Raw genomic sequence first — 54,995 nt, forward strand, 5'->3', positions numbered from 1 at the left:
CGGCGGCCGGCCGGCCCCGCGGCCGTGGCGGGCGGTGCGGTGGCGGTCGCGCTTGCAGGTCTTGCAGCGCCGCTTGCCGGGCTTGGGGTCGCCGCCCTGCTCCTCGGGCTGGTGCCGGCCGCGCAGGCGATGCGGGCGCGCCTCCTCGACCCGGCTGCCGCCGAGGCGCAGGCCGCGCTTGCCGCCCTCAAGGCGGCGGTGGTGGGGGCCGTGGAGGCGGCAGCCGAGATCCGCCTCATGGGCCTCGAGGCGCGCACGGCAGACGCCCTTGCCACGGAGGCAGCCGCGCTCGACGCCGCGCGGCTCAGGTTCGTGCGCGCCGAGGCGGCAATCGCCGCCCTCGTGACGCTCGGTGCCGCGCTGGCCGCTGCCCTCGTGCTCGCGCTCGCGCCGGGCGCCGACGTTGCGCTCGCGGCCGGCGCGGCGCTCGCCGCCCACGCCGCGATCGAAGCGCAGGCGGGGCTGGTGCGGGCAGCAACCGAGCGCGCGCGCGTGACGGCAGGGCTGGCGCGGCTCGACGGGCTGGTCGAGGCCGGGACGCCCGAGGCGCCCGCGCAACAAGAGGCGCCGCCGGCCGCGCCGCTCGTCTTCCGGCGGCGCGGCCGCGAGGTCCGGCTGGAGGCCGGCGGCCGCCTCCTCCTCGACGGTCCGAGCGGTGCGGGGAAGACGCGCCTGCTCCACGCCCTTGCCGGGCTGGCCGAGCCCGATGTCGCGGCCAGCGGCATCGCCATTTCGCTCGGCGGCGTACCGCTTGCCGCCCTTCCGCCGCGCCTCTTGGCGCGCGCCTTCGCGCTTGCGCCGCAGGCCCCGACCCTCATCGCCGGGAGCATCGCCGACAACCTCGCGCTCGCCCGCCCCGGGCTTGCCGAGGCGGAGATGTGGCAGGCGCTCCACGTGGCCGGGCTCGACGCGGTGGTGCGCGCGCGTGCAGAAGGGCTGGCCGCTCTTCTCGGAGACGGCGGCCGCGGTCTCTCCGGCGGCGAGGCGAAGCGGCTGGCGCTCGCCCGGGCGCTCCTGGCCGGCCGACCCTGGCTTCTCCTCGACGAGCCGACCGAGGGGCTCGACCCGGCAACCGAGGCGCTTGTGGTGGACCGGCTCGACCGCTGGCTCGAGGAGACCGGAACCGGCCTCGTCCTGGTGTCGCACCGTCGCCCGCCCCGGGTGCTTGCGCGCGGCACCGTGCTCCGGCTTTCAGATGTGCCAGACGCTTCCGCGCGCCGCGGCTCCGTGCTACCTGCCTGATATGGGCGCAAGACCGGCGGTTGACGAACGGGGAACCAGACTTGCCGTCGTGGGGGGCAGCTGCGCGCAATGTGGCGTGCGCAGCCGTGTCATCTGCAACGCCCTTGCCCCCGAGGCGCGCGAGGCGCTCGGGCGGCTTGGCCGCATCCAGCGCTACCCGCGCGGCACCACCCTCGTCTGGGAGGGGGAGGATTCGCGGATCGTCGCCAACCTTCTCTCGGGCGTCCTCAAGCTCTCGAGCTCGACCGCAGACGGCAAGGAGCAGATCCTCGGCGTTGCCTATCCGTCGGACTTCGTCGGCCGCCTGTTCGCACCGGTCGCCAGCTACCGGGTGACGGCGCTCACCGACGTCGAGGTGTGCCTCTTCTCGCGCACCGCCTTCGAGGCCTTCGCCCGCGAGCATCCGGCGCTCGAGCATGCGCTTCTCGAGCACACGCTCGCCGACCTCGACCGCGCGCACGCGCAGCTGCTCGACCTCGGGCGGCGCTCGGCCAGCGCCCGCGTCGCCGCCTTCCTCCTCGACCTCTCGCAGCGCCTGGCCGAGGCCCGCTGCGCAGCCGCAGGCGGCGACGGCCAGCCGCTCGACAGCTTCGACCTGCCGCTCGACCGCCAGCAGATCGCGGACCTGACCGGGCTTGCCATCGAGACGGTGAGCCGCACGCTCCAGAAGTTCCATCGCGCCGGCATCATCGCGCTCGCCGGGCGCAGGCACGTCGAGATCCGGGATCGCGCCCGGCTCGCCACCATCGCGGAAGCCTGAGCGCCGACGCCGCGGCCCGCGTTGACCGGAATCAAGGCGCCCGCCGCGGCCGCATCGCATGGGTTCGCCCATGTGGCGCTACCTCCCGGACCTCCTGGCGCGGCCGGTGCCCCGTTACACCAGCTACCCGACGGCAGCCGAATTCGCGCCGCTCGACGGCCCGGCAGCACTCCGCGGCGCGCTCGCTGCGCTGCCCTCGGGCCCCCGCCTGTCGCTCTACCTCCACATCCCCTTCTGCCGGGAGATCTGCTGGTACTGCGGCTGCAACACCGCCCGCGCGAACCGCGCCGAGCGGCTTTCCGCCTATCTTGAGGCACTCCGGGCCGAGGTGGCGCTGCTTGCCCGCGAGGTGCCCCGGGGCTTTGCCCTCTCGCGCGTTTCGCTCGGCGGCGGCAGCCCCAACGCGCTTGCGCCCGAACAGCTGCTCGACCTGATGGACGCCGTCGAGGCCGGCTTCGGCCGCGCGCCCGAGCTCTCGATCGAGATCGACCCGCGCACCTTCACGCAGGGCTTTGCCGAGGCACTCGCGCAGCTCCGCCCCACCCACGCCAGCCTCGGCGTCCAGACCTTCGACCGCCGGCTCCAGGAGCGCATCGGCCGGGTCCAGGACGAGGAGGCCGTCCGCCGCGCCATTGCCTGGCTCCGCGAGGCCGGGGTTGCCTCGCTCAACCTGGACCTCATGTACGGGCTGCCGGGCCAGCAGGTGGCCGATGTCGAGGCGGCCTGCGCCCGGGCCGTCGCGCTCGGCGCCGACCGGGTGGCGCTCTTCGGTTATGCGCACGTGCCGAACCTCGTGAAGCGGCAGCGGCGGATCGCCGCCGATGCCCTTCCCGGCCCCGAGACCCGCTTCCGCATGGCCGAGGCAGGACACGCGGTGCTCACCCGCCTCGGCTTCGAGCCGGTCGGCTTCGACCACTTCGCCCGTCCCGGAGACGGGCTTGCCATCGCCGCCCGGGCACGCACGCTCCGGCGCAACTTCCAGGGCTTCACCGACGACGATGCCGACGCCGTCCTCGGCCTCGGCGCCTCGGCCATCTCGGTACTCCCCACCCTCCTCCTCCAGAACGAGAAGAACAGCGGCCGCTACCGCATGCGGACCCTTGCCGGCCGGCTGGCGGGGGCTTGCGGCATCGAGCGCTCGGCCGAGGATCGCGCGCGCGGCAAGGTCATCGCCGACATCCTCTGCCACGGGGAAGCCCTGCTTGCCCCCTGCTGCGACGATGCCGACGTCGAGCGCGCGCTCCTGCCGTTCCGCAGCGCCCGCCTCGTCGAGGTGCGCCAGGGCCGTCTCCTGCTCGCGCCCGATGCCCGGCCCTATGCCCGGGCGATCGCCGCCGCCTTCGACCGCTACCGCACCCAGCCGCAGGACCGCTTCTCGAGCGCCATCTGACCGGGTGACAGTCGGGCAAGGGGGCTCAGGGCCAGGCCGGCATGATGCGGCGCATGAAGGCATCGAACATCGGCACGGTGAACGCGGTGTCGCCGTGCGCGGGGGAGTAGAGCATCCCTTTCTTCATGAGCGCGTTGCGGATGGGGGCGAGCTGCGTCACCTGCTTGCCCATGGCCTCGGCGATGTCACCCGAGCGGTGCGGCCCCGGCCCCAGTTCGGCCATCGCCCGCATGTAGCGCTTCTCGGTGGGGGTGAGCCGGTCGAAGCGCACCCTGAAGAAGCTCGCATCGAGCTCGGCCAGCGCCATCACCCCGGCATTCTCCACATCCTGGAGCGTGATGGTCTCGTCGAACGCGATGTCCCAGCTGTGCTTGCCCCACTCCTGCAGGAAGTAGGGATAGCCCTCGGTCGCGGCGATGATCGCGGCCACCGCCTGTGGCTCGATCGCCGCGCCCTCGCGCTCGATGGGAAGCGTGATGGCCACCCGCGCCGCACCGGCATCGAGCGCGCCGACCGGCACATATTCGAACAGCCGCTCGGAGTAGGACTTGGCCCGCCCCATCCGCGACAGGAGCTGCGGCAGGCCGGCCGCCACCATCGTCACCGGCAGCCGCTCCTGCGCAACCGCGTGGAGGGCGGAGATGAGCGCCGCCATCTCCGCCTCGTCCACATACTGGATCTCGTCGACGACGAGGATGACGGCGGTCTGCCGCTCGCGCGCCGCCTCGCCCACGGCGACCAGAAGCTCGGCGAGGTCGGTCTCGAGGTCGCCCGAATCGGCCAGCCCCTTCAGCGGCTCGAAGTCGAGGCTCACCTCGATGTCGGCATATTTCATCTTGAGCTTGGCAAAGCTCGCCAGCGCAGCGAGCGCGCGCCGCGCGCCCGCCTTCGCTGCCTCCATCCGGTCGAGCTTCAGGAGCGCGGCGCGCAGCGGTGCCGCGAGGATCGCCGGCAGCGAGCGGTGCTCGGGCGCCTCGATCCGGACGGGCACGAGCCCGCGCGCCTCGGCGTCGGAGCGAATCTTGCCCAAGAGCACGGTCTTCCCCACGCCGCGCAGGCCATAGAGCACGAGGCTGCGGGCCGGCCGGCCGGCGGCGATCCGGTCGAGCGCGATCTCGGCCTTCTCGATGAGCTCGTCGCGCCCGGCCAGCTCGGGCGGCTGGGTCCCGGCACCGGGCGCGAAGGGGTTGCGGCGGGGGTCCATGGCGGGAACCTTATCTCCCGCCGATAAGGCCCGTAAGTCCCTTATGAGGGGGATGGCCCCGGGTGCGCCGGCTCAGCCGCGCGCCGGGCGGAGCCGGAGCAGCTTCCCCGCCTCCGCGTCGGTCAGCACGTAGACGAAGCCGTCGGGCCCGACGCGGACGTCCCGCACCCGCTCGCCGATGACGATCCGCGTCTCGCGCTCCGGCCTGCCGTCGGAGCCGAGGCGGATCACCCGCACGTCCTCGCTCATGAGGCCGCCGGCGAGGATCGCGCCATCGAGCGCCGGCATCACCCGGCCGCGATAGACGGCAAGGCCCGAGGCGGCGATCGAGGGGGTCCACACGGAGACCGGGTCCGCCATGCCCGGCCGCTACCGTTCGGCGGAGATGGGCTTGCCCGAATACTCCAGGCTGTAGGTGACGAGCGGCCAGCCGTGGTTCTGCCCGGCGGCCAGCCGGTTCAGCTCGTCGCCCCCTTGCGCGCCATGTTCGGTCGCGAAGATGGTACCCGTCCTCGGGTCGCGGGCGAGGCCCTGGATGTTGCGGTGGCCCATGGTCCAGACATGGGCGTCCCAACCCCGCCCCGGGTTGCCGGGCGCGGGCCGGCCGTCCGCCGTCAGCCGCAGCACCTTGCCGAACCAGGCGCGCGGGTTCTGCGCCTGGTCGCGGATGTTGCGCCCGTCGAGCTTGACGTTCGGGTTGCCGCCGTCGCCCACGCTCATGAGGAGCGTGCCGTCGGGCAGGAAGAGGAGGCGCGAGCCGAAGTGGGCGCCGCCGGTCTTGGCGACCGGGTTGCGGAGAAGCTCGGTCACCTCGACCAGCCGGCTGCCGGCAAGGCGGGCGCGGGTCAGCGCCGTCATGTTCGCGCGGTCGGTCCCGACCGAATGGGTGAGGTAGAGCACGCCGCTGCGCGCGAAATCCGGCGCGAGCGCCAGGTCGAGGAGGCCGCCCTGCCCGACCGCCGCTACCGCCGGCACCCCGGCGATGGGCGCGGAGAGCCGGCCGTCCTTCGCGACGAACCGGAGCTGGCCGGGCCGCTCGGTCACCAGCATCCGCCCGTCGGGCAGGAAGGCGAGAGCCCAGGGGTGCTCGAGCCCCTCCGCCACCGTCTCGACCCGGATCCCCGGCTCGGCCGGCACCTCGAACGGCACCACCGGCGGCTGGGCCAGCACGGGCGCTGCAAGAAGGGAAAGGCTGGCAAGGAAGGCGCGCATCCGGTATCTCCGCAGTGGCACTGCCGGCGGCATAGGGGGCTGCCGGCGCCGAGGTCCAGCCGTGCCGGTCGGGCCGCCAGCGGGAGGGTTGGATGCGGCTCGACGACCAGCGCGAAAGCCGGAACATCGAGAACCGGCGCGGCGAGAGGGGCTTCGGGCCCGGCGGCGGTTTCGGCGCCCGCGGCGGCGGCGGTGGCATGGGCGGTCTCCTCGGCGCCTTCCTGCCGCTCATCCTCTCCAAGTTCGGACTCGGCGGCCTCGTCGTCGCCGGCCTCCTCTTCCTCGCGTTGAACGTCCTGGGCTCGGGCGGTGGCGGAATCGGGGTCGCTCCGCCGCAGTCGGCCCCGGCCGGCCGGCCGCCTGCTCCCTCCGCGCAGAACGCCCGCCCCGCCGACCAGTTCGTCGCCAAGGTGCTCGCCACCACCGAAGACACCTGGGGGAGGATCTTCGCCGAGCGCGGCGCCCGCTACCCCGAGCCCACCCTCGTCCTCTTCGAAGGCGGAGTCCGCTCGGCCTGCGGCGGTGCCACGTCCGCCTCCGGGCCTTTCTACTGCCCGGCTGACCGCAAGGTCTATCTGGATACCGCCTTCTTCGACCAGCTCGCCCGCCAGTTCGGCGCACCCGGCGACTTCGCTGCGGCCTATGTGATCGCCCACGAGGTGGGCCACCATGTCCAGACGGTCACCGGCATCGCCGAGAAGGTCGCCCGCGCCCAGAGCCGCGCGAGCAAGGTGGAAGCGAACCAGCTCCAGGTCCGCATGGAGCTCCAGGCCGACTGCTACGCCGGAGTCTGGGCCTCGCGGAACCGGAACCTTCTCGACGAGGGGGACTTCGCCGAGGGCGTGCGCGCGGCGCAGGCAATCGGCGACGACACGCTGATGGCCTCGGCCGGACGCCGCGTCGTGCCCGATGCCTTCACTCACGGCACCTCCGAACAGCGGGTGCGCTGGCTGACCATCGGCTTCCGCGCCGGCGACCCGGACGCCTGCGACACCTTCTCGCAGCCCTACGACCGGCTCTGATGCTGAAGCCCGAGGCCCGCCCCGCCTTCCGCGCGCACGATCCGGCCCGAGCGCTCGGCCTGAGGACCGCCGCGCCCGCGCTCGACGCGGCGCCGCTTGAGGAGCTGGCGCGGCTCCGCGCCCGGGTGGCCAAGCGCGACTGGCTGCTCGGCATCCGCGCCCGGCTCGAGCGGGAACTCTGGCAGGAGGTGCCCCGCGTCCGCGGCATGTCGCCCGCCACCTTCTTCCGCGAGCACTGGTGCACGCTTCGCCCCGTCATCCTCGAGGGCCTCGTCAGTGACTGGCCGGCGATGGCGCGCTGGAGCCTCGAGCATTTCCGCACGCTCGGCAACCCCGAGGTCGAGGTGCAGACCGGCCGCACGGGCGACCCCGACTACGAGTCGAACTCGCCCGCCCACAAGACGCGCATGCCCTGGCACGCCTTCCTCGACCTGCTGGCCGAAGACCCCGAGACCAACGATGTCTACATGACCGCCAACAACGGCGGCGTGAACCGCAAGGCCCTTGCCCCGCTCTGGGACGAAATCGGCCCCATCCCCGGCTTCCTCGAGAAGAACCGCATGGGCGATGGCTTCCTCTGGATCGGCCCGCGCGGCACCATCACCCCCTGGCACCATGATCTCACCCAGAACTTTCTCCTCCAGATCCGGGGCGTGAAGCGGGTGACGCTCGCAGCGCCAGAGGAAACGCCCTTCATGCGGAACCACCTCCACTGCTTCAGCCGCTTCGGAACCAAGGCCGACCTGTCGGCCGAGCCGGATGCGCCCTGGACCCTTTCCTGCGAGATCGGCCAGGGCGACATCCTCTTCCTTCCCGTCGGCTGGTGGCACCACGTGGAAGCGCGCACCATGACCATCGGGATGAGCTTCACCAACTTCGTCTGGCCCAACGACTTCGAGACCACGCTCACCGCCCGCGACCGGCTCTGAACAGGGCTTGCAGCATCCCTCGATCCGGTGCAATTTTCTGCCCGGGGGCCGCAGGAGGCGGGCACCGCGATGGGGGGCACTGGCATGACTCTGGCACGAACGCTTCTCGCAACCGTGGCGCTCGCCGCCCTTGCCGCGCCGGCGTCCGCCGTCACCTATGCCTTCACCCTCTCCAAGGGGCTGGCCGGAAGATGGGAACTTCCGGCGAGCCCGGTGCCCGACGCAGACTATGGCGATGCCTTCCGCATCAACAGCGTCTCCGGCACGCTCAACGGCACTTCCTTCACCAGCTTCATGGAATTCTTCGGCTCGAACTCGGGCGGCGGCGTGTGCGCAGGCTTCACGTGCAGGCTCTTCGATCTCTACGGGCCGCAGCTCTACACTGGCACAAGCGCCGCGCCCACCTTCAAGCTCGGCACCTTTGCCATGCTCGACGCCACCGGCCGGCCGAGGGCCACGCTCAGGATCAACGCCCTTCCCGAGCCCGGCAGCTGGGCGATGATGATCGCCGGCTTCGGCCTCGTCGGGGCGGGTCTGCGCCGCCGCCGCGCAACGGCCACCGCCTGACCCCAGCCGGGGGGCAGGGAGGGGAGAGAGGGGAGGGAGGGGAGAGCGCCGGGGCGGCCCCTCAGTGCATCTCCTCGCCTCCCGAGACGTTCCAGGCCTCGCCGGTCACATAGGCTGCATCCTCCGAGGCGAGGAAGGCGCAAAGGCCCGCCGTATCCTCGGGCAGACCCGGCCGGCCGAGCGGGTTCCTGGCCTTCATGTTGGCGAGATAGGCCTCGACCGAGTCGAACCCGAGCAGCTTCGAGAAATAGTCGTTCTGCTTCGCCCCCAGCCCGGTCGTCACATGGTTGGGGCACACGGCATTGACCGTGATGCCGTGGCGGCCGAGCTCGATCGCCATCGACCGCACGAGGCCCACCATGCCATGCTTCGAGGCGCAGTAGGGCGCCATGTGCGGAAAGCCCGACTTCGCCGCCTGCGAGGCGATCATGAGGATCCGCCCGCCCCCGCCGCGCGCCACCATGTGCGCGGCGGCATGCTTCGCCGAAAGGAACGCGCCCTTGAGATTCACGTCGAGCACGGCGTCCCAGTCCGCCTCCTCGGTCTCGAGGAAGGGCTTCATGAGGTAGCCGATCCCGGCGTTCGCCACCATCACGTCGAGCCGGCCGAAGGCCGAGACCGCGGTCTCGACGAGCGCACGGCAGTCGGCATCGGAACGCACGTCGCAGGGCACCGCGATCGCCTGCGCGCCCATGGCCCGAAGCCCGTCCGCCACCGCCTCCATCTCCGCCGTCGTGCCGATGTCGCCTTCGCCCATCCGCTCCTTCGGAACCCCGAGGTCGGAGACGACGCACGCCGCCCCCTCCGTGGCGAACCGCTTCAGGATCGCAGCACCCAGCCCCCCGGCGCGACCCGAGCCGGTCACCGCCACCACCTTCCCCTCGAACCGGCGCATCAGAGATCCTCGGTCAGGAGGAAGACGGGGCTGTCGGCAAAGGTCTGGAACTCGGCCGCGACCTTCTGCACCGTCTCGGAGGCGACATCGGCGAGGAAGGACTCAAGCCCCTCGATGTCGATCGACTCGGCATAGGCGTAGGGCGCGGGGGCGTCGCTGCCAAGCAGGCCGGTCACCCGGTGGACGCGGAAGTCCGCGACCGACGCGAGCGCGCGCACGCCGGGGATGTCGGTGGTCCGCGCCCACTGCTCGTAGGCGGCCGGGTCCACGCCGGGCTTCAGGTTGAACAGCACCAGGATCCGCATCGCTCTCCTCCTCTCGGGCCAATCCGTGGGCAGGTCTCAGGCGAACGCCGGGGGCGGCTGCCAGGCCTTGAGCGCCTGCTCCAGCCGCTCGCCCAGCGCAACGAGGGTCGCCTCCTCGCCCGCGCGGCCCACCAGCTGCACGCCGACCGGAAGCCCGTCGCCGGTCCAGCCGGCGGGGATGGCGAGCGCCGGCAGCCCGGCGATGCTGGCAAGCGCGGTGAAGTCCGCCTGGGAGACGGGCGCCTCGCTCGCGTGCGGGAAGGCGGGCTGCGGGGTCGTCGGCAGGAGGATGGCGTCATCGGCCTGGAGGACGGCACGCATCGCCGCCGCCGCCGCCTCGATCGCCTTGCGTCCCTCGGCCAGCGCCGGCTCGGCGAACGCCCGGCCGAAGGCGAGGCTCGCGCGGAAGGCCTCCGAGAAGCCCTCAGGGTTCGCGGCCATCTCGGGCCCGTAGCGGCGGTCCGCCTCGCGGGCGGCCTCGACGAAGCCGGCAAGCCGCACCCGGTGGTGGTCGATCTCGGCCAGCCGTTCCTCGACTGCCACGCCCAGCCCCTCGAGGAGGCTCCGCGCCAGCCGGTAGGCATCTGCCACGGCGGGATGCATCGGCACCGCTGCCACCGACGAGAGGGTGGCCACCCGCCGAACCGCGCGCGCCTCGCCAAGCGGCGCGAGCGCCGCCATCACGGCCGCTGCATCGGCCACCGAGCGCGCGAGCGGGCCGATCGTGTCCCACCGCTCGACGAGGAGAAGGAGCCCGTCATCCGGCACCCGGCCGGCGCCGGGCTTCAGCCCGACCACCCCGCAGTAGGCCGCCGGGATGCGGATGGAGCCCAGCGTGTCGGTGCCGAGCGCGGCCGCGCTGAGGCCGGCGGCGACCGCCGCGCCCGACCCGCCCGAAGAGCCGCCCGGCGTATAGCCGGCCCGGTAGGGGTTCTGGGTGGCGCCGAAGTGCGGGTTGGCGGTGGTCGCCCCCAGCGCGCCCTCGTGCAGGTTGAGGACGCCGAGGATGACCGCGCCCGCGGCCCGGAGCCGGGCCACCGCCGCCGCATCGGCCTCGGCCACCCGGTCCCGGAACGCCCCGAAGCCGCCGTGGCAGGGCAGGCCCCTCACCGCGATGTTGCCCTTGATGGCAAGAGGCACGCCCTCGAGCGGGCGCGCCTCGCCAGCCTCCACCCGCGCCGCGCTTGCCCGCGCCGCGGCCCGCGCGCCGGCCTCGTCCACGTGAGTGAAGGCGCGGATCTCCGGGTCGAGCCGGGCGATCCGCTCGAGATAGAGATCGGTCGCCGCCACCACCGAAACCTGCCCGGCCGCGAACGCCGCCGTCAGCGCAACGACGCCGAGGTCGTGGATCCGCGCGCTCACCGCTTGCGCTCGTCGATGAGCCGGAGCGGCTTCTGCCGCACCTCGATCTGGGTGAGGGGCGCAGTCGCACCCGGCGGCACCAGCTCCACCTCCACCTCCACGCCAAGGCCCTGCCGGAGCAGCTGGCCGAGCGCGCGCCGCCCCTCGTCGCCGGCCTCGCCTGCGCCGCGATGCTCGATGACGACCGTCATCCGGTCCACGCCCTGCGAGTCGCGCACGACGCGGCAGACATATTCGCCCGTCAGCTCCGGCCGGTTCTCGATGATGGCGCCGATCGCGTGCGGGAAGACGTTGATTCCCTTCAGCTTCACCATGTTGTCCGAGCGGCCGAGGAAGCCCTCGATCCGATCGAAGACCATGCCGGTCGCGTTGCGGTCGGTGCGGAACGCCGAGACATCATGGGTATTGAAGCGGATCACCGGCGCGACATCATGCTTGTAGAGGCAGGTCACCACCATGTCCCCCTTCTCGCCGCGCGGCACCGGCGCACCCGTCTCGACATCGCAGATCTCGACGAACTGCGCATCCTCCCACACGTAGAGGCCGTCGCGGTCGGGGCCTTCGCCGGCGATGCTGCCAGTGTCGCCCACGCCATACCAGTCATAGGCCTTCGCACCCCCCCAGGCGGCCTCGGTCGCAGCGCGGTCCTCGGTGCCGAGGTGGCCGATGATCATCCGGACCGGGATGTCGCGGCCCGGCTCGAGCCCGGCCTCGCGCGCCACCTCGGCCAGCTTTCGCACATAGTCCACGAAGCCGACGAGCACCGTCGCCCGGAAGTCGGCCATCAGCTGCACCTGGTTTGCGGAGCGCGTCTCGACACCCGTGCCGGCCGAGAGGAACAGCGCCTCGGTGAAGCGGGTGTAGGCCTCGCGGATATAGTGGCCGCCGTTGATCATGCCGTGGCCATAGACCGAATGGACCACGTCATCGGCCCGGAGACCCTGCCAGCGGGCCATGCGCGCGACCAGCAGATTGCCCACCTCGCGCCCCCAGGGGCCGAAGAGCAGCACCTGGGGCTTGCCCGTCGTCCCTGAGGTGGTGTGCAGCACGACCGGCCCGCCGCTGCGCCCGTGGAAGTCCCCGAGCGGCGGGTGGGCGGCGATCGAGGCCATGAGATCCGACTTGTCGAAGCTCGGCAGCTTCGGAAGATCGTCGAGGCTGCGGATGTCCCCGGGCTCGATGCCCTTCGCGCTCCAGAGGCGGCGGTAGAAGGGCACCTCCCAGCCGCGTGCCACGAGCTTCAGGAAATCCCGCTCCTGCCGCGCGCGGAGCTCGTCACGCGACATCTTCGTGTAGCGCTGAACGAAGGCTTCGCCCACGGGGTAGGCCTCGAGGAGCGCGCGGGGGTCCACATGGTCGTACCAGGTCGTCTCGGGCATCGCTGTCATCCGGGCAGGGGCAGAAGGTCGTCGAGCGGGTCATGGTCGGGCCGCGCGCCGCCGAGCTCGAGCGCGAAGGCCTGTTTCGCAGCCTGCTGGGCAGGCGAGAGCGGCGCTTCCGGGCTTCCCCGCACGGCAGGAAGCGCGATCTCGACGCGCGCGCCCCCGGCAAGCGTAACCGTCACCTGCTGGGGGATGAGCGCATTGGGGTCGGGGTTGCCGTCGTCGGCAAGCGCGAGGCGCGCGCCGAGCGCGATGAGCGCCGGGTCGGCGAAGGCCTGCGGCGTGAAGGCGCGCGGGTCGATGCGGCCGTCGCGCAGCATGAGCGCAACCAGGAAGGGCAGGCACAGCCGGGCGCGGGCGGGTGCCATCTCCCGCTCCCACGGCCGGCCGACAAGGCGCAGCACCAGCGGCGGAACCCGCGCCGCGATGGCCACGATCTCCACCCCCGGGTGCGCGGCCTGCACGCGGGCGATGGCATCGAGCACGCCATGGCTCGCCCGCCCCGACGGCCAGGGCTTCACGCTGATCTCGGCGATCCGCGCGCCAAGCCCGCCGAGATGCGGCGCCGCATCGCCGCGGTCGAACAGCGGAAAATAGCCGAACGGCCCGTCGAGCGCGCCCCGTGGCCCCTCGAGCCCCGCCGCCGCCAGATCGGCCGCCGCGACACCGGCGCGCGCTGCGAACCCCACCTGGAGCGGGAGCGCCACCGAGCCCTCGACATGCGCCTGCATCGTGCCACAGGCCTGCGCCACGCCGAGCGCCAGCGCATGCGCCATGCGCTCGCGGGAGAGGCCAAGGAGCCGCCCGGCAGCAGCCGCTGCGCCCACTGCGCCGGCGGTCGCCGGGCGGAAGAAGGCAAGCGGGCTCGTCGCTGCCACGCCCAGCAGGCAGGCGATCTCGACTCCGGCAGCGATGGCAGCAAGCGCCTCGTCCCGGTCGCGCACGCCTTCGCGGTGACAGAGCGCCCGCGCTGCGGCCGTCACCGCAGACATGGCGTGCACCACCGCCCCCTCGTGCACGGCATCCCACTCGAGGCAGTGGATGGCAAAGGCGTCGATGAGCGCACCCGGGCCCACCGCCGCTTCCACCTGCCGCGCCGCCGGAGTGGCCAGCCCCGCCAGCCTGACGGCGAGCGTGTCGCGGACCAGCCGCTCGGTCGCCGCCCATGCCTCGCCTTCCGGCCGGTGGCCGCAGGCGAATTCCGCAAGGCGCGCAAGCAGGCTCATGCCACCCACCGCCCGACGAGGTCGAGAAGCGGCGCAACCGGCTCCGCATCCCCTGCCGCGCAGCATCGAAGCGCAGCATCGGCTTCCTCCGCCTCAAGGCCGCCCCAGGCCACGAGCGCGCGCAGCTTCGCCTCGACATCGGCCGCCGAAAGCGGGTTCTCCGGGTCGCCCCAGGCATCGGCCACTTCGGCCGCCGCGCCACCGGCCACCACGCGCGCGCCATAATGGGCGGGATAGGCGGAAGCGAAGGGCTCGGCGACACTGCAGGTCACCCGCGCGCGGGCCGCCGCGAGCGCCGGGTCGGCGATCGCCTCGGGGAGGAAGTCCGCCATCCCCGGCCGGCCGCGCACGGCCACCACCGCCACGCAATGCTGCAGCGAGAACTTGGCCTCGCCCTCGGTCCGCGGCTCGGCGCGGTCGCAGAAGGCGAGCGCGTCCCCATAGGTCTCGACCAGGATGGGCCCCTCGGCCAGCGCCTCGCGCGGCAGGGCGAGCGCGGCATCGATGCTGGGGTGGGCATGGCGGCAGGCGGGCCAGGGCTTCAGCGAGAGCTCGAACAGCCGCCAGCCCTCGGTGGGCGCGAGCGCGCGCGGCGCCCGGGTCGTCGCCGCCCAGAGGCCCTGCGGCCCCTCGAGGATGGCGCGCGGGCCCCGCAGGCCGGCACGCGCCAGCCGCGCGTGCCACAGGCCGGCCAGCCCCGCCTGCGCGGCGTGGATCGCCTTGGTATGGACGCCCGGCTCGTGCCGGAGCTGCCAGAGGCCCCCGGCCAGCGAGACGGCATGGCCCATCGCGTCCGCCGTCGCCCCGGCCTCGAGCCCGAGGACACGGGCTGCCGCCACCGCCGCACCCGCCTGCCCCGCCGTCGCGGTCGGGTGCCAGAAGCGGTAGTGATGGTCATCCAGCGTCCGTCCAAGCCCCACCATCGCCTCCACCCCGGCGACGAACCCGTCGAGGAGAGCGGCCATCGGCGCCTCCGCCTCGCGCGCGGCGGCAAGGGCGGCCGGCCAGATGACCGGCCCGGGGTGGAGCCGCGCCTGCCGGTCGACATCGTCCATCTCGAGGAGGTTGCCGAGCAGCGCGGCGCGCGTCAGCGTGTCGGGCTCGGCAAGGCGCGCCATCGCCGCCACGTCGGAGCAGCGCGCGCCGGCGACACAGGCCAGCCAGTCGAGGAGATGGAGGCGCGCGCGCTCCCGCGCCTCGGCTGCGACCGGCCGCAGCGCGCGTTCGACCAGACGTTCGGCAACCGTCGGCACTTGTCCGGACATTTGCTTGCCCTAGGGCCAGCTGCCGCGCTAGGGCAAGCCATGTCGGAGCGCACCGTCCCCCGCTATGCGGTCCTGGCAAGCCAGCTGCGCGCTGACATCCTTGCCCGGCGCCTGAAGCCGGGGGACCCGCTTCCCACCGAGGCGCAGCTCAGCGCCGCGTTCGGCGTCTCCCGCTTCACCGTGCGCGAAGCGCTCCGGGCGCTTGCGGGCGAGGGCCTCATCCGCCGCCGGCGCGGCTCCGGCACCCGCGTGGCCGACGGCAGGCCCGCGCTCCGCCAGGCGCTCGCCGACACGCGCGCACTCCTCCAGTATGCTGCGGCCTCGAGCTTCCAGATCTCGCCGGCGCGCCCCGTGTCCCTCAGGGCGCCCGAAGCGGCGCTCCTCGGCCGGCCACCCGGCGAGCCCTGGCTCCATGTGAGGGGCATCCGGGTGATGGACGGCGCGGCCGCGCCCATCGCCGTCACCGACGCCTATCTCCACCCTCGTTTCGCGCCCGTCGTCGACCGGCTCGAATCGGGCCACGAGGCGCTCTTCTCCCAGCTTGCCCGGCTGGCAGGTCTCCGGATCACCCGCGTCACCCAGGAGATCCAGGCCGTGAATGCCACCGCCGCGGAGGCAGGCCTGCTCGGCATCGGCCGGGGCGCCGCCTGTCTCAGGATCATCCGCCACTATTTCGAGGACGGGGATTCGCTCGTCGAGATGTCATGCTCGGTTCACCCGGGCGAGCGTTTCACCTACATGGTGGAAACCTCGGGCTGAAGGATGCCGCCGATGATCCGGTTCTGCCTTGCGGGCGTGGCGCTCGCCATACTCAACGCGGTGCCTGCGCTTGCACAGGAAGGCACCTACCGCACGCGCACCGTCCTCGTCTACGGCGATGACCCGTGCCCCAAGTCGGAGAACCCGGACGAGATCATCGTCTGCGCAAGGCGCCCCGAGGAGGAGCGCTACCGGATCCCCCGCGAGCTGCGCGAGGCCGAGCGCGCCGCCACCATCGCGCGCGAGGACAATGTGGCGGCGAACCGGGCGCAGCTCGCGAGCGGCCGCGATGCCGCAACCGGCATCGGCAGCTGCTCGACGGTCGGGCCGGGCGGCGCCACCGGCTGCACCCAGGGCATCGACGTGCTCGGCGCGTTCCGCACCGCGCGCGAGGCGCTGCGCACCGCAACCGAGCCCACCGACGACTGACCGGGCGCGCCAGGGAGCCTCAGTGCCGGCGTAAGCGGCCGGCCCCGGCAGGCGGCACGCCGGGTCGTCAGTAATCCCGCGCGTAGCGCAGGTTGACGCTGGCGTTGCCGAGCGTGGTCACCTCGGCAAGCACACCCAGCACCCGGGTAAGCGCAAGCTCGATCCGGGTGAGCGCATTGCCCGCCGTGTCGGTCGCCACCTCCACGTAGAGGTTCCGGCCGATGCGCTCGCCGAAGGCGACGGCCGTGCCAAGGCCCGTCCGCTCGTCTCCGCCCTGGAGGCGGATGCGGTCGATGCCGGAGGCGCGCTGCAGCCGGCCGACGGGGTCGAACCCGCCGCTTCCGCCCCGCAGCGACGCAAGCGCTGCTGCCAGCTGCACGGCCTCGGTGACGCTGAGGTCGGCGACCGAGGTTCCGAACAGCAGCCGGGCGAGCACCTCGTCCTCCGGGAGCGGCGGCGAGGAGGTGAAGCCGATCTCCGGCCGGGCGGCCGTGCCGGCAATGCGCACTCCGGCCTCGAACCCTTCCGAGCGCGAGCTGGCCTGAATGTCGAGCGTCGAGTCGAGCGGCGCCCCGGTGAAGCCGATCCGGCCCCGGCGGATCTCGAACGCGCGCCCCGCGAAGTCGTAGGTGCCCCGCGCCAGCACGGCCTCGCCCGAGAGCTTCGGCGCAGCGGCCGTGCCCGTGATCCGCACCCGCGCGCCCCAGAAGCTGTCGAGGCCAAGCCCGTCCACCTTCACGCTGTCGCGCGCCGTCACGCGGAGATCGTAGCGCAGCCCCCCGCCGGCGTCCCGCGCCGCGGGTGGAAGCGCGGCCTCGCCCTTGCGCCTGACCGGAACAGCCGCCGCGGCCGTCGCCTCGTACTGGCCCAGCCGGATCACGCCCGAATCGATCTCGAGCGCGCCGGAGAGCGTCGCAGCCGCCAGCGTGCCGGTGAGCGCCACCGGCCCGGAGGCGACGACCTTGACCGTCGGGCTGTCGGCAAGGAGTGCCTTGTCGAGGCGGAACGCGAGGTCGACCGCGCCCGCGCCCTCGGCCGAGAGCCTGACGGTGCCGCTGCCGGCAAGCGTGCCGCCATCCGCCCGCGCCGAAAGCCGCGAAAGCCGCAGGACCGGCCCATCGAAGGCGGCCTCCACGGCGATATCGGCAAGGCGCGTGTTGAACGCGAGGTTGCGGTAGGCCAGCCCCTGGCCGCGGATGCCGCCGGTGATGCGCGGGGCGCCCAGCGTGCCGCCGAAGTCGGCGGCAAGCCCGATGGCGCCGGTCAGCTCCTGGTCGGGCACGTCGAGGAAGGACCAGGGCGTCTCCGCCGGGCCGGCGTAGCGCACGCCCCCCGCGATGGCACCCGCGAGCAGCCGGTCGACCACGGTCGCGCCGGCGCCGGGCAGCAGCCGCAGCACCAGGCGCCCGGTCGAGCCGCGGCTGCCGGAGAGCCGCGCGCCGACAGCCAGTCCCTCCCGCCCGCTCGTCGCCTCGAGGTCGAGGTCGATCATGGGCAGGGCATCGCCCGGCGACGGCCGCGAGAATTCGCGCACCACGAGGCGCGCCCGGCCGGTCGGCAGCGCATCGCCCTCGGCGAGCACCAGGTCCAGCTGGCCGTCGATACGCCCGCGCACGGCAAGCGTGCGGTCGGCGAGGCGCGCCTCGGCCAGATCGATGCCGACGAGGGCAAGCCGGAGGGCGCTTCGGCGGCCGAGGCTCCCGGCCACGTCGACGTGGCCGCGCGGCAGCACGATGCGGGCCGGCTCGAGGCGCCAGCCGTCGGCCGTGCGCACGAGCCGCGCCTGCCGCGCAAGGCGGAAAGGAAGCTCGCCGTAGCGGCCCTCGAATCCGAAGCCGTAGCCGGAGGCGTCCTGCGTCACGCGGGCGCTTCCACGCAGCATGCGCCCGCGCCAGAGACCGGCGCCAGACACCGTCCCCTCGCCGCCCGCCTCGGTCAGAGTCCCGTCGGCCGAGAATTCGCCGAGCCGCAGCCCGCCACGCACGATGTTGCGCCCCGAGACCCTGCCGGAGAGGCGCGGCCCGCCCTCCGCCAGCAGCACCGAGGCGTCGAGGGTTCCGGCGCCGATGATGACCGGCTCGGGAAGCGGCAGGCGCGCCTGCGCCGCGGTCCCCGAGGCGACGATCCGCTGCAGCCGGCCTTCGGCCACGAAGTCGAGCGTGCCGTCGAGGCCGTCGCCGCTCACGCCGAGCCGGCCGACGAAGGGCCCCTCTGCGTCCTGCACCAGAAGGCCGGAGGCGCGCACGCCGCCAAGCGACGCTTCGGCAAGCTCGAGCGCGAGCGGCCCCTCGGCCGGCAGCAGCAGCCGGCCCGACGCAGCAAGCGGCCCCTGCGGCGTGCTCCCCGAGACGGCAAGCGCGAAGCCGCCGTCCACCGGCACCGCGGAGAGGAGCACGTCCGCAAGCGCGAGGCCGAGGCCGGGCTCTGCCAGCCTGAGCTCGAGCCGCGGCGCGGCAGCGGTGCCCGAGGCGGCGAGCGCCACCGGCCCGTAGGCGCTGGTGCCCGAGGCGGCGAGCGTGAACCTCCCCGTCTCGAGCGCATAGTCGAGCACGATCCCGCCGAGCTGGAGCGCGGGCGCCGCGACGCGGCCGTCGGCGATGCGCAGAACGCCCTCGCCGCCGCTCCAGCGCCACGTGCCCGCCGCCTGCGGCAGCCCGCCGAGCTGGCGGCGCGCGCCCTCGGGCAGGGCAAGCGCCCGGAGCGCCAGCGTGCCGGAGGCCAGCGTCTCGCCCCGCGCGTCGGGCGCCGCGCGCACGGTGACGGACGCGCCAACCGCCGTTCCCCCGGCAAGCGCAAGGCGCGGCACCTCAGCCCGCGCCTCGAGCTGCCACCGCCCGCCCGCCGGCAGCAGCAGCCGCCCTTCGGCCCGCGCCGCGGCGGTCTCGAGCCGGAGGTCGGGCACCGTGAAGCCGTCGGGCGCCGGGCGGAGGGTTCCGGCGAGGCGTGGCGCGGCAAGAAGATCGGCGAGCGCCGGGTCGAACCCGACAGCGCGCGAGGCCGTCAGGACGAAGGGCACCACCGGGCGGCCTGCCTCCCAGCGGAGCGCCCCCTCGCCGGCGAGCCCGTCGAGCCCCGGGGGTGCCGCGCTGCCGTCGGCAAGCCGCAGCCGGGGCGCCTCGAGGCGCCACGTGCCTTCGAGCGCCCGGACCGGCCCTTCGAGCGCGGCCTCGAGGGAGAGCGACTCGCCGGTCACTCCTTCGAGGAGGCGCCCCGGGTCGGCCAGCTCGAGCCGGACGTTGCCGCCAGAGAGGCGCTCGCGCCTGCGGTCGAGCCGGCCGCGGGCGGAAAGGCCGAGGCCGTCGCCCGCGATCGCAAGCCTGAGGTCGGTCGCCTCGCCGGCGGGCGCGGCCGCGGCGTCCACCGCCAGCGCGTCGCCGAGCCGCCCGGCGAGCGCCTCGGGCAGGAGGGGACGAGGCCGGAGCGTGCCGGTCACCTGGAAGGCCCCCGACCGGGCCGAGATGCCGAGCGTCGCCACGGGCTCGGGCCCCACCCGGGCGTTGAGCACGCCCTGCCAGCGCGCCCAGCCGCCTTCGCCCGAGAGGTCGAGCCGGACCGGCGCGGCAAGGCCGAGCGCGGCGACGAGAAGCCCGCCCGGGTCCCCCGAGGCCGCGCCCTCGAGGTCGAACCGGTCGGCATCGGGCGCGGCGTCGACCAGGAGCCGCAGCCGGTCGCCCTTCGTGCCGGCGGCGTCGAGCGCCAGCACGAGCACCCGGTCGGCAAGCGCGATCCGGCCGGCAAGCGCCACCGTCTCGGCAACACCGGCGACCGCTTCCTCGACCACGAGCCGCCGCACCGCGAACCGCTCGATCGAAAGGCGGATGTCGGGCAGGAGCGGCTCCTCGGGCGGCGCCGGGATGAGGCGCGGCAGGCGCAGCAATCTCACCTCCTCGGCCTCGAGCCGGGCAAGCCGGATCCGCCCGCCAAGAAGCGCCCGAGCCGACCAGTCGAGCTCGACTCGCGGCGCCGTTGCGAACACCCCGTCCTGGTCGCGAAGCGCGACGCCCTGGAGGCGCGGCGCGGCAAGGAGGCTGCCCTCGATCCGCTCCGCGGTGACGGAGAGCCCGTTCTCGAGCACGAGGCGCGGCAGCAGGCGACGGGCAACGAGGTCGCGCCCCGCCTGCGTCTCGGAGGCGAACCAGGCAAGGCCCGCCGCCGCCGCCAGCAGCAGAAGGGGCAAAAGGGCGAACACGATCGGCCAGCGCCGGCGCGGGCGCGCGGCGCCGGGCGCGGGCGGGGGCGGGGGCGGGGGCGGGTCATCGGGGGGCAGGGGGCCTGCCATCAGAAGGCCTGGCCGATCGAGATGTAGAGCACCACCTGCGGGTCCTCTGGCCGGCGGTCGATCGCCCTGGCAAGGTCGAGCCTGAGCGGGCCGAAGCTCGTGTAGTAGCGCACGCCGAGCCCGGTGCCGAAGCGCAGGGAATCGAGGCGGGGCCGCGGGCCTTCCTCGAGCTGGCCGGCATCGACGAAGGCGACGAGACCCCAGTCGCCGCGCCGCAGCCGGGCCTCGAGACTGGTCTCGAACAGGCCGCGCCCGCCGATCGGTCGCAGGTCGCCGTTGGAATCGGGGGTCTGCGGGCCGATCCCCTGGAAGGCATAGCCCCTGACCGAGCCGCCGCCGCCGGCGTAGAGGCGCCGCGTCGGCGCGATGTTCTGCCGCGCCGTGCCGACGATGCTGCCGAGCCTGACCCGGCCGGCCAGCACCAGAGCTTCGGCCGCGCGGAGGTAGGCGCTGGCGTCCCCCTGGAGCCGGGCATAGGCCTCGAAGTTGCCGGCCTGGAACGACGCCTCTGGCGAGAGGCGCAGGCTGGCCCGGAAGCCCCGCGTGGGGTCGAGGAGATCGTCCGAGCCGTCGTAGCCGCCGCCCCCGGGGAAGGCGAGAATGGTGTAGCTGTCGCGGCTGTCGTCGGCGAGCGGCGTGCCCTTCTCGCGCTCGCGCGAGTAGAGAAACTCCACCCCGCCCTCCCACACCCAGCGCTTCTGCCAGATGGGCGTGGACTCGCGGCCGATCGAGCCGCCGATCCGGAACGCGGTCGCGGCGAACGCCGGGCGGTCCTCGTTCACCACCTCGGTGCCCAAGAGCAGGAACCGGTCGCGGCGGCCAAAGTTCGCCTTGCGGACATCAGCGGCAAGCCGCTGCTCCTGCGTGCCCAGCACCCCGCGCAGCGTGAGGCTGCCCTCGGGCTTCCAGAAGTTGCGGTTCTGCCAGCGCGCCTCGGCACGCACCCCCTCGTCGGTCGAATAGCCGATCTGGCCGGAGAGGCTCCGCCGCGGGGCGGGCTCGCCCGAGACCTCGAGATCGGCGATGGTCCGGCCTTCGGCGTCGACGCGGCCGCTGTCCACCGGCGTCACCACCGTGCCCGAAAGCAGGCGGGTGGCGACGAGCGCGCGACGGAAGTCCTCGAGGAGCGCGCCCGACCAGGGCTCGCCCTCGCGGAACCGGGCGATGACCGCGGCATGGGCCTCGTCGAACGGCCGGTGACCGGTGAGGCGGATGGCCCCGAACACCGCCGGCCGGCCAAGGATTCCGGTCAGCAGATAGTCGCCGCTGCGCGCCTCGTCGTCGATCACGATGTCCCGCGGGCCGAGGTCGGCGAAGGGAAAGCCCGCATCGGCCAGCCGGAGCTTGTAGCGCGCCTCCGCTTCCTCCACCTCGGAAAGCCGGAGCGGCGCGCCGGGCATGAGGTCGAAGTCGGCAACCAGGTCGGGCCGGCCCTCGGGCACCGCGTCGATCGCGATCTCGCGCCAGACGTACCGCGGCCCCGGCTCGACACGGATGGTGACGTCGCGCCGGCCCTCCCGCTCGGCGATGCTGGCGGTCACCGCGGGCGCGAACCAGCCCTCCGAGGCGAGGAGGTCGAGAAGGAGCCGCTCGTCGGTCCGCAGCCGGTTGGCAAGCTCGAGCGCCGTCAGCGGCTCGGCCTGGCCGCGCCACAGCGTCGACTGCGCACGATACTCGGCCTCGGTCCCGGTCGCCCGAAGGCCGGTCACCTCGAGCCGGGTGCGAAGCGCGACGTCAGGCGCCCGCTCGCCGACGAGAGCGCGGACGTCAGTGTCGGCGAGGTCCTCGAGAGGGGCGAGCGGCGCGAAGAGCTCGGGGTCGGGCGGCGGCAGCGGAGGGATCTCGATGGGCGCGGCCTCTTCTGCGGGCGACACCTCGGGCGACGGCCCAGGCGGATCGGCGCAGACCGGCGCGGCAAGCGCGACGAGCAACCCGGCCGAGAGAACCGGGCCGGGATTTGACCTGCCCCGCCGCTCCTGCCACAGGCCCTCGAGCAGCCGGAGGACCCGCTGATGACCGTGACGCCACAGGCCGCCGCAGCGCCGGCCGGAGACGAGATGCTCGAGATGGTGCTCGATACCGGCACCGTCCGCATTCGCCTCCGCCCCGACCTCGCGCCCGCCCATGTCGAGCGGATGAAGACACTGGCGGCGGCCGGCTTCTACGATGGCATCGTCTTCCACCGCGTCATCCCGGGGTTCATGGCCCAGGCCGGTTGCCCGCACGGCCGCGGCACCGGGGGCTCGCACCTGCCCGACCTCCGGGCCGAATTCTCGGCGGAACCTCATGTGCGCGGCGTCTGCTCCATGGCGCGCACCTCCGCGCCGCACAGCGCCAACAGCCAGTTCTTCATCTGCTTCGCCGACGCCCGGTTCCTCGACGGCCAGTACACGGTCTGGGGCGAGGTCGTCTCCGGCATGGACCATGTGGATGCCCTGCCCGCCGGCGAACCGCCCCGCAACCCCGGGGTGATCCGCGCGATGCGGGTGGTGCCAGCCGGCGCGGCGGACGGCGCGGGCGCCTAGGAGGCCGGAGGCGCCGGCCGCGCCCGGGCGACGACCCGGCCGTCGGCGCCGAGGAGTTCGAGCACGCCGTCGGCCACCCGCCAGCGCGAAACCGCCTCGAGCGCCTGCGCGAACCGCTGCTCGAGCGCCATCATCGGCTCGGGGCAGGCCATCATCGTCATGGCCGCAGCGCCCACCCGGATGCCGTCCCCCCCGGTGAAGCCGACCGGCCCAGTGTAGCGGTTGCAGCCTGCAAAGCCGAACACCCGCCCGTCCCCGAAGCCGATGGTCGGGCTCCGGCCCGTGACGGCCTCGCCGCCAAGCTCGAACACCGCCCACTCCCGGTCGAGGGCGGCCGGAACGCCCGCCGCCGTCGGCTCCGCCGCCTTCGTCACGGCCTCTCCCCTGCCTGCACTGCCTGCACCGCTGTCGACCGGCGCGCACGCCGCGCCAAGCGCCGCCAGCACCAGAACGCCGACATGCCTCATGACCGTTGCTCCTTCAGAAGATCGCGGATCTCGCGCAGCAGGACCACGTCGGCAGGCTCCGCCGGCGGCGCCTCCTCCTTCCGCGGCATCAGCCGGTTGGCCTGCTTGACAAGCAGGAACACGGCAAAGGCGATGATGAGGAAGTTGAGGAGCTTGGTCAGGAAGGCGCCATAGCCCAGCATCGGCACGCCCGCGGCCTTGAGCGCGGCATAGTCATCCGCCGCGCCGGCGTAGCCGGCAGGAACCGGCCCGAGACGCACGAACAGGTTGGAGAAGTCCGGACTGCCGGTCACGGCCGCGATCACGGGCATGAGGAGATCCTCTGTCAGCGAGGTGACGATCGCGCCGAACGCCGCCCCGATGATGACGGCAACCGCGAGATCGAGCACGTTGCCGCGGTTGATGAACGCCTTGAACTCCTCGAGCATCGACCTTCCCCCGCAACCCGCGCCGCCGCTAGAGACAGCGCCGCCCGACCGTGCTAGCGCCAAACGCGCACCGGCGCCACCCGGCGCCAGGACGGAGAAGCCGCATGACGATCCTGCGTACGATCCTGCGCCTCGTTCTTCCCGCGAGCCTCGCGCTCGCGCTCTCGGGCTGCGGGATCAACACCGTCCCCACCAAGGAGGAGGCGGTCAAGGCCGCCTGGGGCGAGGTGCAGAACCAGTACCAGCGCCGCGCCGACCTCATCCCCAACCTCGTCGCCACCGTCGAGGGCTTCGCCAAGCAGGAGAAGGACGTGCTCGTCGAGGTGACGAACGCCCGCGCGCGCGCCACCCAGGTCACCGTCTCGCCCGACCAGCTCGGCGACCCGGCCGCGCTCCAGCGGTTCGGCGAGGCGCAGGGCGCGCTCTCGCAGTCGCTCGGCCGGCTCCTCCTCGTCGTCGAGAAATATCCGGAGCTCAAGTCCAACCAGAACTTCCTCGCGCTCCAGGCCCAGCTCGAAGGCACCGAGAACCGGATCGCGATCGCCCGGCGCGACTACAACCAGGCCGTGCAGGACTACAACACCACGATCCGCACCTTCCCGGCGATCGTCGCGGCAAAGGTCATCTACGGCGCCGAACCCAAGGCCCCGTTCGAAGCGACGGCCCCCAACGCCGACCGCGCACCGGAAGTGAAGTTCGGCAGCTGAGCGCGGCCGGGGCCGCGTGCGCCTGCTTCTCGCCCTCCTCCTGCTGCTGCTTGGCCCGCTCGCCGGGCCAGGGCAGGCGCAGAGCTTCCCGAAGCTCACCGGCCGGGTCGTCGATGCCGCCAACCTGCTTCCGCCCGAGGCCGAGGCGCGGATCGAGGCGCGGCTCGCCGCGCTCGAGGCGGCAACCGGCGGCACCCAGCTTGTGGTGGCCACCATCCCCGACCTCGAGGGGCTCGACATCGCCGACTACGGCTACCGGCTCGGCCGCGCCTGGGGGATCGGCCAGAAGGGCGCGAACAACGGCGCCATCCTGATCGTCGCGCCCAACGACCGGCGCGTCAGGGTCGAGGTGGGCTACGGCCTCGAGCCGGTGCTGACCGACGCGCTCTCCGCCCTCATCATCCAGGAGAAGATCCTGCCGCGCTTCCGCGCGGGCGACTTCGCCGGCGGGATCGAGGCCGGAACCCAGGCGCTCGTCGAGCAGCTGGAACTCCCGCCCGAGGAGGCCGAGCGGCGCGCGCAGGCCGCGCGCGCAAGCGGCTCGGGAGACGACGCGGGGGTGGGAACCATCCTGTTCTTCCTGATCCTCGTCGCCGTCATCTGGCTGGTCGTGGGAACCGGAGGGGGCGGCGGCGGAGGTGGGGGACGAGGCCGGCGGCGCGGCCCGGCCGGTCCCATCATCGTCTGGGGCCCGGGCTGGGGCGGCGGCAGGCCCGGCGGCTTCGGCGGCGGCTTCGGCGGGGGCGGCTTCTCGGGCGGCGGCGGCAGCTTCGGCGGCGGCGGCGCGAGCGGAGGGTGGTGATGCTCGACGAGGCAGGCCATGCGCGGGTGGCAGCGGCGATCGCCGAGGCCGAGGCGAAGACCTCAGGCGAGATCGTCTGCGTGCTCGACCGCGACGCCCATGTCTACCTCGAGTGGGTGCTGGCGCTCGCCGCCGCGCTCGCCTTCCTCCTGCCCTTCCTCGCCACCCTTGCCGGTTTCGGCCCCACCGCCTGGCGCGACGCCTTCCTGCCCTCGTGGCAGGCCCCCGGCGAGACCCTGCCCGACCTTGCCACCGTCGAGCTCTACGCGGCCGCCCAGGTGCTGGTGTTCCTCGCCGCCGTCCTCGTCCTCCGGCAGACGCCGCTGGCCCAGCGCTACGCGCCCGAGGCCATGCGCCGGGCGCGAGTCCACGAGCTCGCGCTCAAGCAGTTCCTCGCCCGCGGCATCCACCTCACCGAGGCCCGCACCGGCGTGCTCGTCTTCGTCTCGCTCCACGACCACATGACCGAGATCGTCGCCGACGAGGGCATCTACGCGAAGGTCTCGCCCGAGGTCTGGGCCGAGGCCGACGCCGCCCTCCTCGAGGAGGCCGCGCGCGGCGATCTCGCCGCCGGCTTCGTCCGCGCGGTCGGGGTCATCGGCGCCACGCTCGCCGCCCACTTCCCGCCATCCGCGCGTAACCGCGACGAGCTCCCCAACCGCCTGATCGAACTCTAGCACACGCGCCTGTCGCAACGGTGCCGTTGCATGGCGGACGAGCAAAGGTTATATTTCTTAAATCTTAGGTTCGGGGAGGGCCATGCGCCAGTTCGTGCCTTCGGCGCTTCGAGTCGTCGCGGCGGTCGCGGCGACGCTGGCCGGAGCGCCCGCCCCTGCCGCGCCAGAGGCCGGCCCGCGCGCCCCACGGGCCGAGCGCCCGGTCACGGCAACGCCGGAGTATGCGCGCGCCATGGAGCTTCGGAACCGCGGCAGATGGGCCGAGGGCGCGGCGATTCTCGACGATCTGGCACGCAAGACGGCCGACCCCAGGGAGCGGATGCAGCTTGCGCTCTTCGCGGCGCAGTTGCGGGTCTCCCAGAACGAGCATGACAGCAGCCGTCTTGCGCTCCGCCCGGGCACCTTGCCACCCGGCTATGTCGAGGCCACGCGCCAGCTCGCCGAGGCCATCGCTGCCGCCGACCCCGCGCTCGGCCCGGAAGTCTACGCCATCGCCGCCGCCAGGCTCGGGGAGCGGCTCGCCGTGGAAGATCGCACGCAGCAGACGCTTGGCCGCAAGGCCGAGGTGCTGGCCGCCTTCGATGGCGCGATCGCGGCCGGGCAAGGCTCGGACCTTCCGCCCCAGAGCCCGAAGACCTGGGCCGGCATCCGCCTCGCGGAGGGAGATTCGGTCGGCTACTATGGCTTCCGCGACCCGAACCCCGCGCTGCTGCAGCGGGCGGCCGCAGCCTACCGGGCGGTCGAGGCCGCGCTCGGCGCCGCCGGCGCCCGCGCGCTGGACCCGGCATTCCCGCTGAAGCTCGGCGCCGTGCTGGGCGGGCTCGAGGAACGGACCGGCGACGTCGACGCCCTCGACCAGGCGGTCGGCCTCTACCGCGAGGCGTTGAAGGACGTCTCGCGGAGCCGGGAGGATCCAGAGCACCCGCTCCTTGTCGCATTCAGGAGCCCGCCTCCGCCCGAGGACCCGGCCGGGCTTGCCCGGGTGGCCGCCGCGGCGCGGGACTGTGCCCCGCCTCGCCAGCCCGAAACCTGCGCCATCCTTGCGCTGCGCGCCGCCGATGCGCACTCGAAGCAGGCGCAGCGGACGGAGGATCCGGCCATGCGCGCCGAGGCCGGTGCGCTCGCCGAGCTTGGCGGAACGCGATTCGACGCCCTCGGCAGCCGGGATCTGGCCGCCCGCCTGCGGGCCTCGACCGGCCGCGACCTCGTCCACCACGCGGCACCTCCCGACCCCGCGAGCACCGCGATCGCCATTCGGCTGCTCCAGGCAGCACTGGCGCGGGAGGCAGCCATTCCCGACGCCACGGAACGCGCCGACACTTGGGAGGCCCTTGCCGTTGCGCTGCGCCGGCGCGGCGAATGGGGCGAAGGCATGGCCGACTTCGAGGCGTCGCGCGCTGCGATCGCGCGGGCGCTCAAGACGCATACGCGCAGTCGCGACCCCCACATGTGGGCCCATGCCGAAACCCGGCGGATCGAGACCGAGATCGCGATCGCCGAGCGCAGCGGCAACACCCGGCTTCTGGCCGATGCCGAGCGCGATCTCGCCGAGGCCCGCCGGGCCTGCGTCGCCAGCGGCTGCGCCGACTGCGCGAAGGCGGCCGATGCCGTCGCCACGCGCCTTGCCGCGGCGCGCGCGCGGCTCGGCGGTTCCTAGAGCGCGAAGGCCGCCTTCACGCCATCCACGACGATCTGGGCGGCAAGCGCCGCCAGGATCACGCCGAGCAGGCGGGTGATCATCGCCTCCACCCGCTCGCCGAGCAGCGCCATGAGCGGGCGGGCGGCGAGCAGGGCGGCCAGGGTGAGAAGGAGCACGAGCGCGAGCGCCGCGTAGACGGCCGCATGCTCCGCGGGCGTGCGGGCGCGGGCGACGAGCAGCATGATGGTCGCGATCGAGCCAGGCCCCGCGATCATCGGGATGGCCATGGGGAAGACCGAGACATCCTCCACCTCGCGCGCCACCACGTCGCGGGCGCGGGCCTGGCGGCGCTCGGTGCGCTTCTCGAAGATCATGTCGGTCGCGAACAGGAAGAGAAGGATGCCGCCTGCGATCGAGAAGGCGGGCAGCCCGATTCCGAGCGCGCCGAGGAAGGGCTGGCCGAGGAGGGCGAAGAAGAGGAGGATCCCGGTTGCCACCAGCACCGCGCGCACCGCCATCGCCCGCCGCTGCGCCGGGCTCGCGTGCCCGGTGAGACTCGCGAAGATGGGCGCGCAGCCGGGCGGGTCGACGATGACGAGAAGCGTCACGAACGCCGAGACGAAGGCGTCGAGCGGCAGCGTCACGCCGCAGCCTTCAGCGTGTTCTCGAGCAGGCAGGCGATCGTCATCGGCCCCACGCCGCCGGGCACCGGGGTGATGGCGCCCGCCACCGCGGCGGCTTCGGCGAAGCAGACATCGCCCACCAGCCGCGCCCGGCCGTCAGGCCCCGTAACCCGGTTGATGCCCACATCGATGACGGTCGCACCCGGCTTGAGCCAGCCCCCGCGCACCAGCTCCGGCCGGCCCACCGCCGCCACCACGATGTCGGCCCGGCCGACGAGCGCGGGAAGGTCGCGGCTCCGCGAATGGGCGATGGTGACGGTCGCACTCTCGGCCACGAGCAGCGCCGCCATCGGCCGGCCGACGATGGTGGACCGGCCGATGACGAGCGCCTCGGCCCCGGCAAGATCGGCATGCACGGTCTTGAGGAGCCTGAGACACCCGGCCGGCGTGCAGGGGACGAAGCCGGGAAGCCCGAGCGCGAGGCGCCCGGCGTTCACGGGGTGGAAGCCGTCCACGTCCTTGGCCGGGTCGATCGCCTCGATGACGCGCGTGGCGTCGCACTGCGGCGGCAGCGGAAGCTGGACGAGGATGCCGTCCACCTCCGGATCGGCGTTGAGCCGGTGCACCAGCGCCAGAAGCTCGGCCTCGGCGACATCGGAGGCAAGCCTGTGCTCCTCCGAGCGGATGCCGGTCTCGGCGCAGGCCTTCACCTTGTTCCGCACGTAGACGTGGGAGGCCGGGTCGTCGCCCACCAGCACCACGGCGAGTGCCGGCGGCCGCCGGCCGTCTGCGCGCCGCGCCGCCACCGTGCGGGCCACCTCCGCGCGGACCTCGGCGGCCACCGCCTTGCCGTCGATGAGCTGCACGGGGCGCGGGCGTCAGGGCAGGCGCAGGTCCATCGCCAGCCCCTGAAGCAGCCGCTGGACGAGGACGATGGCGAGGATGACGACGAGCGGCGAGAAGTCGATGCCCCCCAGGTCGGGCATCCGCCGCCGGATGGGCGCCAGCAGGGGCGCGAGCAGGCGGTCGAGGCCGTCGACCACGGTCGCCACGAACCGGTTGCGCATGTTCACCACGTTGAACGCGACGAGCCACGACAGCACCGCCTGGATGATGATGAGCCAGACGAGGAGCTGGAGCACGTAGACGAGGAAGTCGAGGAGGCCGGCAAGCGTGTTCATGGAAGCGCGGTCCGTCCGGGCCGTGGAACGAGGGCCTTCGCCTCTAGCCGCTCCCGCCCCCCGCGGCTAGAGGCCGGCCGGAGCCCATGGCGCGCCCGGCCATCCTCTCGCTTGCCCTCCGGGACTTCCGCAACCACCGCGCGACCCGGCTCGAGCCGGGCAGCGCGCCTGCCGTCGTGCTCTTCGGCCCGAACGGCGCGGGCAAGACCGCGCTGCTCGAGGCGCTGTCGCTGCTCTCGGTGGGGCGGGGCCTGCGCGGGGCCACGCTTGCCGAGATGGCGCGCGCCGACGGGCCGGGCGGCTTCCGCGTGCGTGCCGAGCTCGCCACCACACCCGAGCTGCCGCCGGTTGCGCTCGAGACCTTCGCCACAGCCGAGGCGCCCGAGCGCCGCCAGCTGCGCAGCAACGCCGCCGCCGCCCCGCTTGCGCGTCTCTCCGAGTGGCTCGCGCTCCTCTGGGCGACGCCGGCGATGGACCGGCTGTTCGCCGAGGCGGCAAGCGCCCGGCGCCGCTTCCTCGACCGCCTGACCCTTGCCCTCCACCCCGGCCATGCCGGCCACGCCAGCCGCTACGAGGCAGCGCTCCGGCAGCGCAACCGGCTGCTCGCGGACCCTGCCCCTCCCGACCCTTCGTGGCTCGCAGCGCTCGAGGCGCAGATGGCCGCCCATGGCGAGGCCCTCGCCCGCGCCCGCGCCGATACCGTGGCGCGGCTTGCCGCCCGCCTCGAGGCAGATGCCGACCCCGCCTTTCCGGAAGGCGCGCTCGCCCCCCTGCCCGACCACGCCGACCTCGGCGCCGCGCTCCAAGCCTCCCGCGCGGCCGACCGCGCCGCCGGCCGGACCACCGTCGGGCCCCACCGCGACGACCTTGCAGTGCACCTCCTCCCCGACGGCCGCCCGGCCGCGCTCGCCTCGACCGGCGAGCAGAAGGCCCTCCTCCTCGGCATCCTCCTTGCCCAGGCGCGGCTCGTGGCCGAGGCGCGCGGCGCGCCGCCGATCCTCCTCCTCGACGAGGCCGCCGCCCACCTCGACCCGGACCGCCGGCGCGCGCTCTTCGCCCGTCTCGAGGCGCTCGGCGGCCAGGCCTGGCTCACCGGCACCGACGTGGCGCTCTTCGAGCCGCTCGAGGCCGCCCGCTTCCGCATCGAGGCGGGTTCCGTGCAGCCGGTCCCGAACCCGCCTCTGGCCTTTCCGGCGCGGTGTCCCTAGGGTCTGCCCATGGCGACGGCCCGGCGCCCGGACGAGGCGCAAGACAGCTACGGTGCAGAGCAGATCCAGGTCCTCAAGGGCCTCGAGGCCGTGCGCAAGCGGCCGGGCATGTACATTGGCGACACCGACGACGGCTCTGGCCTCCACCACATGGTCTTCGAGGTCTCGGACAACGCGATCGACGAGGCGCTCGCCGGCTACTGCGACCGGATCGAGATCCGCCTGAACCCCGACGGCTCGGTCACGGTCAGGGACAACGGGCGGGGCATCCCGACTGGCATCCACCCCGAAGAGGGGGTCTCGGCCGCCGAGCTGGTGATGACCCAGCTCCACGCGGGGGGCAAGTTCGCGAACGAGGCCGGCGGCAGCTACAAGGTCTCCGGCGGCCTCCACGGCGTCGGAGTCTCGGTGGTGAACGCGCTTTCCGACTGGCTCGAGCTCCGCATCTGGCGCGACGGCCACGAGCATGTCCAGCGCTACCGCCGGGGCGTGCCCGAGGAGCCGCTCAAGGTCGTCGGCCCGCAGGGCGACCGGCGCGGCACCGAGATCACCTTCCTGCCCTCGCTCGAGACGTTCCGCACCGGCATCGAGTTCGACTTCGAGCGGCTCGAGCACCGCTACCGCGAACTCGCGTTTCTCAACTCGGGCGTGCGCCTCACGCTCACCGACGCCCGCCACGCCGAGCACCGCACGTCGGACTTCCTCTACGAGGGCGGGCTCGTCGCCTTCGTGAAGTGGCTCGACCGCGGCAAGACGCCGCTCATGCCCGAGCCGATCGCCATCTCCGGTGAGCGCGACGGCATCGGCATCGAGGTGGCCCTCCAGTGGAACGACGGCTACTACGAGCAGGTCCTCGCGTTTACCAACAACATCCCCCAGCGCGACGGCGGCACCCACATGGCTGCCTTCCGCGCCGCGCTCACCCGCACCTTGAACGCCTATGCCGAGAAGTCGGGCCTGCTCCGCCGCGAGAAGGTCTCGCTCACCGGCGACGACATGCGCGAGGGACTGACCGCCGTCATCTCGGTCAAGCTTCCCGACCCCAAGTTCAGCTCGCAGACGAAGGACAAGCTCGTCTCCTCCGAGGTGCGCCAGCCGCTCGAGTCGCTCATGGCCGACCGCCTCTCCGACTGGCTGGAGGAGCACCCGGCCGAGGCCCGGGCCATCATCGCCAAGATCATCGAGGCCGCCATCGCCCGTGAGGCCGCGCGCAAGGCCCGCGAGGCCAGCCGCAAGTCGGCGCTCTCGGTTGCCTCGCTGCCCGGCAAGCTCGCCGACTGCCAGGAGAAGGACCCGGCGAAGTCCGAGCTCTTCATCGTCGAGGGCGACTCCGCAGGCGGCTCGGCCAAGCAGGGCCGCGACCGCCATTTCCAGGCCATCCTCCCGCTCCGGGGCAAGATCCTGAACGTCGAGCGCGCCCGCTTCGACCGCATGCTCTCATCCAAGGAGATCGGCACCCTCATCCAGGCGCTCGGCACCGGCATCGGCCGCGACGAGTTCAACCTCCAGAAGCTCCGCTACCACAAGATCATCATCATGACCGACGCGGACGTGGACGGCGCCCACATCCGCACCCTCCTCCTCACCTTCTTCTACCGGCAGATGCCCGACCTCATCCGCGCCGGCCACCTGTTCATCGCCCAGCCGCCGCTCTTCAAGGTGACCCGCGGGCGCTCGGAGGTCTACCTCAAGGACGAGGCCGCGCTCGACCGCTACCTCGCCGACGCCGGGCTCGAGGGCCTCGCGCTCACCCTCGCCTCCGGCGAGACCCTGGCCGGCGAGGATCTCGCCCGCCTCGTCGAGCACGCCCGGCGGATGCGCCGGCTCATGCGCTACGTGCCGCGCCGCTACCCGCCGCGCCTCGTCGAAGCGCTCGCCCTTGCCGGCGCGCTCGCCCCCGGCGCCGAGGCCGACCCTTCAACCGCCGACCGGCTCGCCGCCTGGCTCAACGCCGGCGCGCCCGGCTGGACGGTCTCACGCGGAGCCGAGGGCGGCTTCCTCCTCTCGCGCACCGACCGCGGCGTCACCGACGCCCACGTCATCGACCGCGCCTTCCTCATCAGCGCCGAGGCCATGAAGCTCCACGCGCTCGCTGCCGAGCAGGCGGCCGCCTGGGCCCGCCCGGCCCGCGTGGGCTCGACCGCCGTGCGCACGCCCTCGGAACTCCTCGACACCGTGCTCGAGGCAGGGCGCAAGGGCCTTGCCATCCAGCGCTACAAGGGCCTTGGCGAGATGAACGCCGAGCAGCTGTGGGAGACGACACTCGATCCCGCCGCGCGCACCCTGCTCCGCGTCGAGATCGGCGATGCCGCCCAGGCCGACGAGACCTTCAGCCAGCTCATGGGCGATGTCGTCGAGCCCCGCCGCGAATTCATCCAGGCCAATGCCCTCTCGGTCGCCAACCTCGACATCTAGCGCGCGCCTCCTCCTTGCCGCCCTGCTCCTCGCCGCACCGGCGGCGGCCCAGGAGGCCCGGGAGGCGGATGACCCGCTGGTGAAGGACGTGGCCGAGATCCTCGCCCAGCCCGGCCGGGACCTCGGCATCGTGCCGACGCGGGTGCCCGAGCTTCTCGAGAAGCTGCTGTCCAACCCCTACCACCGGGACGGCACGGCAAGCTGCGCCGAGCTGCGCCTTGGCATCGCCCAGCTCACCGCCCTCCTCGGGCCCGACTGGGGAGACCCGGCACCGCCCGGCGAAAGCCGCGAGGAACAGCTCGCCAAGGCCGGGCTCCGGGCCGGCGTGTCGTCGGCCATCCCGTTCCAAGGCCTCGTACGCGAGGTGACGGGCGCGGCGGCTGCCGAGCGGCGCCGTCAGCAGGCGATCGAGGCGGGGCTCGCCCGCCGCGGGTACCTTCGCGGGATCGCGCGCGAGAAGCGCTGCCGCCTCTAGCGCGAGCGGCGCCGGCGGCAGGGGCCGGGGCGGGCCAGCGCCCGGAAGCCGCCAGGGCAGCCGCGGCGCCTGCGCAAGGTCGCGCCGGGGACGGGCGGCACCGAGACCGGCACGCGCTGCCAGAAGGCGCCAGCGGGCCGGAGCAGACGCGGGGCGCCCGGTCGCGCCGCCAGGGTCAGGCCGGCAGCGGGCCGTTCCGCTTCAGGAACTCCCCGGCCAGGTGCAGCGAACCGGCCACCAGCACCCGCGCCGGCGCGGTCACGCGGCGGAAGGCCGCCTCGAGATCGGGCGCAGTCTCGGCCGCCAGCGTCTCCGGCGGCCAGTGCCGGTGGCCCGAAACCGGCACGCCGATCCGCCGCGCCTCCGGCGGAAGGCCCTTCAGGAACGCCTCGCGGTCCTTGGTCTCGAGCATGCCGAGCACCACCACCAGCGGCAGCCCGTCGTCCTGGCGCGCTGCCCAGGCGGCGATGGCCTTCGCCGCCGACGGGTTGTGGCCGCCGTCCACCACCAGGCGAGAGCCTTCGGGCAGCAGGTCGAAGAGCGGCCCGCCCGTGATGGGCTGGAGCCGCGCCGGCCACTGCGCCCACTGCATCGCCCCCACGAGCGCCGCCTGCGGCACGGGCAGCTCTGCCTGCGACAGCAGCATGACAACCGCGAGCGCCGCATTGTCGGCCTGGTGCGCACCGGCCAGCCGCGGCGCCGGCAGCACGACTTCCCGCTCCCCCACGGCCACCATGAGCTGCCCGTCGGGGCTCCGCGCGTCCCACGCTTCGCCCCGCGCCAGTACGGGCGCGCCGGCAAGGGCCGCCACTTCCGCCACCCGCGCGGCAACGGCAGGCGGATAGCGCTGGGTGACGAGCGGCACGCCCCGCTTGGCGATGCCGGCCTTCTCCGCGGCGATGTGGCGGATGGTGGGCCCCAGGATCGCCACATGGTCCATCGAAAGCTCGGCAATCCCGGTGACGAGGGGGGCCTCGACCACGTTGGTCGCATCGAGCCGCCCGCCCAGCCCCACCTCGAGCACGACGGCATCGGCCGGAGTGGCGGCAAAGAGGAGGAAGGCCGCAGCCGTCAGGCTCTCGAAGAAGGAGAGCGGCTGCCCGGCATTGACCCGCAGCACGTCGCCCAGAGCCTCGGCAAGCTCGGCGTCGGTGACCAGCGTGCCGGCAAGCCGGATCCGCTCGTTCACGCGCACGAGGTGCGGCGAGGTAAACACATGGACCCTGAGCCCCGCCGCCTCGAGCCCGGCGCGCAGGAACGCGCAGGTCGAGCCCTTGCCGTTGGTGCCGGCCACGTGAAACACGGGCGGCAGCTTCCGGTGCGGCGAGCCCATGCGCGCGAGCAGCCGGTCGATCCGCGCGAGCGAAAGGTCGGCCGCCCTGATCCGCTGGCTGCCGGCAGCCCGAAGCAGCCGGTCGAGCAGCGGGTCGTCGGAGCGGGCGAAGTCGGTCGCCACGGGCTCAGGCCGGCTCGGGCGTGCGGGTCAGGTGCCGGAGCAGCCGGCCGAGCGTCGCGGCCAGCTCGTGCCGGCGCACCACCATGTCCACCATGCCGTGCGCGAGCAGATACTCGGCGCGCTGGAAGCCCTCGGGCAGCTTCTCGCGGATGGTCGATTCGATGACGCGCGCCCCGGCAAAGCCGATGAGCGCGCCCGGCTCGGCGATGTGCACGTCGCCCAGCATCGCGTAGCTCGCCGTCACTCCGCCCGTCGTCGGGTCGGTCAGCACCACCACGTAAGGAACGCCCGCTTCCTTCAGGCGCGCCACCATCACCGTCGTGCGCGGCATCTGCATGAGCGAGAGGATGCCCTCCTGCATCCGCGCTCCGCCCGCTGCCGTCACCATCACGAAGGGCCGCCGCTCGGCCAGCGCCACCTCGGCAGCCCGCACGAAGGCCGCGCCAACGCCCACGCCCATCGAGCCGCCGAGGAAGGCGAAGTCCTGCACGCCGACGACGCTCGGCACCGTGCCGATCGTGCCCTTGGCCAGCGCCAGCGCATCCGCCTCGCCGGTCGCCGCCCGCGCCGCCTTGAGGCGCTCGGGGTAGCGCTTCAGGTCGCGGAACTTCAGCGGGTCATCCGCCGGCATCTCGACCGGGATCCGCTCGAAGACGGCGCCGTCGAACAGCAGGGCGAAGCGGGCGGCCGGGCCGATCCGCTCATGGTGGCCGCAGGCCGGGCAGACCGAGAGGTTCGCCTCGAATTCCTTGGTGTAGAGCATCGTCCCGCAGCCGCGGCACTTGGTCCACAGATTGTCGGGCACGTCGCGGCGGCCGAGGATCTGCTGGATCCGCGCCCGCCCCCGGGTCAGCCAGCTCATCGCCGCCTCAGGCCGCAAGCTTCCGCGGCGCAGCGCGCACCGCTGCGGCCAGACGCGCGACGAAGGCGCGCACCTCGCCCGGCACGTCGTTCGCCCCGCGCGCTGCCGCCTCGCCGATGAGATCGACGATCGCCGAGCCCACCACCACCGCATCGGCATGGGCGGCCACCATCGCCGCCTGCGCCGGAGTCCTGACGCCGAAGCCCACTGCCACCGGCAGCCGGGTCGAGGCCTTCAGTCGGGCGACCGCTGCCGCCACCTCGGCCTCCGCGGCGCTGTTCGCGCCCGTGATTCCGGCCACCGCCACATGGTAGAGGAAGCCCGAGGCACCCGCGAGCACGGTGGGCAGCCGCCGGTCGTCGGTCGTCGGCGTGGCAAGCCGGATGAGATGGAGCCCTTGCGCCGCAAGGTGGGGCGCCACCTCGTCGGCCTCCTCGGGCGGCAGGTCGACGAGGATCACCCCGTCGACCCCGGCTGCCGCGGCGTCGCGGGCGAACCGCTCCGGCCCGTAGGCAAGCACCGGGTTCACATAGCCCATGAGGACGAGCGGCGTCTCGGCATCGCGCGCGCGGAAGCCCGAGACGATCGCGAGCAGCTTGGCCAGCGTCACCCCGGCACCCAGCGCCCGAAGGTTGCCGGCCTGGATCGACGGGCCGTCGGCCATCGGGTCGGAGAAGGGCATGCCGAGCTCGAGGATGTCGGCTCCGCCCTCGACGAGGGCCTCGAGGATGGCGGGCGTGAGTTCGGGCGAAGGGTCCCCGCCGCAGACGAAGGTGACGAGCGCCGCGCGCGGGGCAACGCCAGCGAACCGCCGCGCCAGCCGGTCCCCGCCCGGCCCCGCGCCTGCCCCCTTGGCGCCCGCCTCGGCGCTCGCCCCCCCCGCCGCCGCCGCCGCGCCGCTCACAGCGAGACGCCCAGCGCCCCGGCGGCGGTGAAGATGTCCTTGTCCCCCCGGCCGCAGAGGTTCATGAGGATGATGCGCTCCCGCCCCATCTTCGGCGCAACCTTTGCCACATGCGCCAGCGCATGCGCCGGCTCGAGCGCCGGGATGATGCCCTCGACGCGCGCAAGCAGGGCAAAGGCCTCGAGCGCCTCGGCGTCCGTCACGCTTGCGTAGCGCACCCGGCCGATCGCGTGGAGCCAGGCGTGCTCGGGCCCGATTCCGGGGTAGTCGAGCCCGGCCGAGATGGAGTGGGCGTCGAGGATCTGCCCGTCGGCATCCTGCAGGAGATAGGTCTTGTTGCCGTGGAGCACGCCCGGCCGCCCGCCGCTGATGGAGGCCGCGTGCGCGCCGCTCTCGAGGCCCTTGCCCGCCGCCTCCACGCCGACGAGCTCGACCGGGTCGTCGAGGAAGGGGTGGAAGAGGCCGATCGCGTTCGAGCCGCCGCCGACGGCGGCGACGCAGAGGTCGGGAAGCCGGCCTTCGGCAGCGAGCATTTGCGCCTTCGCCTCCTCGCCGATCACCGCCTGGAAGTCGCGCACCATCGCCGGGTAGGGGTGCGGGCCGGCCGCGGTGCCGATAATGTAGAAAGTGTCGGCCACGTTGGTCACCCAGTCCCGGAGCGCTTCGTTCATCGCGTCCTTCAGGGTCTTCGAGCCGCTCTCGACGGCGCGCACCTCGGCACCAAGGAGGCGCATGCGGAACACGTTGGGCGCCTGCCGCTCCATGTCGCGCGCGCCCATGTAGATGACGCAGGGCAGCCCGAAGCGCGCGGCGACCGTCGCGGTCGCAACGCCATGCTGGCCCGCGCCCGTCTCGGCGATGATCCGGGTCTTGCCCATCCGCTTGGCCAGCAGGATCTGGCCGAGGCAGTTGTTGATCTTGTGCGCGCCCGTGTGGTTGAGCTCGTCGCGCTTCAGATAGACCTTCGCGCCGCCGAGGTGGTCCGTCAGCTTCTCGGCGAAGTAGAGCGGGCTGGGGCGGCCCACGTAATGGGCGAGAAGATGGTCGAGCTCGGCGCGGAACGCCGGGTCGGCCTTGGCTTCTGCATAGGCCGCCTCGAGGTCGAGGAGGAGCGGCATCAGCGTCTCGGCGACGTAGCGGCCGCCGAAGGCACCGAAGTGGCCGCGCGCGTCGGGCCCGGTCCGGAGCGAGGGGGAGGGGTCGCGGTCAGCCACGGCCGGCCTCTCTAAGGAAGGCGGCGATCTTCGCAAGCGACTTGACGCCCGGCGCCTCCTCCACGCCGGAGGAGACGTCGACGAAGGTTGCGCCCGTCACCCGGATCGCCTCGGCTACCGTCTCCGGCGCAAGCCCGCCGGCGAGGATCCAGGGGATCGCCGGCCGCGCCCCGGCGAGGATCCGCCAGTCGAAGGCAAGGCCATGGCCCCCCGCGATGGCTGCGCCCTCCGGCGCCCGGGCGTCGAGGAGGAGGGCATCGGCGTGGGCGAAGTCGCGGGCGAGCGCGCGGATGTCGGCAGCCGAGCGCACCCCGGCCGCCTTCCACACCGGAAGCCCGAAGCGCGCCCTGACCTCGGCCAGCCGCGCCGGGCCTTCCTGCCCATGGAGCTGGATGGCGCCGATGCCGGCCGCAACGGCGGCTTCGAGAAGCGCATCGTCGGCATCCTGGAACACGCCGACGGGCAGCACGCCGGGCCGGCGGGCGCGGGCGCGGGCGATGAGGGGTGCCGCGGCAGCGGGCGTGACCGCGCGCGGGCTTGCGCCCACGAACACGAACCCCAGCGCATCGGCAGCCGCCGCGGCCTCGACTGCCTCGGGCGTTGTCAGGCCGCAGATCTTGACCTTCGCGCTCAGAAGCCGAGCTCCGCGGCGATCGCGGCTGCGGCCGCGGCCGGGTCTGCCGCCGCGGTGATCGGCCGGCCCACCACCAGCACCGAGGCCCCGGCCGCGAGGGCCTCGGCCGGCGTCATCACCCGCTTCTGGTCGTGCGTCCCGGCCCCTGCCGGCCTGACACCCGGCACCACGAGGAGCGCCTCGGGCCAGGCGGCGCGCAGGCCCCTGACCTCGTGCGGCGAACAGACGCAGCCGTCGAGCCCGGCGGCCCGCGCCAGGCCGGCCAGCCGCTCGGCCTGCGCGGCCGTGCCACCGGCCACGCCGGCAGCAGCGAGATCCGCATCGTCGAGGCTGGTCAGCACGGTCACCGCCACCACCCGCGTGGCTGCGGGCGCCGCATCGCGCGCGGCCGCCATCATGTCCCGGCCGCCACCCGCATGGACGGTGAGGATCGAAGGCCGAAGCGGCGCGACCGCCCGGACGGCGGCGGCGACCGTGTTCGGAATGTCGTGGAACTTGAGGTCAAGGAACAGCGGCAGGCCGGAGGCCTCGGCGAGCGCCCGGGTCCCCTCCGGACCGTGCCGGCAGAACCACTCGAGCCCGAGCTTGAGGCCGCCCAGATGCGGCCGCGCGGCCGCGACGAGGGCCTCGGCCCGCGCGCGCTCGGTCGTGTCGACCGCAAGATGGAGGGGCGAGGACACCGATGGTGCGGGGCGGCTCAGGTGCCCGGCGGCGGCGGCGCCTGGGGAATGGCCTGCGGCGGGATCGCCTCGGGCGCGGCGGGCGGTGCACGAGGCCCGGAGGCGGGCGCGGGTGGCGCGGCCGGCGGCCGCAGCAGCTCGACCCGCGCCTGCTCGAGCCGGGCGGAGAGGCTTTCCACCTCCTTCTCGAGCTTCGCGATCTGCCGCTTCAGGAGGAGGCGCTGGCCGCGGATGAAGAGCGACATCGGCACATAGACGAGGGCGAGGATGAGAAGGATGAGGACAGGCAGGCGGACATAGACGGTGGTGTCGGGCCAGACCGTCACGCCCACCTTCTCGGCGTTCGTCAGGATGCGGTTGGCCGGCGAGAGGAAGCCCGCATCGTTCATGACCGAGAAGTGCCAGTTGGCAACCGCGAACAGCACGAGCCCGACGGCCAGCAGCAGCAGCAGGAACCAGCGCAGGTTGTTCAAATCTCCCCCTCCACTGGTTCGAGCCCATCGGCCCGGAGCGCTTCCATCAGCCGGTCGACCGCCTCGCGCAGCGCATGCGGGTCGACCGAGCGAAGCACGAAGTTCGCCCCCGTCCGCCCCTCGCGCCAGAAGGGATAGGAGCCGATCTGCACCGTGTCAAAACCCCGCTGCACCTCGGCGAGGAGGCCTGCAACCCGGCTCTCGGCCGTCCATGCGCCGACCGCTGCCGAGAGCACCGGCCGGCCCCCGGCAAGCTTGCCATCGAGGCCGCGCAGCATCCCCTGGGTGATCTTGGGCACGCCTGCGAGGATGAAGAGCCGGCCGAGCCGGATGCCGGGCGCGCCCGTCTCGGGGTTGGGGATGAGCTCGGCGCCTTGCGGCACCCGCGCCATCCTGAGGCGCGCCTCGGTGATCCGGTCGCCGTAATAGGCCCGGAGCGCCGCTTCGGCCTCCGGGTGCATCACGACCGGCAGGCCAAGGGCGGCCGCGATCGCATCGACCGTGATGTCGTCGTGCGTCGGGCCGATCCCGCCGGTCGTGAACACATAGTCGTGGGCGGCAAGGCAGGCGGTCACCGCCTCGCCGATTGCCGCCATCTCGTCGGGCACCACCCGGGCTTCCTTCAGGCGGATGCCCTGGATGTTGAGCCAGCGTGCGAGGTAGGCGAGGTTCGCATCCTGCGTGCGGCCCGAGAGGATCTCGTCGCCGATGACGACGAGGGCGGCGGTCCACACCCGCTCGTCCGTCGTCGCCCCGCTGCCCGCGCCCGCCGGAAGTCGGCCGCCCCCGTCCTCGCCGCCCCCGTCCTCGCCGCCCACGTCGTCGCCGCCCGCGCCCATGCCATTGCCCTACCAGCGGCCAGGGCCTAAATCCACGGGGTGACCGGGGCCGATCTCGACGAGCGCACCATCGTCATCCATGATGCCGAGGGGTTCGCCGGCATGCGCAAGGCCGGCAGGCTGGCGGCCGAGGTGCTCGACATGCTGGTCCCCCATGTCCAGCCCGGCGTTTCCACACTCGCGCTCGACGCGCTCGCCTACGAGTTCATCCTGGCGCGCGGCGCGGTGCCCGCCACCATCTTCTACCGGGGCTACAGCCATTCGCTCTGCACGTCGGTCAACCATGTCATCTGCCACGGCATCCCTTCCGAACGCCCGCTGCGCGAGGGCGACATCGTCAACATCGACGTGACCGTCGTGGTCGACGGCTGGCACGGGGACACCAGCCGCATGTACTATGTCGGCACGCCGCCCTTGAAGGCGCGCCGGCTCGTCGACCTCACCTTCGAGTGCCTCTGGCGCGGTATCGAAGCCGCCCGCCCGGGCGCCCGCCTCGGCGACATCGGCCACGCCATCCAGACCCATGCCGAGAAGAACCGCTGCTCGGTTGTGCGCGACTTCTGCGGCCACGGCCTCGGCCGGCGGTTCCACATGGCTCCCAATGTCGTCCACGCCGGCCGCCCGGGAACGGGGCCGGAGCTCGTGCCCGGCATGTTCTTCACCATCGAGCCGATGCTGAACCTCGGCCGGCCCGAGTCGAAGATCCTCGAAGACGGGTGGACGGCCGTCACGCGCGACCGGTCGCTTTCCGCCCAGTTCGAGCATTCGGTCGGAATCACGGAGGATGGCGTGGAGGTCTTCACGCTCTCGCCAGCCGGCCTCGACCGGCCGCCCTACCCGGTCTGAGCCGCGTGCCCGGCCGGCGGCCCGGCGCGTCGGACCTTGAGGCCGGCCTTCCGGGCCTGTGGGACACGCCCCCGGCAGCGCCTCCCCCCGGCCCCACCGGCTCCCCCGCCGGCTCCCCCGCAACCCCGTCCGCCCCGCCAGCGCGGCGCCGGCACGACCCGGCGAACGACGCCAAGGGCCACCGCAAGCGCCTGCGCGCCCGGCTGCTTGCCGTGGGCCCAGAGGCGCTCCACGACTATGAGCTGCTCGAATCCGCCCTCTTCCTCGCCTTCGCCCAGGCCGACACCAAGCCGCTTGCGAAGGCGCTGCTGCGCGAGTTCGGCGATCTTCCGGCCGTGCTCGCCGCCTCGCCGGCGGAGCTGCGCGCCCGCACCCGCGGCCTCGAGGGGGTGAAGGGCCTCAACCCCGAGACCGGTCTCGGCGATGCCGCCATCGGCGCCATCAAGACCATCCACGCCATTTCCGTGCGGGCGCTGCGCCGCCAGGCGCTGCGCGGGCCGGTGCTCTCGTCGATGGACATCGTCCTCGACTATCTCCACCTCGACAAGGCCGGGCTGGTTGCCGAGCAGTTCCGCGTGCTCTTCCTCAACACCAAGAACCGCCTCCTGCGCGACGAGCTGCTCTGGGAAGGCACGGTCAACCACTCCCCCGCCTATCCCCGCGAGATCGTGAAGCGCGCGCTCGAGCTCGGCGCGTCTGCCCTCATCCTCGTCCACAACCACCCCTCGGGAGACCCGACCCCCTCGCGCGACGACGTGGCCCTCACCCGCCAGGTGGTCGCTGCCGCCGCCCTCCACGACATCACCGTCCACGACCATCTCGTCATCGGCCGCGAGGGCCACGCGAGCTTCCGCGCCCTAGGCCTGCTCGCCGCCTGAGAGCGCCCCGCCCCGCTCCTGCCCCCCTTTCTGCCGCGGCCCGCCCGGCCCGCCTCAGCCCCGCCGCCGGCTGAGCTCGTCGCCCGCAAGGCGCGCCACGTGGATGACATTGGTGCTCCCCGGCACCCCGAACGGCACGCCAGCCATCAGCACCAGCCGGTCCCCGCCCTCGGCCACCCGGTGCCGAAGCGCCATCCGCTTCGACTTCTCCACCATCTCCTCGAAGCCCGAGACGTCGCGCGTCGTCACCGCGTGCACACCCCAGACGAGGCCGAGCCGCCGCGCCGTCTCGCGCATCGGCGTGAGCACCAGGATGGGCGCCGGGATCCGCTCGCGCGCCACCCGCCGCGGCGTCGAGCCCGAACGTGTGAAGCAGACCAGCGCCCGGGCGCTGATCACCTCCTGGATCGTCCGCGCCGCCGCGCCGATCGCATCGGCCGTCGTCGGCTCGGGCTCGGCGGCGGCGAAGCTCATCTGCTGGCGCCAGGCCGGGTCCCGCTCCACCTCGCGGGCAATGGCATCCATCATCGCCACCGCCTCCACCGGATACTGGCCGGCCGCGCTCTCGGCCGAGAGCATCACCGCGTCCACCCCGTCGTAGATGGCATTGGCCACGTCCGAGACCTCGGCCCGGGTCGGCGCCGGCGCCGAGACCATCGACTCCAGCATCTGGGTTGCCACCACCACGGGCTTGCCCGCCCGCCGCGCCACGGCCACCAGCCGCTTCTGGGCCCCTGGCACCAGCTCGGGCGGGAGTTCCACCCCGAGGTCCCCGCGCGCCACCATGATGGCATCGGCAAGCTCGACGATCTCCTCGATGGCGGCCAGCGCCTGCGGCTTCTCGATCTTGGCCATGAGCGCCGCCCGCCCGCCGATGAGCTTCCTGGCCTCGGCGACATCGTCGGCCCGCTGGACGAACGAGAGTGCCACCCAGTCGACGCCGAGCTCGAGCGCGCGCGCGAGATCCTCCCGGTCCTTCGGCGTCAGCGCCGCGGTCGGCACCACCGTGTCAGGGAGGTTCAGGCCCTTGCGGTCGGAAAGCAGCCCGCCGGTCACCACCTCGGCCACCGCGTGCGATTCGCCCACCGCCAGCACCTTCAAGACCACCCGGCCGTCGTCGAGCAGCAGCCGGTGCCCGGGCCGGAGCGCCGCCAGAATCTCGGCATGCGGCAGCTCCACCCGCTCGTCATCGCCCGGCGCCGGGTCGAGGTCGAGGCGGAAGCGCTGCCCGGCGCGCAGCCGGACCGGCCCGCCGGCAAACCGGCCGATGCGGATCTTCGGGCCCTGGAGGTCGGCCAGGATGGTCATCGGCCGGCCGGTCTCGGCCTCGAGCGCGCGCACCGTGCCGATGAGCGCCGCCCGCTCGTCTGCCGTCCCGTGGCTCATGTTCACCCGGAAGGCATCCGCCCCGGCGTCGAACAGCGCGCGGATCCGCTCGCGCGTGGCCGACGCCGGCCCGAGCGTCGCCAGCACCTTCACGTTGCGCTTGCGCGGCGGTCGATGCTCCATGGTCCCTCCGCTGGGTCGGCGCTTGCCGGGGCCGGCGCCGCCCCCATATCGCCGGCACGCGCGAACGCCAGCCCTCGGCGCCGCGCATGGGAGGTGCCGATGCCAGACCCCGCCACTCCTGAACCCGCCGCCGCGGAACCCGCCGTCCTCGCCGACCCGGCGACGCGCGACCGGCTCGAGGCCGCCGCCTTCCGCCGCCTGCTTGCCCACCTGCGCCTCAGGGACGACGTCGCCAACATCGACCTCATGGGCCACGCCGGCTTCTGCCGGAACTGCCTTGCCGACTGGCTTGCCGAGGCGGCGGCCGAGGCCGGCCTTCCGCTCGACCGCGAGGCCGCCCGCCTCCACGTCTACGGCGAGCCCTACGCCGCGTGGAAGGCACGCCAGCCCGCCGCCACGCCCGAGCAGATCGCCCGGATGGAGGCGAGCGAGGCCGAGACGCGGCGGCGCCGCGCCGCCGCGCGCTGACCCCCGCCGCGCCGCCTAAACCCCGCCCTCTCCCCGCCGTGAATGTGGGTGGAGGTGCGCCATGCGGATGGAAGCGGAACGTCTCGTCGCCGAATCGCCTGCCGAGCTGCTCCAGCTCGCGGCCGAGGGCGGGGAGCCGCCCATCTCTCCGCGCGTGCGCGCGCTTGCCCGGTCCCGCCGGCGGCTGCGCCAGCGCGCGCTGGCAGACGCCCTGCTGCTCACGGCCGGAGTCGCTGCCGCACCCCTTCTCTTCACCGAGCTTCCCGATCGGCTGCTGGCCGGGATCGCCGCGGCTGGCGCCGCGCTCGTCGTCTTCCTCGCCCGCCGCGACCAGGATCTCGCCGCTGCAGCCGAAGCCGCCCGCGCCGCCCGCCACGCCATGGACGGGCGCGGCATTTCGCTCTCGGAATGGCATGCGGGCGCCGAACTCCCGGCCTGGGCCGCACGCCCCCGGCCCCGCGACTAGCCGCCTGCGCCCCTCCGTCCCGGCCCTCCTCCGGCGCGGCCAGAATCCGCTCGCCCCCGGGCGCCGTTTCGTGTATGGAACGGCTCAGGAGCAAGGCACGGACTCGGTCTTTGAACAATCGGCGACTGCAGCTGTCGAGTGCCCGGACCCTGCCCTCCCCCCGGTCAGCCACGCGCTTCCCGCCTCCCGGCGGCACGGCGGGGCATTCCGCCGGGCCGTCGGGCAGCGCGGAGCCGAGAGGGTCGCGCCGTCGGTGGTGAAGCCGCGACCAGGTCCGGTCGCACACGAGAGAGAGTGAGATGAGTTACGACGACAAGAGGCGTGGCGGTCGCGGACGCGGCGGTGACCGGCGCAAGGGCGACTGGGACGATTTCGGTGGCGGCTTCGGCGGCCCGGGCGGCTTCGGCGGGTTCGAGGACCGGGGCGGCTTCGGCGGCGGGCGCTTCGGCGGCCCAGGCGGCGTCAGGTTCGGCGGCCCCGGCGGAGGGCGGTTCGGCGGCCCGCGCACCCCGCCGCAGATCGTCGGCGAAGCCTCGGGCAAGGTCAAGTTCTTCAACCGCGAGAAGGGGTTCGGCTTCATCGTCCGCGACGACGGCGGCGAGGACGTGTTCCTCCACATCTCCGCCCTCGAGCGCATCGGCCGCGACAACATCGCCGAGGACCAGACGCTCAAGTTCAACCTCGTCGAGCGCAACGGCCGCATCTCGGCCAGCGACATCGAGCTCACCGGCGACATCCTCGAGGTGCAGGACCGCGGGCCCCGCCCGCCGCGCCCTGCCGTCGGCGAGCGGGGCGGCGAACGCGGGTTCGACCGCGGCGGGTTCGGCCGGCCGCGCGGCCCCCGGCCCGACCCGGTGACGGACGGCGTCCGCTACGACGGCACGGTCAAGTTCTTCAACGGAACCAAGGGGTTCGGCTTCATCGCCCGAGATGACGGCGGCGCCGACGCCTTCGTCCACATCTCCGCCGTCGAGCGCGCCGGCCTCGCCAGCCTCGAGCCCAACCAGCGGGTCAGCTTCGAGCTCGAGACCGACCGCAACGGCAAGCAGGCCGCAGTCAACCTTTCGCTCGGCTGATCCCGCCGGCCTGACCCGCGCCGGGCGCGCTTCCGCCCGGCGCCGGCGGCTGGTCGCAGGCCGCCGAGCCGGCCACGCAGGGTTCGCCAGGCAGCCCGCTCCGCTCCACCTGGAGCGTCGCATGCCCGATGCCGAACTCGCGCGCGAGCCCGGCGAGCGCGTCGGCGAGCAGCGCGTCATCCCCTCCGCCCGGCACCACGAGATGCGCGGTCGCCGCCGTCTCGGTCGCGCTCATGGGCCAGACGTGCACGTCATGCACCGCCACCACGCCGGGCCGCGCGGCAAGCCACGCCCGCACCGCCTCCACGTCCACGTGGGCAGGCACGGCATCGAGCGCGAGGTCGAGCGACCGGCGGAAAAGGCCCACCGCCGACCAGAGGATGACGCCAAGGATCGCGAGCGTCACCGCCGGGTCGACCCACCAGGCCCCGGTCAGGAGAATGACGCCGCCGGCCACCAGCACCGCGGCCGAGACCCCGGCATCGGCCAGCAGGTGCACCACGGCCGCCCGGCGGTTGATGTCGGCGGCACTGCCGCGCAGCACCAGCGCCGAGCCGACGTTGACCACGACCGCCGCCGCTGCCGCTGCCATCACCGGCCCGCCCGGAGGCGCGGGCGCGGCGGCCAGGAGCTTGCCCACCGCCTCGACTGCCAGAAGGCCGCAGGCGAGCAGCAGCAGCACGGCATTGGCAAGCGCTGCCAGCACCCCGGCCTTGCCCCACCCGTAGGTGCGGCGGGCGCCAGCCGGCCGCGCCGCGGCCCAGGCCGCAAGCCCGGCAAGCAGGAGCCCGGCCACGTCGCCGGCGTTGTGGCCGGCATCGGCAAGCAGGGCCGACGAGCCGATCGCGAGGCCCACCCCCACCTGCACCACGACGATCCCGACGTTGAGGAGGATCGCGACCGCATAGCGGCCGGCACCCACCGGCCCTTCGTGATGATGGGCATGGGGGCCGTGCGGGTGCGCTGCCATGGTCCGAGCCTGCCGCGCCGGGCCCGGACCGTGCAACCGCCATCTTGACCTCCGCCGCCCACCGTCTAATCTTGAGCTCGAAAGTCGGATTTCCGACGCTGGGCGGCAGGCTGGGCCTGGGCCTCTGAGGGGGCGGGATCCGCGGGCGAGGTCGAGCGGGCCGGGGTTGGCGGGTCAGCGCCGGTCCGGGTCGCGGGGCCAGGTCGCGGCCGTGGGCGAGGCCTGTGGCCCGGCGTCGGACGAAAACCGGAAGGCAGGCGAGCGGTCATGCTGAGATTGTCCAATTTCGCCGACTATGGCGTGGTCATCATGACCGCGGCCGCCCGCGCCGAGGGCGCGCTGGTTGCGGCAAGCCAGGTCTCGGGGCTGACCGCCATCCCCGTCCCCACGGTTGCCAAGCTCATGAACCATCTCGCCCGCGCCGGCCTTCTCGTCTCCCACCGCGGAGTCGCCGGCGGCTTCGCGCTCGCCCGCCCGGCCGCCGAGATCAGCCTTGCCGACATCGTGGAAGCCATCGACGGGCCCATCGCGCTCACCCACTGCTGCACCGACAACCGCGAATCCTGCGAGCTCTTGAGCCACTGCGCCGTCCGCCTCCACTGGGAGCCGGTCAACCGCGCCGTGCGCGACGCGCTCTCGAAGGTAAGCCTGGCGACGCTTGCCGGAGTCGGCGAGGAGGTGCCGGCATGAGCCTTCCCGAGACACTGCGCGAGGAGGTCCGCAACCCCGAGGCCGCGGCCGCAGTCGAGGCGCTCTCCACCTACAGGTGGGGCTTCACCTCCGACGTCGAGCAGGAGTTCGCGCCCAAGGGCCTCTCGGAGGAGACGGTGCGCTTCATCTCGGCGAAGAAGGGCGAGCCGGAGTGGATGCTGGAGTGGCGCCTCAGGGCCTTCCGCCTCTGGCAGCAGATGGAGCCGCCGCAGTGGGCGAAGCTCTCCATCCCCCCCATCGACTACCAGGACGCCTACTATTACGCGGCGCCCAAGACGAAGCCGGCGCTTAAGTCCCTGGACGAGCTCGACCCCGAGATCCGCCGCACCTACGAGAAGCTCGGCATCCCGCTCGAGGAGCAGAAGGTGCTCGCCGGTGTCGAGGGCGCGCGCCGCGTCGCGGTCGATGCCGTGTTCGACTCGGTCTCGGTTGCCACCACCTTCCGCGAGGAGCTGAAGAAGGTGGGCGTCATCTTCCTCTCCATCTCCGAGGCCATCCGCGAGCATCCGGAGCTCGTCCGCCGGCATCTCGGCTCGGTGGTTCCCGTTCGCGACAACTATTTCGCCTGCCTCAACAGCGCGGTCTTCTCCGATGGCACCTTCGTCCTCGTGCCGAAGGGCGTGCGCTGCCCGATGGAGCTGTCCACCTATTTCCGCATCAACGCCGAGAACACGGGCCAGTTCGAGCGGACCCTCATCGTCGCCGAGGAGGGCTCTTACGTCTCCTACCTCGAGGGCTGCACCGCCCCCATGCGCGACGAGAACCAGCTCCATGCCGCCGTCGTCGAGCTCATTGCCGAGACCGACGCCGAGATCAAATATTCCACCGTCCAGAACTGGTATCCCGGCGACCGCGAGGGGAAGGGCGGCATCTACAACTTCGTCACAAAGCGCGCGCTCTGCCGCGGCGCGCGCTCCAAGGTCTCCTGGACCCAGGTCGAGACCGGTTCGGCCATCACCTGGAAATATCCGTCCTGCGTGCTGATGGGTGAGGAGTCGGTCGGCGAATTCTACTCGGTTGCCGTCACCAACAACTTCCAGCAGGCCGACACCGGCACCAAGATGATCCACCTGGGCGCGCGCACCCGGTCGCGGATCATCTCCAAGGGCATCTCGGCCGGCCGCTCGAACAACAGCTACCGCGGGCTCGTGCGCATCGGCCCGTCGGCGACAGGCGCGCGCAACTTCACCCAGTGCGACTCGCTTCTGCTGGGCGACCGCTGCGGCGCCCACACCATCCCCTACATCGAGGTCAGGAACCCCTCGGCCCAGGTCGAGCACGAGGCGACCACCAGCAAGATCTCCGAGGACCAGAAGTTCTACGCGATGAGCCGCGGCCTTCCCGAGGAGGAAGCGGTCGCCCTCATCGTCAACGGCTTCTGCCGCGAGGTCCTCCAGACGCTCCCCATGGAGTTCGCCGTCGAGGCGCAGAAGCTCCTCGGCATCAGCCTCGAAGGATCGGTCGGATGATGCTCGAAATCAGGAACCTGCACGCCTCGGTCGACGGCCGCGAGATTCTGAAAGGGCTCGACCTCTCGGTCCGGGCCGGCGAGGTCCACGCCATCATGGGCCCCAACGGCGCCGGCAAGTCGACGCTCGCCTACGTGCTCGCCGGCCGCGAGGGCTACGAGGTGACGGCAGGCTCGGTCACCTTCGACGGCACCGACCTGCTGTCCATGGCCCCGCACGAGCGCGCCGCCGCCGGCCTCTTCCTCGGCCACCAGTATCCGGTCGAGATCCCCGGCGTCTCCAACCTCCTCTTCCTGCGCACCGCCATCAACGCGCAGCGGAAGGAGCGCGGCGAGCCCGAGATCTCGGGCGCCGACTTCATGAAGCGCGTCCGTACCGAGGCGGCCGCGCTCGGGCTCGACATGGAGATGCTGAAGCGCGGCGTGAACGTCGGCTTCTCCGGCGGCGAGAAGAAGCGGAACGAGGCCTTTCAGCTCGCCATGCTGGAACCGCGCCTTGCCATCCTCGACGAGAGCGACTCCGGCCTCGACATCGATGCGCTGAAGGTGGTGGCCGGCGGAATCAACCGCTTCATGGGACCCGAGCGCGCCGTCCTCCTCATCACCCACTATCAGCGCCTGCTCGACCACGTGCGGCCCACCCACGTCCATGTCCTGATGGACGGCCGAATCGTCGAATCGGGCGGGCCCGAGCTTGCGCTCCGCCTCGAATCCGAGGGCTACGAGCGGCATGCGGCCTGAGCTCCCCACCCGCCGCGACGAAGCGTGGCGCTGGGCCGACCTGCGCCACGCCGAGGCCTTCCTCGAGACCCCTGCACCGGCCAACGACGCGCTTCCCGAGACCGACCATCTCTGGCTCGACCTTGCCGGCCCCCGCCAGCTCTTCGTCGCCGGCCAGCCGGTCGGCGCGGCAGCGCAGGCGCCCACGCCCGACCGCACGCTGCCACGCCACCCCCTTGCCGACCTTGCTGCCGCGCGCGCAACCGCAGGCGCCACCCTCGAGATCCCGGCCGGCGCGGACGCCGGCCTCGTCCAGCTCCTCCACGTGGGCCGCGGCGGCGCCGCCCACGGCATCACCCGCGTCATCCTCGGGGCGGGTGCCCGCCTCACCCTCGTCGAGAGCTTCGCCGACGAGGGCCAGGACCACTGGCTCAACCACCGCCTCGACGCCGAGCTTGGGCCGGGCGCCGAACTCGTCCGGGTCTCGCGCACCCTGTCGGGCCACGGTCTCGTCTCCGACCGCGCTGCCGTCCGCATGAGAGAGGCAAGCCGCTTCGTCCACCTGACCCTCGGTCTTGGCGCAGCGTCGCTGCGCGCCGAAGTCGAGGTGCTCCTCGAGGGCGCCGGCGCCCACGCCGAGGTGGATGGCATTCTGCTTGCCGACGGCGCGGCCGTGCTTGACGCCCTGACCCGGCTCGACCACCGCGTCCCCGACACCTCGAGCCGCCAGCGCTGGCGGCTGGTGGCCGGCGGCACGGCCCAGGCCTCGATCGCCGGCGGCGTGGCAGTTGCCCGCCACGCCCAGAAGACCGATGCCGAACAGTCGCTGAAGGCGCTCCTCCTGCGCCGCACGGCCGCCGTCAACCTTAAGCCCGAGCTCGAGATCTTCGCCGACGACGTGGCCTGCGCCCATGGCTGCACCGTGGGCGAGCTCGACCGCGCCGCGCTCTTCTACCTCGGAACCCGCGGCGTGCCCCCCGCCGAGGCCGAGGCGCTGTTGACCCTCGCCTTCGTCGCCGACGCGCTCGCCGGCCTGCCCGAGGGCGCGCTTCAGGACGCGCTCGATGCCGAGGCGCGGGCCTGGCTCGCCCGCCACGCCGGAGGCCGGGCATGACCGCGCTGCCGCTCGCTGCTGCCCACGCGCCGACCCCGCGCCTCCTCGACCTGCGGGGCGAATTCCCGGCCGTGCCCTCCGACTGGGCCTATCTCGACGCCGCCGCAACCGCCCAGAAGCCGCGCGCCGTCATCGAGGCGATCACCCGCGCCTACGCGGAAGACTATGCAACCGTCCACCGCGGGGTCTACGCCCGCTCGGCCCGCATGACCGAAGCCTATGAGGCAGCGCGCGAGACGGTTGCCCGCTTCATCGGCGCCAGGCCTGACGAAATCATCTTCGTGCGCGGCGCGACCGAGGCGATCAATCTCGTGGCGCAGAGCTGGGGCGCCGCCAACGTCGGCCCGGGCGACCGCATCCTCCTCTCCCTCCTCGAGCATCACTCCAACATCGTTCCCTGGCGGATGCTCGCCGACCGGGTCGGCGCCGAAATCGATGTCGCGCCCCTGACCGAGGATGGCCGGATCGACGAGGCCGCGCTCGTCGCGCGCATCGGCCCGCGGACGAAGCTGGTCGCCATCGCCCATGTCTCGAACGTGCTGGGAAGCGTGGCCGACGTTCCCCGCATCGCCGCGGCTGCCCACGCCGCGGGCGCGAAGCTCCTGGTCGACGGCTGCCAGGCTGCACCCCGCATGGCGCTCGACATGGCGGCGCTCGGCTGCGACTTCTACGCCTTCTCCGGCCACAAGCTCTATGGGCCGACCGGCATCGGCGTGCTCTGGGCGCGGGGCCATCTGCTCGCCGCGATGCCGCCGTGGCAGGGCGGCGGCGCGATGATCGAGGAGGTGCGCTTCGAGCGCGTCACCTATGCCTCGCCGCCGCTCCGCTTCGAGGCGGGCACGCCGCACATCGTCGGCGCCATCGGCCTTGCCGCCGCCATCCGCTGGGTGGAGGAGGTGGGCATCGCCGCGATCGAGGCGCACGAGGCCGCGCTCACCGCCATGGCCCGCGCCGAGCTCGAGGCGCTCGGCGTGCGCGTGCTTGGCCCGGCCCGGTCGGCGGGCATCCTCTCCTTCGCGGTCGGCGAGGTCCATCCCCACGACGTTGCGACCATCCTTGACGAGAGCGGGGTTGCGATCCGCGCCGGCCATCACTGCGCCCAGCCGCTCATGCGCCACCTTGGCGTCCCGGCCACCGCCCGGGCCAGCGTCTCGGCCCACACCACGCCTGCCGACATCGGCCGCCTCGCCGAAGGCGTGAAACGCGTGCAGAGGATCTTCGGATGACCCACGACCAGCCCATCCGCCGCTTCGAGGTCGAGATCGTGGACCAGGTGCCGCCGCCGCCGAAGGCACCGCCGCTCGGCGCCCCGCCCGCGCCCCCCAGCCCCGCGAGCCCCGCGTCCGCCGCCCCTGCCCCGTCCGCCACCGGGGCCCCGGATGCCGGGCGCCCGCGCGACTTCCTCGAGGGCTTCCTTGGGGCATCCCCCAACCCGCCCGCCGGCGAAGACCCGCTGCGCGAGGCGGTGATCCAGGCGCTGCGCGACATCTATGACCCCGAGATCCCGGTCAACATCTATGACCTTGGCCTCATCTACGGAGTCGAGATCGTCGACGGCCATGTCACCATCACCATGACGCTGACCACCCCGCACTGCCCCGTGGCCGAATCGATGCCGGGCGAGGTGGAGCTGCGCGTGCTCGCCGTCCCCGGCGTGGCCAGCTGCGACGTCAACCTGGTCTGGGATCCGCCGTGGAACCCGGCCTCCATGTCGGACGAAGCCCGGCTCGAACTGGGGATGCTCTGATGGACTCGCCTTCCGTCCCCGCCCCGGCGGCGCCTGCCGCCGAGGCCCCTGCGACCCGGCGCGCCGCCCGACCGCGCCCGGCGCCGCTCACCCTCACGCCTGCCGCCGAGGCGCGGATCGCCCACCTCATCGCCACCGCACCGCACCCGGTCGCCGGAGTCCGCCTCTCGACCCCGCGGCGCGGCTGCTCGGGCCTGTCTTACGCGCTCGACTATGCGACCGAGGCGAAGCCGGGCGACGAAGCCATCGAGACTCCGGCGGGCACGCTCTTCGTCGACGGCGCCTCGCTCCTCTACCTCATCGGCAGCGTCATGGACTGGAAGGAAGACGACTTCTCGGCGGGATTCGTCTTCCAGAACCCCAATTCCAAGGGCAGCTGCGGCTGCGGCGAGAGCTTCACCGTCTGAGCCCTGGCACGGCCGGGTGGCGGGCAGCCGGCAGCGATCGGGGCCGAGGGGGAGGGGCCGAGGGGGCAGCCGGTCAGACGCGGGGGCCGGTCGAGCGAGGGACAAGGAGCATGTCCCGTTCGCGCCGCGCGCACGCGTCGCGCTGGCCGTGCGCACGCCAAGCCGCTAGCCGGAAGCCATGTTCCCCGCGACCCGCGCCGCCGCACTCGCAAGGCTCGAGGCCTTCCTGCCCCGCGCCGGCCGCGCCTACGCCGAACGGCGCAACCTCGACGAGGGGCCGGGCCGGCGCACCGACGTCTCCGGGCTCTCGCCCGCCATCCGCCGCCGCCTCGTCACCGAGGAGGAGGTCGCGAAGGCCGCCGTTGCCGCCCATGGCCTCGCCGCAGCGGAGAAATTCGTCGCCGAGGTGTGCTGGCGCAGCTACTGGCGCGGCCATCTCGAAACCCGGCCCGCGCTGTGGCAGCGCTACCGCGATGACCTCGCCCGGCTCGACTCGGCCCTCGGCCGCGACGCGTCGCTTGCCGCCCGCTTCGCGGAGGCCGTTTCGGGCCGCACGGGCATCGACTGCTTCGATGCCTGGGCGCACGAGCTCGTCGAGACCGGCTACCTCCACAACCACGCGCGCATGAACTTCGCCAGCATCTGGATCTTCACCCTGCGTCTCCCCTGGCAGCTCGGCGCCGCCCACTTCTTCCGCCACCTGCTCGACGCCTGCCCCGCCTCCAACACCCTGTCCTGGCGCTGGGTCGCCGGCCTCCAGACCGCGGGCAAGACCTACCTCGCCCGGCCCGAGATCATCCGGAAGACCTCGCTCGGCCGCTTCCGGGTCGATGCCCCGCTGGCAACCGCCGCGCCGCCGCCCCCGCCCGAGCCGCCCGCCCCCCTCGTGCCGCTCGCCCCCCTGCCCGCGGCCGACCCGGAGGCCCGCACCGGCGTCTTCCTCCACACCGAGGACTTGAGCCCCGAAACCCTCCCCCTCCCGGCGCACCCCGTGGCCCTTGCTGCCGTCGACGCAATCGGCGGCGACCCGGCGGAACTCAAGCGCGCTCACGCCAACGCCGCGCTCGAGGATGGCGTGGCCCGCGCCGCCGCGCACTTCGGGCTCGAACCCGAGCGCCTGCCGGAAGCGGCGCTCGAGGAGGCGATGCGCGGCTTTGCCGCCCGCCACCGCCTCGCCCAGATCCTCACCCCCTTCGCGCCCGTCGACCCGGTCGCCTCCCGCCTCGCCCGCCTCGCCGCCACCCTTGCCGGCGATGGCGTCCGCCTCGTCCCCCTCCGCCGCGCCTGGGATGCCCGCGCCTTCCCGCACGCCGGCCGCGGCTTCTTCGCCTTCCGCCAGGTCATCCCGGAGCTCGTCGGGTGAGGCCGTTCCGCTGCTCCGCCCCGCTCGACGGGTGTTCGCCCCTGCTGCTCGCCTCGCCCCACTCGGGCACCCACGTGCCGCGCGCCGCGCTTGCGCGCACCTGCGCGCCGCCGTCGGCGCTGCGCAGGCTCGAGGATGCGCACGTCGGCCGGCTTCTCAGCGCGGCCAGCGCCCACGCGCCCCTCATCGAGGCCACCCACGCCCGCGCCGTCATCGACTTGAACCGCGCCGAGACCGACATCGACCCCGAGACGGTGGAAGGCATGGCCGCCGACCGCCCGCTTCCCGAGCGCACGCGGGCCGGCTTCGGCCTCTTCCCGAAGCTCGCCGGCCCCGGCCAGCCGGTGCTCGCCCGGCCGCTGCCGCGCGCCGAGGCCGTCGCCCGCATCGCCACGCTCCACCGCCCGTGGCACGCGGCCCTCGCCGGGGGGCTCGCAGCGGCCCGGGCGCGCCACGGCATCGCCCTCCTCCTTGACATGCACTCCATGCCGCCCGTGAGCCCGGGCGGGCCGCACGTTGTCCTCGGCGACCGCCACGGCACCAGCGCCGCGCCTGCCCTCGTCGATGCGCTCGAGGCGGCGTTCCGCGCCCGCGGGCTCGCAACCGCCCGCAACCACCCCTATGCCGGGGGCCACACGCTCGAACGGCATGCCCGGCCTGCCGAGGGCCTCCATGCCATCCAGGTCGAGCTCTGCCGCAGCCTCTACATGAACCCCGAGACGCTCGAACCCCACGCCGGCTTCGCCCCGCTTGCGGCGCTCCTCGCCGACGTGGTGGCCGAGCTCGTCGCCACCCTCTCCCCCCTCTCCCCTGCC

53 protein-coding genes and 2 pseudogenes (2 of these 55 running past the window's edge) are annotated in these 54,995 nt (G+C 73.5%); 30 read left to right on the forward strand and 25 right to left on the reverse strand.

Annotated features, from left to right (window positions below; genetic code table 11):
* The 3 genes from H3H34_RS11305 to H3H34_RS11315 all read left to right on the forward strand — a co-directional run.
* Positions 1-1,242, forward strand: the 3' portion of a protein-coding gene (locus H3H34_RS11305) for an ATP-binding cassette domain-containing protein (RefSeq protein WP_328831931.1). 432 nt of this gene lie to the left of the window's left edge; only the last 1,242 of its 1,674 coding nucleotides appear in the window; its start codon lies off the left edge, out of view; it ends in the stop codon at positions 1,240-1,242.
* 76 nt (positions 1,243-1,318) lie between these two features.
* Positions 1,319-2,002, forward strand: coding sequence for a Crp/Fnr family transcriptional regulator (locus tag H3H34_RS11310; RefSeq protein WP_328831933.1), 684 nt, complete (start codon positions 1,319-1,321; stop codon positions 2,000-2,002).
* 70 nt (positions 2,003-2,072) lie between these two features.
* Entirely contained in the window at positions 2,073-3,392 is a 1,320-nt protein-coding gene (locus H3H34_RS11315) for a radical SAM protein (RefSeq protein ID WP_194745395.1), read from the forward strand.
* Between the two features lie 25 nt (positions 3,393-3,417).
* On the opposite strand, the gene H3H34_RS11320 is transcribed toward H3H34_RS11315, so the two are convergent.
* Together H3H34_RS11320 and H3H34_RS13715 are read right to left on the reverse strand one after the other, a co-directional pair.
* Positions 3,418-4,596: an ATP-binding protein gene (locus tag H3H34_RS11320; RefSeq protein ID WP_194745396.1), complete on the reverse strand. Its 1,179-nt coding sequence runs from the start codon at positions 4,594-4,596 to the stop codon at positions 3,418-3,420.
* 72 nt (positions 4,597-4,668) lie between these two features.
* A pseudogene (locus tag H3H34_RS13715) lies at positions 4,669-5,841 on the reverse strand (PQQ-dependent sugar dehydrogenase).
* A 59-nt stretch (positions 5,842-5,900) separates the two neighbouring features.
* Between H3H34_RS13715 and ypfJ the strand changes: the two are divergent.
* The 3 genes and pseudogenes from ypfJ to H3H34_RS14195 form a co-directional block, all read left to right on the forward strand.
* A complete protein-coding gene (gene ypfJ, locus H3H34_RS11330; protein WP_194745397.1) occupies positions 5,901-6,830 on the forward strand; it encodes a KPN_02809 family neutral zinc metallopeptidase in 930 nt (309 codons plus the stop codon).
* The gene (locus H3H34_RS11335; protein ID WP_194745398.1) at positions 6,830-7,759 is read left to right on the forward strand and encodes a cupin-like domain-containing protein; all 930 of its coding nucleotides are present in this window, start codon (positions 6,830-6,832) and stop codon (positions 7,757-7,759) included. Before ypfJ ends, H3H34_RS11335 begins: the two co-directional genes overlap by 1 nt.
* A gap of 468 nt (positions 7,760-8,227) precedes the next feature.
* Positions 8,228-8,326, forward strand: a pseudogene (locus H3H34_RS14195) (PEPxxWA-CTERM sorting domain-containing protein); the annotation flags it as partial.
* 61 nt (positions 8,327-8,387) lie between these two features.
* On the opposite strand, the gene H3H34_RS11345 reads toward H3H34_RS14195, so the two are convergent.
* The 6 genes from H3H34_RS11345 to H3H34_RS11370 are packed head-to-tail and all read right to left on the reverse strand — an operon-like array spanning position 8,388 to position 14,761.
* Positions 8,388-9,221, reverse strand: a complete 834-nt coding sequence (locus H3H34_RS11345; protein ID WP_194745399.1) for an SDR family NAD(P)-dependent oxidoreductase — start codon at positions 9,219-9,221, stop codon at positions 8,388-8,390.
* The gene (locus H3H34_RS11350; RefSeq protein WP_194745400.1) at positions 9,221-9,526 is read right to left on the reverse strand and encodes an REDY-like protein HapK; all 306 of its coding nucleotides are present in this window, start codon (positions 9,524-9,526) and stop codon (positions 9,221-9,223) included. The genes H3H34_RS11345 and H3H34_RS11350 overlap by 1 nt, the downstream gene beginning before the upstream one ends.
* A 36-nt stretch (positions 9,527-9,562) precedes the next feature.
* A complete protein-coding gene (locus H3H34_RS11355; RefSeq protein WP_194745401.1) occupies positions 9,563-10,888 on the reverse strand; it encodes an amidase in 1,326 nt (441 codons plus the stop codon).
* On the reverse strand, positions 10,885-12,267 hold the full coding sequence (locus tag H3H34_RS11360) for a phenylacetate--CoA ligase family protein (protein WP_194745559.1): 1,383 nt from the start codon (positions 12,265-12,267) through the stop codon (positions 10,885-10,887). Before H3H34_RS11360 ends, H3H34_RS11355 begins: the two co-directional genes overlap by 4 nt.
* Before the next feature lie 5 nt (positions 12,268-12,272).
* Positions 12,273-13,496: an MmgE/PrpD family protein gene (locus H3H34_RS11365; RefSeq protein ID WP_194745402.1), complete on the reverse strand. Its 1,224-nt coding sequence runs from the start codon at positions 13,494-13,496 to the stop codon at positions 12,273-12,275.
* The gene (locus H3H34_RS11370) at positions 13,493-14,761 is read right to left on the reverse strand and encodes an MmgE/PrpD family protein (RefSeq protein WP_194745403.1); all 1,269 of its coding nucleotides are present in this window, start codon (positions 14,759-14,761) and stop codon (positions 13,493-13,495) included. The genes H3H34_RS11365 and H3H34_RS11370 overlap by 4 nt, the downstream gene beginning before the upstream one ends.
* Positions 14,762-14,800: 39 nt before the next feature.
* Here H3H34_RS11370 and H3H34_RS11375 point away from each other — a divergent pair, with 39 nt between their 5' ends.
* Complete coding sequence (locus H3H34_RS11375) at positions 14,801-15,520, forward strand: GntR family transcriptional regulator (RefSeq protein ID WP_194745404.1); 720 nt, start codon at positions 14,801-14,803, stop codon at positions 15,518-15,520.
* A 12-nt stretch (positions 15,521-15,532) separates the two neighbouring features.
* Positions 15,533-15,949 carry a hypothetical protein gene (locus H3H34_RS11380; protein WP_194745405.1) on the forward strand — a complete coding sequence of 139 codons (417 nt, stop codon included), beginning with the start codon at positions 15,533-15,535 and terminating at the stop codon, positions 15,947-15,949.
* Positions 15,950-16,016: 67 nt separating this feature from the next.
* Here the strand turns inward: H3H34_RS11380 and H3H34_RS11385 are convergent, their stop codons facing one another.
* Both H3H34_RS11385 and H3H34_RS11390 read right to left on the reverse strand, forming a co-directional pair.
* Positions 16,017-20,228: a translocation/assembly module TamB domain-containing protein gene (locus tag H3H34_RS11385; RefSeq protein ID WP_194745406.1), complete on the reverse strand. Its 4,212-nt coding sequence runs from the start codon at positions 20,226-20,228 to the stop codon at positions 16,017-16,019.
* Positions 20,228-22,159, reverse strand: a complete 1,932-nt coding sequence (locus tag H3H34_RS11390) for an autotransporter assembly complex protein TamA (RefSeq protein WP_207790917.1) — start codon at positions 22,157-22,159, stop codon at positions 20,228-20,230. Before H3H34_RS11390 ends, H3H34_RS11385 begins: the two co-directional genes overlap by 1 nt.
* Positions 22,160-22,240: 81 nt before the next feature.
* On the opposite strand from H3H34_RS11390, the gene H3H34_RS11395 reads away from it, so the two are divergent.
* On the forward strand, positions 22,241-22,753 hold the full coding sequence (locus H3H34_RS11395) for a peptidylprolyl isomerase (RefSeq protein WP_194745408.1): 513 nt from the start codon (positions 22,241-22,243) through the stop codon (positions 22,751-22,753).
* On the opposite strand, the gene H3H34_RS11400 is transcribed toward H3H34_RS11395, so the two are convergent.
* Positions 22,750-23,220, reverse strand: coding sequence for an META domain-containing protein (locus H3H34_RS11400; protein ID WP_194745409.1), 471 nt, complete (start codon positions 23,218-23,220; stop codon positions 22,750-22,752). The genes H3H34_RS11395 and H3H34_RS11400 overlap by 4 nt on opposite strands.
* Positions 23,217-23,648, reverse strand: coding sequence for a large conductance mechanosensitive channel protein MscL (gene mscL, locus H3H34_RS11405; protein ID WP_194745410.1), 432 nt, complete (start codon positions 23,646-23,648; stop codon positions 23,217-23,219). The genes H3H34_RS11400 and mscL overlap by 4 nt, the downstream gene beginning before the upstream one ends.
* 104 nt (positions 23,649-23,752) lie before the next feature.
* Here mscL and H3H34_RS11410 point away from each other — a divergent pair, with 104 nt between their 5' ends.
* From H3H34_RS11410 to H3H34_RS11425, 4 genes are all read left to right on the forward strand, one after another.
* Positions 23,753-24,355 carry a LemA family protein gene (locus H3H34_RS11410; protein ID WP_194745411.1) on the forward strand — a complete coding sequence of 201 codons (603 nt, stop codon included), beginning with the start codon at positions 23,753-23,755 and terminating at the stop codon, positions 24,353-24,355.
* Positions 24,356-24,371: 16 nt separating this feature from the next.
* A complete protein-coding gene (locus H3H34_RS11415; RefSeq protein WP_194745412.1) occupies positions 24,372-25,157 on the forward strand; it encodes a TPM domain-containing protein in 786 nt (261 codons plus the stop codon).
* Entirely contained in the window at positions 25,157-25,834 is a 678-nt protein-coding gene (locus H3H34_RS11420) for a TPM domain-containing protein (RefSeq protein ID WP_194745413.1), read from the forward strand. Before H3H34_RS11415 ends, H3H34_RS11420 begins: the two co-directional genes overlap by 1 nt.
* 82 nt (positions 25,835-25,916) lie before the next feature.
* Positions 25,917-27,491, forward strand: coding sequence for a hypothetical protein (locus H3H34_RS11425; RefSeq protein WP_194745414.1), 1,575 nt, complete (start codon positions 25,917-25,919; stop codon positions 27,489-27,491).
* Here H3H34_RS11425 and H3H34_RS11430 read toward each other — a convergent pair.
* From H3H34_RS11430 to H3H34_RS11440, 3 genes are read right to left on the reverse strand one after another with little or no spacing between them, the layout of a single operon-like run.
* Entirely contained in the window at positions 27,488-28,117 is a 630-nt protein-coding gene (locus tag H3H34_RS11430; RefSeq protein ID WP_328831944.1) for a MarC family protein, read from the reverse strand. The genes H3H34_RS11425 and H3H34_RS11430 overlap by 4 nt on opposite strands.
* Entirely contained in the window at positions 28,114-28,962 is an 849-nt protein-coding gene (gene folD / locus H3H34_RS11435; RefSeq protein WP_194745415.1) for a bifunctional methylenetetrahydrofolate dehydrogenase/methenyltetrahydrofolate cyclohydrolase FolD, read from the reverse strand. The genes H3H34_RS11430 and folD overlap by 4 nt, the downstream gene beginning before the upstream one ends.
* A 12-nt stretch (positions 28,963-28,974) precedes the next feature.
* The gene (locus tag H3H34_RS11440) at positions 28,975-29,277 is read right to left on the reverse strand and encodes a YggT family protein (protein WP_194745416.1); all 303 of its coding nucleotides are present in this window, start codon (positions 29,275-29,277) and stop codon (positions 28,975-28,977) included.
* Between the two features lie 86 nt (positions 29,278-29,363).
* Between H3H34_RS11440 and recF the strand changes: the two genes are divergently transcribed.
* The 3 genes from recF to H3H34_RS11455 are packed head-to-tail and all read left to right on the forward strand — an operon-like array spanning position 29,364 to position 33,375.
* The gene (recF, locus tag H3H34_RS11445; protein ID WP_194745417.1) at positions 29,364-30,485 is read left to right on the forward strand and encodes a DNA replication/repair protein RecF; all 1,122 of its coding nucleotides are present in this window, start codon (positions 29,364-29,366) and stop codon (positions 30,483-30,485) included.
* A 9-nt stretch (positions 30,486-30,494) separates the two neighbouring features.
* Positions 30,495-32,900, forward strand: coding sequence for a DNA topoisomerase (ATP-hydrolyzing) subunit B (gyrB, locus tag H3H34_RS11450; protein ID WP_194745418.1), 2,406 nt, complete (start codon positions 30,495-30,497; stop codon positions 32,898-32,900).
* On the forward strand, positions 32,869-33,375 hold the full coding sequence (locus tag H3H34_RS11455; protein WP_194745419.1) for a hypothetical protein: 507 nt from the start codon (positions 32,869-32,871) through the stop codon (positions 33,373-33,375). The genes gyrB and H3H34_RS11455 overlap by 32 nt, the downstream gene beginning before the upstream one ends.
* Before the next feature lie 175 nt (positions 33,376-33,550).
* Here the strand turns inward: H3H34_RS11455 and H3H34_RS11460 are convergent, their stop codons facing one another.
* From H3H34_RS11460 to H3H34_RS11495, 8 genes are all read right to left on the reverse strand, one after another.
* On the reverse strand, positions 33,551-34,831 hold the full coding sequence (locus tag H3H34_RS11460) for a bifunctional folylpolyglutamate synthase/dihydrofolate synthase (protein WP_194745420.1): 1,281 nt from the start codon (positions 34,829-34,831) through the stop codon (positions 33,551-33,553).
* Positions 34,832-34,835: 4 nt separating this feature from the next.
* Positions 34,836-35,693 carry an acetyl-CoA carboxylase, carboxyltransferase subunit beta gene (gene accD / locus H3H34_RS11465; RefSeq protein WP_194745421.1) on the reverse strand — a complete coding sequence of 286 codons (858 nt, stop codon included), beginning with the start codon at positions 35,691-35,693 and terminating at the stop codon, positions 34,836-34,838.
* A gap of 7 nt (positions 35,694-35,700) precedes the next feature.
* Positions 35,701-36,513 carry a tryptophan synthase subunit alpha gene (gene trpA / locus H3H34_RS11470; protein WP_194745561.1) on the reverse strand — a complete coding sequence of 271 codons (813 nt, stop codon included), beginning with the start codon at positions 36,511-36,513 and terminating at the stop codon, positions 35,701-35,703.
* 80 nt (positions 36,514-36,593) lie between these two features.
* Positions 36,594-37,811 carry a tryptophan synthase subunit beta gene (trpB, locus tag H3H34_RS11475; protein ID WP_194745422.1) on the reverse strand — a complete coding sequence of 406 codons (1,218 nt, stop codon included), beginning with the start codon at positions 37,809-37,811 and terminating at the stop codon, positions 36,594-36,596.
* A complete protein-coding gene (locus tag H3H34_RS11480; protein ID WP_194745562.1) occupies positions 37,804-38,445 on the reverse strand; it encodes a phosphoribosylanthranilate isomerase in 642 nt (213 codons plus the stop codon). Before H3H34_RS11480 ends, trpB begins: the two co-directional genes overlap by 8 nt.
* Positions 38,442-39,125 carry an orotidine-5'-phosphate decarboxylase gene (pyrF, locus tag H3H34_RS13725; RefSeq protein ID WP_194745423.1) on the reverse strand — a complete coding sequence of 228 codons (684 nt, stop codon included), beginning with the start codon at positions 39,123-39,125 and terminating at the stop codon, positions 38,442-38,444. The genes H3H34_RS11480 and pyrF overlap by 4 nt, the downstream gene beginning before the upstream one ends.
* Positions 39,126-39,142: 17 nt before the next feature.
* Positions 39,143-39,598: a hypothetical protein gene (locus H3H34_RS13730; RefSeq protein ID WP_194745424.1), complete on the reverse strand. Its 456-nt coding sequence runs from the start codon at positions 39,596-39,598 to the stop codon at positions 39,143-39,145.
* A complete protein-coding gene (locus H3H34_RS11495; protein WP_194745425.1) occupies positions 39,595-40,437 on the reverse strand; it encodes a competence/damage-inducible protein A in 843 nt (280 codons plus the stop codon). The genes H3H34_RS13730 and H3H34_RS11495 overlap by 4 nt, the downstream gene beginning before the upstream one ends.
* Before the next feature lie 30 nt (positions 40,438-40,467).
* Here H3H34_RS11495 and map point away from each other — a divergent pair, with 30 nt between their 5' ends.
* Both map and radC read left to right on the forward strand, forming a co-directional pair.
* Positions 40,468-41,283, forward strand: coding sequence for a type I methionyl aminopeptidase (gene map / locus H3H34_RS13375; protein WP_408033959.1), 816 nt, complete (start codon positions 40,468-40,470; stop codon positions 41,281-41,283).
* A 5-nt stretch (positions 41,284-41,288) separates the two neighbouring features.
* Positions 41,289-42,161 (forward strand): RadC family protein, encoded by an 873-nt coding sequence (radC, locus tag H3H34_RS11500; protein ID WP_328831952.1) that lies wholly within the window; start codon positions 41,289-41,291, stop codon positions 42,159-42,161.
* Positions 42,162-42,215: 54 nt separating this feature from the next.
* Here the strand turns inward: radC and pyk are convergent, their stop codons facing one another.
* A complete protein-coding gene (pyk, locus tag H3H34_RS11505; protein WP_194745427.1) occupies positions 42,216-43,670 on the reverse strand; it encodes a pyruvate kinase in 1,455 nt (484 codons plus the stop codon).
* Positions 43,671-43,769: 99 nt separating this feature from the next.
* Here pyk and H3H34_RS11510 point away from each other — a divergent pair, with 99 nt between their 5' ends.
* The 3 genes from H3H34_RS11510 (at position 43,770) to H3H34_RS14035 (ending at position 45,680) form a co-directional block, all read left to right on the forward strand.
* Entirely contained in the window at positions 43,770-44,138 is a 369-nt protein-coding gene (locus H3H34_RS11510) for a DUF1244 domain-containing protein (protein ID WP_194745428.1), read from the forward strand.
* 61 nt (positions 44,139-44,199) lie between these two features.
* Entirely contained in the window at positions 44,200-44,604 is a 405-nt protein-coding gene (locus H3H34_RS11515) for a hypothetical protein (RefSeq protein ID WP_194745429.1), read from the forward strand.
* Positions 44,605-44,903: 299 nt separating this feature from the next.
* On the forward strand, positions 44,904-45,680 hold the full coding sequence (locus H3H34_RS14035) for a cold-shock protein (RefSeq protein ID WP_194745430.1): 777 nt from the start codon (positions 44,904-44,906) through the stop codon (positions 45,678-45,680).
* Here H3H34_RS14035 and H3H34_RS11525 read toward each other — a convergent pair.
* Positions 45,661-46,650 (reverse strand): cation diffusion facilitator family transporter, encoded by a 990-nt coding sequence (locus H3H34_RS11525; protein ID WP_194745431.1) that lies wholly within the window; start codon positions 46,648-46,650, stop codon positions 45,661-45,663. The two genes, H3H34_RS14035 and H3H34_RS11525, sit on opposite strands and share 20 nt — an antisense overlap.
* A 267-nt stretch (positions 46,651-46,917) precedes the next feature.
* On the opposite strand from H3H34_RS11525, the gene H3H34_RS11530 reads away from it, so the two are divergent.
* The 9 genes from H3H34_RS11530 to H3H34_RS11570 form a co-directional block, all read left to right on the forward strand.
* Entirely contained in the window at positions 46,918-47,340 is a 423-nt protein-coding gene (locus H3H34_RS11530; RefSeq protein ID WP_328831957.1) for an SUF system Fe-S cluster assembly regulator, read from the forward strand.
* Positions 47,337-48,830: a Fe-S cluster assembly protein SufB gene (gene sufB, locus H3H34_RS11535; RefSeq protein WP_194745432.1), complete on the forward strand. Its 1,494-nt coding sequence runs from the start codon at positions 47,337-47,339 to the stop codon at positions 48,828-48,830. Before H3H34_RS11530 ends, sufB begins: the two co-directional genes overlap by 4 nt.
* Positions 48,830-49,570: a Fe-S cluster assembly ATPase SufC gene (gene sufC, locus H3H34_RS11540; protein WP_194745564.1), complete on the forward strand. Its 741-nt coding sequence runs from the start codon at positions 48,830-48,832 to the stop codon at positions 49,568-49,570. Before sufB ends, sufC begins: the two co-directional genes overlap by 1 nt.
* Entirely contained in the window at positions 49,560-50,663 is a 1,104-nt protein-coding gene (locus H3H34_RS11545; RefSeq protein ID WP_194745433.1) for a SufD family Fe-S cluster assembly protein, read from the forward strand. The genes sufC and H3H34_RS11545 overlap by 11 nt, the downstream gene beginning before the upstream one ends.
* The gene (locus H3H34_RS11550; protein ID WP_194745434.1) at positions 50,660-51,889 is read left to right on the forward strand and encodes an aminotransferase class V-fold PLP-dependent enzyme; all 1,230 of its coding nucleotides are present in this window, start codon (positions 50,660-50,662) and stop codon (positions 51,887-51,889) included. The genes H3H34_RS11545 and H3H34_RS11550 overlap by 4 nt, the downstream gene beginning before the upstream one ends.
* Positions 51,886-52,410 carry an SUF system Fe-S cluster assembly protein gene (locus H3H34_RS11555; RefSeq protein WP_194745435.1) on the forward strand — a complete coding sequence of 175 codons (525 nt, stop codon included), beginning with the start codon at positions 51,886-51,888 and terminating at the stop codon, positions 52,408-52,410. The genes H3H34_RS11550 and H3H34_RS11555 overlap by 4 nt, the downstream gene beginning before the upstream one ends.
* Entirely contained in the window at positions 52,410-52,817 is a 408-nt protein-coding gene (locus H3H34_RS11560; protein WP_194745436.1) for a HesB/IscA family protein, read from the forward strand. The genes H3H34_RS11555 and H3H34_RS11560 overlap by 1 nt, the downstream gene beginning before the upstream one ends.
* Before the next feature lie 178 nt (positions 52,818-52,995).
* Positions 52,996-54,180 (forward strand): FAD-binding domain-containing protein, encoded by a 1,185-nt coding sequence (locus tag H3H34_RS11565; RefSeq protein ID WP_194745437.1) that lies wholly within the window; start codon positions 52,996-52,998, stop codon positions 54,178-54,180.
* On the forward strand, positions 54,177-54,995 hold the 5' portion of the coding sequence (locus H3H34_RS11570; RefSeq protein WP_194745438.1) for an N-formylglutamate amidohydrolase. The gene runs 21 nt beyond the window's last position; 819 of the gene's 840 nt are visible here — the first part of the coding sequence; the start codon lies at positions 54,177-54,179; the stop codon falls past the right edge of the window. Before H3H34_RS11565 ends, H3H34_RS11570 begins: the two co-directional genes overlap by 4 nt.

The sequence above is a fragment of the Thermaurantiacus tibetensis genome (assembly GCF_015354055.1).
Lineage (GTDB): Bacteria > Pseudomonadota > Alphaproteobacteria > Sphingomonadales > Sphingomonadaceae > Thermaurantiacus > Thermaurantiacus tibetensis.

Bases quoted from the DNA above. Each gene is read 5' to 3' on its own strand.
- H3H34_RS11370 (WP_194745403.1), bottom strand. From the start codon at position 14,761: ATGTCCGGACAAGTGCCGACGGTTGCCGAACGTCTGGTCGAACGCGCG.
- mscL (WP_194745410.1), bottom strand. From the start codon at position 23,648: ATGCTCGAGGAGTTCAAGGCGTTCATCAACCGCGGCAACGTGCTCGAT.
- sufB (WP_194745432.1), top strand. From the start codon at position 47,337: ATGAGCCTTCCCGAGACACTGCGCGAGGAGGTCCGCAACCCCGAGGCC.
- H3H34_RS11350 (WP_194745400.1), bottom strand. From the start codon at position 9,526: ATGCGGATCCTGGTGCTGTTCAACCTGAAGCCCGGCGTGGACCCGGCC.
- H3H34_RS11385 (WP_194745406.1), bottom strand. From the start codon at position 20,228: ATGGCAGGCCCCCTGCCCCCCGATGACCCGCCCCCGCCCCCGCCCCCG.
- H3H34_RS11560 (WP_194745436.1), top strand. From the start codon at position 52,410: ATGGACTCGCCTTCCGTCCCCGCCCCGGCGGCGCCTGCCGCCGAGGCC.
- H3H34_RS11420 (WP_194745413.1), top strand. From the start codon at position 25,157: ATGCTCGACGAGGCAGGCCATGCGCGGGTGGCAGCGGCGATCGCCGAG.
- ypfJ (WP_194745397.1), top strand. From the start codon at position 5,901: ATGCGGCTCGACGACCAGCGCGAAAGCCGGAACATCGAGAACCGGCGC.
- H3H34_RS11380 (WP_194745405.1), top strand. From the start codon at position 15,533: ATGATCCGGTTCTGCCTTGCGGGCGTGGCGCTCGCCATACTCAACGCG.
- H3H34_RS11515 (WP_194745429.1), top strand. From the start codon at position 44,200: ATGCGGATGGAAGCGGAACGTCTCGTCGCCGAATCGCCTGCCGAGCTG.
- H3H34_RS11525 (WP_194745431.1), bottom strand. From the start codon at position 46,650: ATGGCAGCGCACCCGCACGGCCCCCATGCCCATCATCACGAAGGGCCG.
- accD (WP_194745421.1), bottom strand. From the start codon at position 35,693: ATGAGCTGGCTGACCCGGGGGCGGGCGCGGATCCAGCAGATCCTCGGC.
- H3H34_RS11550 (WP_194745434.1), top strand. From the start codon at position 50,660: ATGACCGCGCTGCCGCTCGCTGCTGCCCACGCGCCGACCCCGCGCCTC.
- gyrB (WP_194745418.1), top strand. From the start codon at position 30,495: ATGGCGACGGCCCGGCGCCCGGACGAGGCGCAAGACAGCTACGGTGCA.
- H3H34_RS11320 (WP_194745396.1), bottom strand. From the start codon at position 4,596: ATGGACCCCCGCCGCAACCCCTTCGCGCCCGGTGCCGGGACCCAGCCG.
- H3H34_RS11400 (WP_194745409.1), bottom strand. From the start codon at position 23,220: ATGAGGCATGTCGGCGTTCTGGTGCTGGCGGCGCTTGGCGCGGCGTGC.
- H3H34_RS11495 (WP_194745425.1), bottom strand. From the start codon at position 40,437: ATGGGCGCGGGCGGCGACGACGTGGGCGGCGAGGACGGGGGCGGCGAG.
- pyk (WP_194745427.1), bottom strand. From the start codon at position 43,670: ATGGAGCATCGACCGCCGCGCAAGCGCAACGTGAAGGTGCTGGCGACG.
- H3H34_RS11345 (WP_194745399.1), bottom strand. From the start codon at position 9,221: ATGCGCCGGTTCGAGGGGAAGGTGGTGGCGGTGACCGGCTCGGGTCGC.
- recF (WP_194745417.1), top strand. From the start codon at position 29,364: ATGGCGCGCCCGGCCATCCTCTCGCTTGCCCTCCGGGACTTCCGCAAC.
- sufC (WP_194745564.1), top strand. From the start codon at position 48,830: ATGCTCGAAATCAGGAACCTGCACGCCTCGGTCGACGGCCGCGAGATT.
- H3H34_RS11425 (WP_194745414.1), top strand. From the start codon at position 25,917: ATGCGCCAGTTCGTGCCTTCGGCGCTTCGAGTCGTCGCGGCGGTCGCG.
- H3H34_RS11545 (WP_194745433.1), top strand. From the start codon at position 49,560: ATGCGGCCTGAGCTCCCCACCCGCCGCGACGAAGCGTGGCGCTGGGCC.
- H3H34_RS11440 (WP_194745416.1), bottom strand. From the start codon at position 29,277: ATGAACACGCTTGCCGGCCTCCTCGACTTCCTCGTCTACGTGCTCCAG.
- H3H34_RS11375 (WP_194745404.1), top strand. From the start codon at position 14,801: ATGTCGGAGCGCACCGTCCCCCGCTATGCGGTCCTGGCAAGCCAGCTG.
- H3H34_RS11315 (WP_194745395.1), top strand. From the start codon at position 2,073: ATGTGGCGCTACCTCCCGGACCTCCTGGCGCGGCCGGTGCCCCGTTAC.
- H3H34_RS11530 (WP_328831957.1), top strand. From the start codon at position 46,918: ATGCTGAGATTGTCCAATTTCGCCGACTATGGCGTGGTCATCATGACC.
- H3H34_RS11565 (WP_194745437.1), top strand. From the start codon at position 52,996: ATGTTCCCCGCGACCCGCGCCGCCGCACTCGCAAGGCTCGAGGCCTTC.
- H3H34_RS11365 (WP_194745402.1), bottom strand. From the start codon at position 13,496: ATGAGCCTGCTTGCGCGCCTTGCGGAATTCGCCTGCGGCCACCGGCCG.
- H3H34_RS11510 (WP_194745428.1), top strand. From the start codon at position 43,770: ATGCCAGACCCCGCCACTCCTGAACCCGCCGCCGCGGAACCCGCCGTC.
- H3H34_RS11360 (WP_194745559.1), bottom strand. From the start codon at position 12,267: ATGCCCGAGACGACCTGGTACGACCATGTGGACCCCCGCGCGCTCCTC.
- H3H34_RS11455 (WP_194745419.1), top strand. From the start codon at position 32,869: ATGCCCTCTCGGTCGCCAACCTCGACATCTAGCGCGCGCCTCCTCCTT.
- H3H34_RS14035 (WP_194745430.1), top strand. From the start codon at position 44,904: ATGAGTTACGACGACAAGAGGCGTGGCGGTCGCGGACGCGGCGGTGAC.
- H3H34_RS11410 (WP_194745411.1), top strand. From the start codon at position 23,753: ATGACGATCCTGCGTACGATCCTGCGCCTCGTTCTTCCCGCGAGCCTC.
- H3H34_RS11555 (WP_194745435.1), top strand. From the start codon at position 51,886: ATGACCCACGACCAGCCCATCCGCCGCTTCGAGGTCGAGATCGTGGAC.
- H3H34_RS11395 (WP_194745408.1), top strand. From the start codon at position 22,241: ATGACCGTGACGCCACAGGCCGCCGCAGCGCCGGCCGGAGACGAGATG.
- H3H34_RS11335 (WP_194745398.1), top strand. From the start codon at position 6,830: ATGCTGAAGCCCGAGGCCCGCCCCGCCTTCCGCGCGCACGATCCGGCC.